Source organism: Shinella sp. NM-101 (assembly GCF_021401195.1).
Taxonomy (GTDB): domain Bacteria; phylum Pseudomonadota; class Alphaproteobacteria; order Rhizobiales; family Rhizobiaceae; genus Shinella.
Genome location: NZ_JACBFT010000026.1, coordinates 1 through 51,340 on the forward strand (window position 1 = coordinate 1; position 51,340 = coordinate 51,340).

The following is a 51,340-nucleotide window of genomic DNA, read 5'->3' on the forward strand; positions in this document are numbered from 1 at the left end:
CGAGCTGCACCGCCTTGCCAATCCCGGCAAGATCCTGCTCGAACTCATCGAGGTCCAGACCGGGTCCTATCTCGGTGAGGACGACATCATCCGCATCGAGGACGAGTTCGGACGGGGGTGATCCCTACAACAGGGCCGTGTCGCCGGGCGTGAGCTTGAGGGCCGTCAGGCGGCCGGTGGCATAGCAGGTCGTGTCGATGCAGATGCGACCCGTGCCGAAGACCGGTTCGCGGCCGGCCGTATGGCCATGGATGACCGTGACGGGCAGGCGGGGGCCTTCGGTCAGGAAGGGTTCGCGGATCCACATCATGTCGTAATCCTCCTGCTGGCGGAGCGGCACGCCGGGCGCGATGCCGGCATGCACGAAGAGCCGGTCGCCGCCGCGGGCCGCGACCGGCAGGCTCCGCAGGAAGGCGATGTGACGGGCGGGCATCCGTGCGCGCAGGTCCTCCCCGAGTGCCTGCAGGCCGCCCGCACCGTCGAGATAACGAGAGGGCTCCAGCCCGTAGGAGCGGAGCGTCGCATCGCCGCCGAAATCCAGCCAGCGCCGGTTTCCTTCGGGATCTTCCGTGAACTTCAGGAACGTGTCGTCGTGGTTGCCGCAGAGCGCGATGCGCTCGATGCCGTCGCCATGACGTTCCGTCGCCAGATGCTCCAGGACCGCGCTGGATGCAGGCCCGCGATCCACATAGTCGCCGAGGTAGATGATGAGAGGCCGCGCGTCCCGATGGTTCGCCGCGTCCATGCGGATGCGCGCCTCCAGCGCAATCAGTGCATCATGACATCCATGCACGTCGCCGATGGCGTAGACGAGCGGAAGGTCGGCGGGAAGGGTGAGGCGCTGGCGGCGGAGGGGAGGCGAGGGCAGGATCATGGCGTTGTCATAACGGGAAAGGCGGGTGGCGGTCCAGCAGGACACGCGGATTCGGGATCGGCCACCCCGCCTCCGTCAATGAATTTTTGGAATAGGGATCGGTTTTGGCCCCCGGCACGGCCGGTATCCATAACCCCGCCTTCGATGTCGCCCGGCCGGACGTGGTGCCGATCAGCGGGGCCAACGACTGCGGCGTGCTCGCCAATGCGCATCTGGCGGCACGGGCGGACGAAGCGTCCCTCCTCGAATCTCCTTGCCATGCACCTGACCGTGGTGATCATCCGCTGTCGAATCGCTGATGGAGAAGGAGCCGGGGGTGGGCCTCATGCACTTTGAGCAGAGGCTGGAGGCGAAGCGGGTCGGCTGGGCCGCTTCACTTCACCCTCTTGACATCCGCCCCCGGGAGGCCGACTTCACGGGGATACGGACGCGAAGGAGACGAGCCATGAGCGAGGCAGCCCGCACGACGATCGACCAGGCGGAAGTCGACCGCTTTTCGGCGATGGCCGCCGAGTGGTGGGACCCGACCGGAAAGTTCCGTCCGCTGCACAAGTTCAACCCGGTTCGCCTCACCTATGTCCGCGACCTCGTGTCCGCCCAGTTCGGCCGCGATCCGCGGGCGCACCGTCCGCTCGAAGGGCTGCGCATCCTCGACATCGGCTGCGGCGGCGGCCTGCTCTCCGAGCCGATGGCGCGCATGGGTGCGGACGTGCTCGGCGCGGACGCGTCGGAAAAGAACATCGGCATCGCCAGGGCCCATGCGGCCGGCAGCGGCGTTCCGGTCGACTACCGCGCGGTGACGGCCGAGGCGCTGGCGGGGGCCGGCGAGACCTTCGACGTCGTGCTCAACATGGAAGTGGTCGAGCATGTCTCGGACGTCGATTTCTTCCTGACCACCTGCGCCTCCATGGTGCGGCCCGGCGGCATGATGTTCGTCGCCACCATCAACCGCACGCTGAAGGCGGCGGCGCTGGCGATCTTCGCGGCGGAGAACGTGCTGCGCTGGCTGCCGCGCGGCACCCACCAGTACGAGAAGCTGGTGCGGCCCGAGGAGATCGAGAAGCCGCTCGCGGCGTCGGGCCTGACGGTGACCGACCGCACGGGCGTGTTCTTCAATCCGCTCCTCGACCAGTGGAACCTTTCCAAGGACATGGACGTGAACTACATGCTGGTCGCGCGCCGCGCGTCCGCCTGATCAGGCTTTCAGCGCCTTCACGACAGCGAGCAGGTCTTCCTGTCCTCCGGCATTGCGTCCCGCCAGCGCCTTCACGCGGTCGCGGTCGACGGTGATAGGATTGCCGTCCGGGCAATACGGCGCCTTGAAGGTGAAAGCCCGAGGCGTCGGACCGTTGTCGGCGAGATATTCCAGCCGTTCGGCGCCGTCGGCCCAGACGGGCCGCGCGCCTTCCTTCACCCACCAGAGCGCCAGCGCGGGCCAGGCCTGGCGCCGGTTCCAGTTGCGGGCGTTTTTCAGGGCGTCGGCGTGCACGCCGCTATAGGTGAAGGCCATCAGGGCCTCCAGTCCCGTCCAGAGCGAGAGCGAGGAGGGCGCGTCTTCGAAGCCGCTGCCGTCGATGAAGCGGGGATAGACCTTTTCGCCCCAGCTTTCCGGCCCCGGCTCGCCCGCATAGCCCGAACGGCCGACATAGCCTTCGGCGCGGCTCGCCGCCTCGAAGTTCAGCGGTTCGCGCAGGCGGAACCCTTCGACGCGCGGGCTTTCGTAGTCGTCGAGATGAAGGCCGAAATTATAGACCGCGAGATGATGGCCGCGCATCAGTTGGTATCGTCGGGCAGCACGGGAAGCGGCGCGACCTCGACGCCTTCCTCGAGAAGATCGCGCACCTCTTGCGCCGTCGCCCGGCCGATCAGGCCGCGTTGCTCGGCCTCGCCGTAATGGATCTTGCGGGCTTCCTCGGGAAAGCGCTCGCCGACATCCTCCGAATTCGCGCGGATGGTCGAGACGATCTCGCGAAGCTTCGCCATCATCTCGCGCTGGCCGGTCTGCACGGCCAGGTCCTGGCGCTGCTGCTTGCTGCGGGCGGTCGAGACGGAGGGCGCCATCAGGCGCTTGGCGACATGGGGCGAACCGCAGGTGGGACAGGAGACGAGGGACATAGTCTGCTGGCGGTCGAAATCGTCCGCCGAGCCGAACCACCCCTCGAAGGCGTGCCCGTTGTCGCAGGAGAGTTCGTAGCGGATCAAGCGGCAACGCCTCCCTTCGCAGGCACGCCGGACACTTCCAGAGTGAAGGCGCGCCCGTTGCGCAGGTTGGGGATCTTGTCTTGCGCGGCCTTCACGGCGGCGGTGTCGATTTCGGCGAGGACCACGGCCTCGCCCGTGCCGCCGGCAGAGGCGAGCACGCGGCCCCAGGGATCGACGATCATGGAGTGGCCGAAGGTCTCGCGGCCGTCCTCATGCACGCCTGCCTGCGCGGCGGCGACGATATAGACGCCGTTCTCGATTGCGCGGGCGCGCAGCAGCGTTTCCCAGTGCGCTTCGCCCGTCTGGCGCGTGAAGGCGGCGGGAACGGAGATGATCTGCGCGCCGGCCTGGGCCTCGGCCTTGAAGAGCTCGGGGAAGCGCACGTCGTAGCAGATGGCGAAGCCGAGCCGGGCGAAAGGAAGGTCCGCCACGCGGGCGACGGCGCCCGGCGTATAGACCGCGCTCTCGCGCCAGCTCTCGCCGTTGTCGAGGTCGACGTCGAACATGTGGATCTTGTCGTAGATGCAGATGCGCGCGCCATCGGGGCCGAAGAGGAAGCCGCGGTTGGCGACCTTGCCGTCGGCAAGCGCGATGGCGGTCGAGCCGACATGGACGCATATGCCGAGTTCGGCCGCAAGCCCTGCCGCGGCGGCGACCACGAGGTCGTCCTCCTCCTGCCGCAGGATGGCGGCGAGCCCCGCGCGGTCCCTCTGCAGGGCGCCGGTCATTTCCGGCGTCTGGACATAGACGGCACCCTTCCCCGCCGCTTCCCGCACGAGGCGCCGCATCGTCTCCACGTTGCGGACGGGGTCGGTCCCGGAGCACATCTGGAGGGCGGCGATCGTGACGGTCATTGCAGGTCTCCTCAGGCCGCCAGCAGGGTGTCGAGCTCGCCCGTGCGCTCCAGCGCGTGCAGGTCGTCGCAGCCGCCGACATGGCGCCCGCCGATGAAGATCTGCGGGAATGTGTTGCGGCCGGCGCGCTCGATCATTTCCTGGCGCAGTTCGGGCGCATAGGTCGCATCGTGCTCCTCGTAGGCCACGCCCTTCGTTTCCAGGAGTTTCTTGGCGGCGCTGCAATAGCCGCAGAACTGACGCGTATAGATGACGACCGAAGCCATGCGTTCCTGCTCCAATGCTTGAAAAATCCAGCCTTTCATATAGGTCCGGCAAGCGCCCTTGCAAAGGTCAAAACGGTCACGTCGCTGACGCCGGCCCGCTTGAGCGCACGCGTGGCGGCGGCAACCGTGGCGCCGGTCGTGTAGACGTCGTCGACGAGAACGACGCGGCGGCCGAACAGCGCCTCGCGGCCTGCGGGCGTGACGGTGAAGGCGCCGCGCACGTTCTCCTCGCGGGCGCGCTGGCCGAGGCCGACCTGCCGGCGGGTGCGCTTCGTTCGGCGCAGCGCCTCGACCAGCACGGGCTTGCCGGAAAGCCTTCCGATGGCGCGGGCGAGCTCGGACGCCTGGTTGAACTTGCGCCAGATGAGGCGGAAGCGGTGCAGCGGCACGGGCAGGATGACATCCGCCGCCTGAACGCTGCCGTCGCCCGCGCGCAGCATCCAGCCCCCCATCATCGGCGCAAGGTCGGTGCGGTCGCGGTATTTCAGCGATTGCACGAGGATGCGCGCGAGATCGTCATAGAGCGCGGCGGAACGCAGGCGGTCGAAGGGCGGCGGATTGGCGATGGCGTCGGCGCTGAGGATGCCGGGCCCGAGATCGTGCGAGAAGGGCGTGCCGAGCACTTCGCAATAGGGGCGCTCGATCAGCGCGAGCTTCGACCAGCAATGCGGGCAAAGGCTCGCCTTGCTGCCGAGAAGCACGCCGCAGCCGACACAGGCCGGCGGGTAGACGGTATCGAGGGCAGCGCCGGCGAGCGCGCGCAACCGGCGGACGGCCGCCAGCCGGAACGGGACGGCCGGCAACGGATCTGCGTCGATTTCGCCCATGCGGTTGACAATAGCCGCAGTTAGCGGCCAATGCGAAGGAAATCCGAACTGGACCTGTCCCATGGAAACGCTCTTCGACCACGCCCTGATCGATACGAACCGCTTGCGGGCGCTGCGCGGCGAGCCGGCGGATTTCCTGCTCGACGTGGTGGCGCGGGAGCTTGCAGAACGGCTCGGCGTCATCGAGCGGCGCTTCGCACGGGCGGTCGAGCTGCACGGGCATACCGGCGCGGCGGCACGGGCCATCGCGGCGACGGGCAAGGTGGACGCGATCGAGCGCGTTGAGACGGACCCGCGCTTTGCCGCCCCGGACGAGGCCCTGACCGTCTCGCCGCTCGAAACGGTGCCGCTGGAGCCGCAATCGGCCAATCTCATCGTCTCGCCGCTGGCGCTGCACCTGACCAACGACACGCCCGGCGTCTTCGTGCAGATCCGCCGCGCGCTCCAGCCGGACGGGCTTTTCATCGCTGCGATTCCGGGAAGCGGGACGCTGCAGGAACTGCGCGAGGTTCTGCTGGCGGCCGAGAGCGAGATGACGGGCGGGGCGAGCCCGCGGGTCATTCCCTTCCCGGATGTGCGGGACGTCGGCGCGCTCCTCCAGCGCGGCGGCTTCGCCCTGCCGGTGACGGACAGGGAGACCTACACGGTCCGCTACGATTCGATCTTCGCGCTGATGAAGGACCTGAGGGCCATGGGCATGGCCAACCCGCTCACGGGCCGCAGCCGGCGGCCGCTGACGCGCGGCATCCTGCTTCGGGCGGCGGAGCTCTATGCGGAACGCTTTTCCGATCCGGACGGGCGCATCCGGGCGACGTTCTCGATCATCTACGTGTCCGGCTGGGCGCCGCACGAAAGCCAGCAGAAGCCGCTGAAGCCAGGTTCGGCGAAGATGCGCCTCGCCGATGCGCTCAAGCCGGGTGGAGGCGGGTGAGCGTCACTTCGGCTTGATGTTGTCGCTCACCGTCACGAGGACGTTTTCGAGATTGCCGCCAAGCGCCGTCAGCGCGGCGATCAGCCCGACGGAAATGAGTGCGGCCAGAAGGCTGTATTCTATGGCGGTGGCGCCCTTCTCGTCGGAGAGGAACGATTTCGTCAATCTTGCAATCATTCCACTCTCCCGTGTGCCTTCGGCACGATTTGAATGCTCGTCCCGGCTCAGCAGCCGCTGCCGGCCCCCGAGCCATCGACGATGCAGACGGCGCCCGGCATCTCCTGGAGCACGCTGCGGCGGACCGTATAGCGCTTGCCGCCTTCCGCCGGGGGGACCGAGCCCGTCGAGATCATGTCCAGTTCGTCCGGCACGTTCGCCATCATCCGCTTGTCGGTCTTGGCGGAAAGAACCGGGGTCAGGACAAGCGCAAGGGCGATCACCGCCGTACCGAAAAGCAGGGCAAGGTTGAGCGCACCGGTCCGGGTATCGCCGGCCGGCGTGAAATCCTTCTCCTGAACGGCTTTCCAGAAGTCTTCGTCACGCATCTCAGATCTCGTAAGCATTCATTGCAACGTTAGGCACGATCTTTGAACGAGGGTGCTAAATGATTGCTTAACGGAGACGGAGAAATCGGGGGAAGCCCCTGCCGTCACGCTCAAAGAAGGTCCATCAGGAACGGAATGAGCGGTTCGTCGGCCGGAGGCATGGGATAATCGCGCAGCGCCTTGGGGCGCACCCACTTGATCGCCTGCCCCTCGCGGCCCCGCGCGGTGCCTTCGAAGCGCCGGCAGACATAGAGCGGCATCAGCAGGTGGAAGTCGTCATAGGTGTGGCTGGCGAAGGTCAGGGGGGCAAGGCACGGGATCTTCGTCGTGATGCCGAGTTCCTCGTCCAGTTCGCGGATCAGCGTCTCCTCGGGCGTCTCGCCGGGCTCCACCTTGCCGCCGGGGAATTCCCACAGGCCGGCGAGCTGCTTGCCCTCGGGGCGCTGGGCCAGAAGGATGCGGCCATCCGCATCGACGAGCGCGCAGGCGGCGACGAGGAGGATGCGGCGCTGTTTGGCGATGGTTTCGGTCATGCCGCGTGCGGTCCCCGATAGCTGTATTCGTAGACGCCGCGAAAGCCGGCGCGGCGGTAGAGCGCAAGCGCGGCGGCATTGTCCGCCTCGACCTGCACCCAGGCATGGCGGGCGCCCTTGAGCTTGGCCCAGCGCAGGCTGGCATGAAGGATGGCGGTGCCGAGACCCCGGCCGCGCCGTTCGCTCGCGACGCCGAGCTGGAGGATGCCGGCGAGGTCGTTGTCCTGTACGGCGATGGTCACGGCGGTCGGGCCGAAACCGGGCTCCTCGAAGATGAAGAGGCCGGCTTCCGGCTTGATGGCGTTGATGATCTCGGTGAGGCCCGGCTTCAGCGACGGATCGTCGCCGGCGACGCGGATGCGCGCGTCGACGAAGCGGCCGACGTCGCGGCTCGGCAGGTGGTCGAGGCCTTCGTCCCGCGGCAGGTCCGCAAGGTCGACCGTCATGACCACGGTGCGGCCGACATTCGCCCAGCCGGCCTCGTCCATGAAGGCGACGAGCTTTTTCGGCGTGAGGGGCGTCTGGCGCACCAGCAGGGGGCGGCCGTAATCGGCAAAGCGCTTGGCCGCCTTTTCCAGGCGGATCTCGATGTCGCGGGTGTCGGAGGGATCGAGCGGATTGACCGAGTTCAGCCGGCGCGAGGGATGGCCCGCCGTCAGCCGGCAGAGCCAGCTTCCGTCATACTGCACGCTGGCCGCCGGCCACGCGCGAAAACCGACGGCTTCCAGCCGCCGGACCTTCGGGAGATCGCTCATCGTCGTCTTCTGTCCGGAAGGGGTCACGTTCCGGGCCTCAGCTGCGGTAGTCGCCGTTGATCTCGACATATTCCTTGGTGAGGTCGCAGGTCCAGACCCTCGCCCGGCCTTGGCCGAGGCCGATCTCGACGCGCACCGGAATGTCCTCGCGCTTCATGACGGCGGTGGCGGCCGCTTCGGAATAGGACGGGTCGCGCTCGCCGTCGACGGCGACGCGGACATCGCCGAACCAGATGGCGAGGCGGTCGCGGTCGGCCATCTCGCCGGACTTGCCGACGGCCATGACGATGCGGCCCCAGTTGGCGTCCTCGCCGGCGACGGCGGTCTTGACCAGCGGGGAATTGGCGATGGAAAGGGCGATGCGCTTGGCCGCCTCGTCGCTCTCGGCGCCTTCCACGGTGATCTCCACCATCTTGCGCGCGCCTTCGCCGTCACGGACGACCTGGAGCGCGAGGTCGCGCAGGAGGTCGCCCAGCGCCGCGCGGAAGCCGTCGAGCGCGGCGTCGTCGGCTGTGACGGCCTTCTGGCCGTCGGCGGCGGCAGCGCCGGTGGCGAACAGCATCAGCGTGTCGGAGGTGGAGGTGTCGCTGTCGACGGTGACGGAATTGAAGGTCGGGCCGACGCCGGCGGACAGCAGCGATTGCAGCACGTTCGCGGGAATGTCGGCATCGGTGACGACGAAGGAGAGCATCGTCGCCATGTCGGGCGCGATCATGCCGGCGCCCTTGGCGATGCCGTTGATGCGGACGGTGACGCCGCCGAGCTCGGCAGTGCGCGTCGCCACCTTCGGATAGGTGTCGGTGGTCATGATCGCCTTGGCGGCCTCGAACCAGAAATCCTCCGTGCCGGAGGCGGCAAGGCCGTCGAGCACGCCGGAGAATTTTGTGGCGTCGAGCGGTTCGCCGATCACGCCCGTGGACGCAAGGAAGACCTCGCCCTCGCTACAGCCGACGGCTTTGGCGGCAGCCTCCGCGGTGAGCTTCGTCGATTCGCGGCCCTTGCGGCCGGTGAAGGCATTCGCATTGCCGGAATTGACCACAACCGCGCGGGCGACTCCGCCCGGAAGGTTGGCGCGGCAGAAGTCGACCGGGGCCGAGGGGCACTTGGAGCGGGTGAAGACACCGGCGACGGCGGCGGGACGGTCGAAGACCATCATCAGCACGTCGGTCCGGTTCCTGTACTTGATCCCGGCGGCGGCGGTGGCCATGCGCACGCCGCGCAGCGGCGGCATTTCGGCATAGGTTTTCGGAGCGAGCGGGGAGATGGAACCGGACATGGCGCTTTCCTGGAATGGTAGAGGCCCGGCTTTCGCCGGGCCATGGTCTTACTGCTGGCCTTCGGTCGCGGGGGCTGCTTCCTCGCCCTCGCCTTCCGCCGCCGGCTTGTTGACCGCGTCATAGGCGGTCTTCAGCGCGGCGTCCTGGATGTCGACGGGCGCTGCGGCCTTGGCCTTTTCGAGAAGCTCCAGATACTTGTCGCGCATGACGAGCTGGCGAACCTGCGGCTCAACCTGGTCCAGCGCCGGGGGCTGCTGCTTTCGCTTGTCCTCGACCTTGATGACGTGGTAGCCGAACTGCGTCTTCACCGGCTCCTTGGAATAGGCGCCCTTTTCCAGCGCGAAGGCGGCCGCTTCGAATTCCGGGACCATGCGGCCCTTGGCGAAATAGCCGAGGTCGCCGCCTTCCGACTTGTTCGGGTCGGTCGACTTTTCCTTGGCGATCTCGACGAAGTCCTTGCCGGCGTCGAGGTCCTTGATGACGGCCTTGGCCTCTTCCTCGGTCTTGACGAGGATGTGGCGCGCGCGGATCTCGTCCTGCGGCTCGATGGCGGCGACTTCCTTGTCGTAGCGCGCCTTCACCTCTTCCGGCGTGACGGCATCGACGACGTGCTTCTTGAAATAGGCGTTGTGCAGTTCGCGATCGGTGAGGAAGGCGAGGCGCTGCTTGAAATCGTCGGTGTCCTGCAGGCCTTCCTTGTCCGCGTCGGCGGCGAGCAGCTTGACGTCGATGATCGAGGAGAGGGCGGCGACGCGCTTCTGGTCCTCCGGCAGGTTGGCGAGCTGCGGGTCGAGGCCGGCCATGCCGAGCTTGAGTTCCGATTCGTGGATCTCGACGGCGCCGACCTTGGCGACGACCGGATCGGCTGCCGCATCCTGCGCACGGACGCTGCCGCCGGCAGCGACAATCGCGATGAGCGCGACCGTTGCGAGCTTGCTGTACTTGAACATTTCGAAAAGACCTTTCACATCCTCGCCGGAATCGGGCCGATATCCGGTGCCAGACTGCTCAACACCACCAGAATGTGGCAGTTGTGCAACCGTCTGAGCCGTTGACATCATTCGACCCCCCTCTTATCTGTCACGCAATCCCGCGTCCAGAACAGTTTCCGGGCGTTTCACGGCTTTGCGCGCAAATATCGTGCGACCTGTCACGCGCCGGGCGCCCACAAAGAAAGGACCATCCTGATGGTCAGCCTCGGCGGCATCGCCCGCAAGTTGTTCGGCTCTTCCAACGATCGCCGCGTTCGTTCCTACAAGACCCGCGTCGACGCGATCAACGCGCTAGAGCCCGAGATGAAGGCGCTCTCCGACGAAGCGCTTCGCGCCAAGACCGTGGAATTCCGCGAGCAGCTCGCCGCCGGCAAGACGCTGGACGATCTCCTGGTGCCGGCCTTCGCCGTCGCCCGCGAGGCGGCCTTGCGCGTCCTCGGCCTTCGTCCCTTCGACGTCCAGCTCATCGGCGGCATGATCCTGCACGAGAAGTCGATCGCCGAGATGAAGACCGGCGAAGGCAAGACTCTGGTCGCCACGCTCCCCGTCTATCTCAACGCGCTCGCCGGAAAGGGCGTGCATGTCGTGACGGTCAACGACTACCTCGCCACCCGCGACAGCGCCCAGATGGGCCGGATCTACGGCTTCCTCGGCCTTTCGACCGGCGTCATCGTGCACGGCCTCGACGACGACCAGCGCCGCGCGGCCTATGCCTCGGACATTACCTACGCGACGAACAACGAGCTCGGCTTCGACTACCTGCGCGACAACATGAAGTACGAGCGCGGCCAGATGGTCCAGCGCGGCCACTTCTTCGCCATCGTCGACGAAGTGGACTCGATCCTCGTCGACGAGGCGCGCACGCCGCTGATCATTTCCGGCCCGCTCGACGACCGTTCCGACCTCTACACGACCATCGACGCCTTCATCCCCATGCTGGACGAGGCGGATTACGAGATCGACGAGAAGCAGCGCTCGGCCAATTTTTCCGAAGTCGGCACGGAGAAGCTGGAGAACCTGCTGCGCCAGGCCGGCCTTCTCAAGGGCGAGTCGCTCTACGACGTCGAGAACGTCGCCATCGTCCACCACATCAACAACGCGCTGAAGGCCCACAAGCTCTTCGCCCGCGACAAGGACTACATTGTCCGCAACGACGAGATCGTCATCATCGACGAGTTCACCGGCCGCATGATGCCGGGCCGCCGCTATTCGGAAGGCCAGCACCAGGCGCTCGAAGCCAAGGAAAAGGTGACGATCCAGCCGGAAAACCAGACGCTGGCCTCGATCACCTTCCAGAACTATTTCCGCATGTATTCCAAGCTCGGCGGCATGACGGGCACGGCCTCGACGGAAGCCGAGGAATTCGGCAACATCTACGGCCTCGAGGTCGTGGAAGTGCCGACCAACCTGCCGATCCAGCGCCTCGACGAGGACGACGAGGTCTACCGGACGGCGGAAGAGAAGTACAAGGCGATCATCGAAGAGATCAAGGCGTCCCGCGAGAAGGGCCAGCCTGTCCTCGTCGGCACGACCTCGATCGAGAAGTCCGAGCTTCTGGCCGAACTCCTCAAGAAGTCCGGCTTCAAGGATTTCCAGGTCCTCAACGCCCGCTACCACGAGCAGGAAGCCTATATCGTCTCGCAGGCAGGCGTACCGGGCGCGGTCACCATCGCCACCAACATGGCCGGCCGCGGCACCGACATCCAGCTCGGCGGCAATGTCGACATGCGGCTGGAGCGCGAGCTCGCCGAGATGGAACCGGGTCCCGAGCGCGATGCCAAGCGCGAAGCGATCGTCGCCGAGGTCAGGCAGCTCAAGGAGAAGGCGCTCGCCGCCGGCGGCCTCTACGTGCTTGCCACCGAGCGCCATGAAAGCCGCCGCATCGACAACCAGCTTCGCGGCCGTTCGGGCCGCCAGGGCGACCCGGGCCGCTCGAAGTTCTTCCTGTCGCTGCAGGACGACCTGATGCGCATCTTCGGCTCCGAGCGCATGGACTCGATGCTCCAGAAGCTCGGCCTCAAGGAGGGCGAGGCGATCGTCCATCCCTGGATCAACAAGGCGCTGGAGCGCGCGCAGAAGAAGGTCGAAGCCCGCAACTTCGACATCCGCAAGAACCTCCTGAAATACGACGACGTGCTCAACGACCAGCGCAAGGTCATCTTCGAGCAGCGCATCGAGCTGATGGACGGCGACAACCTCTCCGAGATCGTCGGCGACATGCGTCAGGAGGTGGTCGAAAACCTCGTGCGCCTGCACATCCCGGAAAATGCCTATGCGGAGCAGTGGGACGTCGCGGGCCTCAAGCAGGGCGTTCTCGAACAGCTCAATCTCGACCTGCCGATCGAGGCCTGGGCGGCCGAGGAAGGCATCGACGAGAAGGACATCCTGGAGCGGCTGAAGGCGGCCGCCGACGAGGCCGCGCGCGATCGCGCGGAACGCTTCGGCCCCGAGATCATGGCCTATGTCGAGCGCTCGGTCCTGCTCCAGACGCTGGACCATCTGTGGCGCGAGCACATCGTCAACCTCGACCACCTGCGCTCGGTCATCGGCTTCCGCGGCTATGCCCAGCGCGATCCGCTGCAGGAATACAAGGCCGAGGCCTTCGAGCTGTTCCAGGCGCTGCTGGCGAACCTGCGCCAGACCGTCACCGCGCAGCTCATGCGCGTCGAGCTGGTGCGCCAGGCCGCCGATGCCCCGGTGCCGGCGCCGCCGGCCATGGAAGGCCATCATATCGACGGGACCACCGGCGAGGACGATTTCGGCGAGGGCAACGGTTTCGCGGCCACGGCCGTCGAGCCGGAAGACCGCGACCCGAACGATCCTGCGACCTGGGGCCGCGTTGCGCGCAACGAGCCGTGCCCCTGCGGTTCGGGCAAGAAATACAAGCATTGCCACGGCGCCTTCGAGCAGGTCTAGCAGACGCCCGATGGCCCCACGCCGCTTCCGGCATGGCCTCACATGCCGATTGGGATGCCGCCTTCGGGCGGCATTTTCTTTGCCGGCCGGGCCTTTCGCACCGGGTCGTCCAACCCTTTGTTAACCCTGATCTGCCAAGACTGGCCGTGTTCAGTTCTGCGTAGCGTTCGGGTTCCTGTGTTGATGGCTGTCATCCAGTCGGCGGAAAAGTTGCTGCCTGCGGGCCTGCGTGGCAAGGCGGAGCCCTTTCTGCGCGCCGTTGCCTCCGTGCTGGCCGGCGAAGATCCGCGCAACCTCGCCCAGCGCATGGCGCTCATCACCTTCGCCATCCGCGTCGTCAGCGCCGCCATCGCCTTCGTCTCGCAGATCATCCTTGCGCGCGTGATGGGCGAGTTCGAATACGGTATCTTCGTCTTCGTCTGGGCGCTCGTGGTCATCTGCGGCGACATGTCCTGCCTCGGCCTCCATACGACCGTCGTGCGCTTCCTGCCGGACTATGCCGGGCGCAACGCGCATGCGGAAATCCGCGGCCTCACCTCGACGGCCCGCACCTTCGCCATGCTGTCCTCGACGATGCTGGCGATGGTGGGCTTCCTGGTCCTCTGGCTCTTCCGCGAGAGCTTCGCCGGCTATTATGTCGTGCCCCTCTTCATCGGCCTCTTCTGCATGCCGATGATCGCGCTCGGCGACGTGCTCGACGGGACGGCGCGCGCGCATAGCTGGGCGCTGGTGGCGCTCAGTCCCACCTACATCGTCCGGCCCCTGCTGATCCTCGTCTTCATGGTGATCGCCGTGCGGATGGGCGCGCCGCATACGGCGCTGACGGCGATGGTCGCCGCCCTTGCCGCCACCTATCTCACGACGGTCGTGCAGTTCTTCAACATCGTATGGCGGCTGCGCAAGCGCTATGTCGCCGGGCCGCGCAAGGTTGAGACCTCGCTCTGGATCAGGGCCGCGCTGCCGATCTTCGTCATCGAGGGCTTCGGTTTCCTGCTGACCAATTCCGACGTCATCGTCGTCGGCCTCTTTCTCGATCCCGAAAGCGTGGCAATCTATTTCGCGGCGGCCAAGACCATGGCGCTGGTGCATTTCGTGTTCTTCTCCGTGAAGGCCGCGGCGGCCCCGCGCTTTTCCGCCCTGTTCTCCTCCGGCGACCGCCTCGCGCTCGCGCGCTTTGCCGGCGAGACGGTGCGCTGGAGCTTCTGGCCGTCGCTGGCCGTCGGCCTCGGCGTCGTCGCGTCCGGCCATTTCCTCCTGTCGCTGTTCGGCCCGGCCTTCACGGCGGGCCACGGGCTGATGGCGATCCTGCTTGCCGGCATTCTCGCCAAGGCGCTCGTCGGTCCCGGCGAAGTGCTGCTCACCATGTCCGGCGAGCAGCGGCTGTGCGCCATCGTCTATGCCGTGGCCTTTGCGGCCAATATCGCCTTCAACGTCACCCTCATTCCGCTCTTCGGCGTCACCGGGGCGGCCGTCGCCACGGCCGGCGCCATGGTCGTCGAGGCGCTGCTGCTGCACCTTGCGGTGCGCGGAAAGCTCTCGATCATTCTCTTCGCCTTCGCCAATCCGGTGCCGGCGAACCTCGTCAACGGGATGGACCGCCATGACCGATAGCCACGGCTTCGACCACGCGATTGCGGCCGGCCGTGCCCAGGCCGCCATCCCGCCGGCCGCCCCGCTCGCGCAGCCGCCGGCCGACCAGTGCATTGCCGTCGGCCGCCCGGGCCGCTCGCTGGCGCTCTATCCGGCAACGGCGGGCTACGAGCTCCAGCAGGAACTGGACTTCCTGTCGAACCGCGTCATGGAGCCGAACGTCTTCTTCACCGGCCGCTTCCTTGCCCCCGCCATGCCGCGGCTCGAGGATCGCACCGTGCGCCTCTCCGTCATCCGCGACGAGGGCGAAGGTCGCAGCCGCCTGCGGTTCCTGATGCCCTTCTCCATCGAGAAGCCGGGTTTTTCCATCGGCGCCAGCATCCTGCGCGTCTGGTCGAACCCCTTCGGCCCGCTCGGCACGCCCCTCGTCGATGCCGAGGGGGCGGCCGAGACGCTCGACAACCTCCTGGAGGCGCTTGCCGCGCCCGGCATCGGCCTGCCGCCGATCCTGGTCCTGCCCGACCTTCGCCTCAACGGCGCCTTCGCGCAATTGATGCGCGCCGTCGCGATCGGCAGGAACCTGCCGCTCACGGTGACCGATACCCATAGCCGGCCCATGCTGGAAAGCCTGCTCGACGGCCAGACCTATCTTCAGAAGGCCATCTCGCCGGAGCATTTCCGCGAGCTGCGCCGGCAATGGCGCAGGCTCGACCGGCTTGGCGAGCTCAGCTACAACGTCGCGCGCCAGCCGGCCGAAATCCGCCTTCGCATGGAGGAGTTCCTACTGCTGGAGGCCGCCGGCTGGAAGGGCCGCGGCCGCACAGCGATGATCAACGATCGCTACCGCGCCGCCTTCGCCCGCGAGGCGATCACCAACCTTGCGGAAACGGACGGCGTGCGCATCCACACGCTCGACCTCGACGGGCGCGCCATCGCCTCCATGGTCGTGTTCCTGACGGGTGGCGAAGCCTATACGTGGAAGACCGCCTATAACGAGGATTACGCGCGCTATTCGCCCGGCAAGCTGCTTCTGGCCGAGCTTACCGAATGGCACCTCGACGACGCCAATATCGTGCGCTCGGATTCCTGCGCGGTGCCCGACCATCCGGTCATGAGCCGGTTCTGGGAGGAGCGCGAGGACATGGGCACGCTCGTCATCGGCCTGCAGCAGAACCGCGACCGCGACGTGCGGCAGGTCGCCACGCAGCTCCACCTTTACCGCAACACCCGCAACGTGGCGCGGCTCCTGCGCGAGAAGATCAGGTCGCTGGCGCGGCGCTAGAGCATTCCAGCCGAAGCGGAATCGCTTCTATGCCGGACAATGCGGCAAGAGCGAAATGCCCTATGCCGCGTGTGCGGCCTCTTCGGCCGCGCGCTTGCGCAGGAGATGGCGGATGACCTTGCCGGACGTGGTCAGCGGCAGGGAATCCACGAAATCGACCTCCCGCGGATATTCGTGCATGGAAAGCCGCGACTTCACCCATTCGCGTATGTCGGCCGCCAGCGCCGGCGAGGGCGCCTGGCCGGGGCGCAGCACCACATAGGCCTTGACGATTTCCGTGCGCACCGGGTCCGGCTTGCCGACGGCGGCGGCGAGCTGCACGGCGGGATGGCCGGCAAGGCAGTCCTCGATCTCGCTCGGGCCGATGCGGTAGCCGGAGGAGGTGATGACGTCGTCGTCGCGGCCGAAGAAGGTGACGTAGCCCTCCTCGTCCATGCGGCCGAGATCGCCGGTCATCAGCCAGTCGCCGACGAATTTCGCCGCCGTCGCCTTCTCATCCTGCCAGTAGCCGAGGAACATCACGGGGTCGGGCCGCCTGACGGCGACCTGGCCGACGGTGCCGCGCGGCACCTCCCGGCCATCCGTATCGACGATCGCGACCACATGGCCCGGCACGGGCTTGCCGATCGGCCCCGGCCGCGACACGCCGATCTTGCCGATCGAGCCGAGCACGATGTTGCACTCGGTCTGGCCGTAGAACTCGTTGATGGTGATGCCGAGCGTGTCGCGCACCCATTCCCAGGTCTCGCGGCCGAGCGATTCGCCGGCCGAACCGATGGTGCGCAGGTTGAGCCGGTATGTCCCGCGCGGATCGGCGACCGTCTTCATCAGCCGCAGCGCCGTCGGCGGGATGAAGGCGTTGCGCACGTCCATGTCCTGCATGATGCGGTAGGCCATGTCGGGATCGAATTTCTGGCCGGGCGAGGAGACGACCGGCACGCCGAGCAGCAGCGCCGGCAGCAGCACGTTGAGGAGCCCGCCCGCCCAGGCCCAGTCGGACGGGGTCCAGATGCGGTCGCCGGGCTGCGGCAGGAACTCGTGATGCATCTGGAAGCCGGGCACATGGCCGAGCAGCACGCGATGCCCATGCAGCGCGCCCTTCGGCGGACCGGTGGTGCCCGAGGTGTAGATCATCATGGCCGGATCGTCCGGCCCGCTGTCCATGGGGGCGAAGGGACCGGCGTGGCGGGAAACCAGGTCCTGGAACGATCGGGCGGCGGGGTCCGCACCGGGCTCGGTCGTCACCACCAGCTCCAGCGTCGGAAGATCGCTGCGGATCGGGGCGAGGCGGTCCCGGCCGAAGCGGTTCGTGACGATCGCCCTCGCCCCGGCATTCCTCAGCCGGTAGAGCAGGGCATCCGCGCCGAAGAGCAGGGCGAGCGGCAGGGCGATGGCGCCGAGCTTGTAGATGGCGACATGCGTGACGACCGTCTCGAAGCCCTGCGGCAGCAGGATCGCGACGCGGTCGCCCGCGCGCACGCCCTCTGCCGCCAGCGCCGCGGCGAAGGCGTCGGAGCGGGCGGCGAGCTCGCCATAGGTCATGGAGAGCGGCGGCGCATCCGGCAGGAAATGCTGGAGACAGACGCGGCCCGGCTCGCGCGCCGCCCAGGCGTTGGAGACGGCAACGCCGATGTTGAACCGTTCGGGGATCTGCCAGCGGAAATCCCGGTACAGGGCATCGTAGGTCGGTCGTGCAGCGAGCATCCGGCGTCACTCCAGTTTGCTGCATTGCACCTAGCATTCCGGAGGGCCGCCCCGCAATGGCGGCTTTTGCGGGGTCAGAGCCAGGAAAGCCGGTTGTCGACCTCGCTGACCTCCTTGACCGAAGCGGCGATGGTCACCGCGCGCTCGGCCTCCTCGGCGGAGCCGATACTGCCCGAGAGCACGATGCGCGTTCCCTTGCAGGTCACGGTGATATCAGAGGCGTCCACGTCGCCCGCCACCGAAAGCGCATCGGCGACCGCGGCCTCGAGCCAGGCCGGATGAGGCCCGTCGAAATGCTCGGGCACCTCGCCCTTGAAGGTTCCTTCCTTGAAGACCATGACGCGCTCCTTTCGCCGTTTGCGCTGGAGAACGCGGCACGGCGGGATTTGTTCGTTGCAGCGCCACACGGCGCCACGGGCGACGTATCCTAGCATGGCGGGAACACCCCCGCATGGGACAATCGCCCGGCGTGCGTTCTCCAGGCAAGGAACGGGCGCGGTGGCGCCGGGCGTCTCAGGAAGTGCGCGCGGCCGCGTGGAGAACCTTGTCCCGGATTGACGAGACCGCGTTGGCATGGCCATCGAAGCCCTCATACCGCGCGAGGCGCTCCGCATGGCCGGCAAAGCTTTCGTAGGCCGCCTCGGACAGGGACGCGATCGACGTGCGCTTCAGGAAATCGAAGACTGCCAGGGGAGACATCGTTTTCGCGGCCGCTCCCGTCGGCAGGACATGGCTCGGTCCGAGCACGAAGTTGGCGATGCTGATCGCCGAATGCGGGCCAAGGAGAATCTCGCCTGCATGTTCAAAGCGGGTGAGGTATTGCCAGGCATTGTCGGCGAGGACCGCGAGGTGTTCCGGAGCGTAGTCGTTGACGAAGGCGAAGGCTTCCTCCTTCGTGCGGGTAACGACGATCCCGCCTCTCGGGCCGGAAAGGACGGTTTTGGAATATTGCGCCCGGACGTCCCCCATCTGTGACCAGAAGGCGGGTATGCGGGAAGCAACGGCATGTGCGAAGTCCTCGCTGTCGGTGACGAAGAACACCGACGAGTCGGGACCGTGCTCGGATTCCACGCACAGATCCAGGGCGACCAGCTCCGGCGGGACGGTGCCGTCCGAGAAGACGATCAACTCGCTCGGACCGGCCGGGCTGCCGGGATCGATGACGGACGAGAGCTGCTTTTTTGCCGCCACCACCCATGGGCTGCCGGGGCCGACGACCTTGTCGCATTTGGGAACCGTCTGCGTCCCGAACGCGACGGCCGCGATGCCTTGCGCCCCGCCGCATTTGAAGACGTCTGCTACCCCGGCGATCTCGGCAGCGACCAGGGTCGCCGGATCGACGGTTCCGTCGGGGCCGGGCGGTGTGATGACGACGACCTTCTTCACGCCTGCCACCTTCGCGGGAATCGCGGTCATCAGGACGGAGCTCGGGAAGGAGCCCTTGCCGCGCGGGACATAGCAGGCAACGGAGTCGATCGCGTTCCAGCGGTCGCCGACGAGGACGCCGGGATGCGTCTCGTGCAGGGCCAGCGTTTCCGGCATCTGCCTTTCATGGAAGTGACGGATGTTTTGCGCGGCAAATTCGAGCGTTTCGATCAACTCGCGGTCGATAGATGCACGGGCGGCGGCGAATTCCCCGGGCGTCGCACGAATTTGGTCCGCGGCGATCGGGGCCTTGTCGAACCTGTTCGCAAAGTCGGCAAGCGCCTTGTCGCCATCGCGCCGGACGGCGTCGATGATCGGGATCACCTTCTCCATGAAGGCGCTCAGATCGTTTTCCGTGCGCTGCAGCAGGCTTTTGCGCTGGGCCCCGTTCAGGTCGCAGAGCTTGTGGATCGAAATGGGGGTCTCGGACATGGTGTCTCCTTAAGGCGCGCTGCTCGTGCGCACCGGGAAGCGTTGAGGGGAAAAGGGGGAGGCTTGCGGTGGAGACGCGTGACCGGATTGCAGGGATCGTGCCGCAAGCGCGGCGGTGGCCGGCGCGGCGCCCAGTCCCGTAAAGCCGTGTCCGAACGCGAAATGCACGTTCTCCATGTTCGTCGCGCGTCCGATGACGGGAAGCTCGTCGGCGATGGCCGGCCGGCGGCCCATCCAGATGGAAACGCCCGGCTGCCGGATGTCGCCCGGCAGGGCGCCGAAGTATCGTCGGGCGAGATCGAGCAATGCCTGGGCGCGCGACCAGTCGGGCGGGCTGTCCGGGCCGGCGATCTCGACCTGGCCGGCCAGACGGATGCCGTCGATCATCGGGGTTGCGACCATCAAAGCGTCATCGAACATGACGGGCCGCCTCAATCGTTCGCCCGGCGGCAGCGTGACATGGTAGCCCCGCTCGCTGAGAAGGGGCGGGTCGTCGCCGATCTGGCGCGCGAGGGCGCGCGAATGCGCACCGCCGCAAATCACGACCGCATCGAACGCGAGCATCCCCTCTGACGTTTCGAGCCCCGCAAGCCTGTGGCCGGCGTGGATCAGCCTCGTGACGTCGGCCTTGATGACATGGACGCCGCGTCGACGGGCGTGATCGGCAAGACCCCTGACGTAACCTGCGGGATCGGTGCAATGGCCACCGTCGGTGACCAGGATTGCGCCGAAACAATCGCGCTCGATGCCCGGCTCTTCCGCACGCAACGCCCTGCCGTCGAGGAAGGTCCAGTTCACGCCGAGCTCGCGCCGCAGGGTCCACCAGCGCAGGTCACGGCGAAAGGCCTGCTCGCTGCCGTAGGTGTAGAGGAGGCCTTCCGACCTGATCAGATGCTGCAGGCCGGCCTCCTTCGCGAGGGCCTGGTGCCGCGCGACCGTGTCGGAAAGCAGGGTGGAGAGGGCGCCCGCCTTGTGACGAACCCGCTCGAGCGTAAGCCCGGAGGTCACGAAACGTGCAAAATGGCGGGCGTTGCGGATGGCAAAACCAAGGTTGCCGCTGAGGGGCGCCGACCTTCCGAAGAGGAACGACGGCAGGCGCCACAACAGCGAAGGCACGGAAACAGGAATGATGGAGGCCGGGCAGAGCCAGCCCCCGTTGCCGGAGCTTGCCGCCCCGCTGCTGCCCGGCTCGTCCCGGTCGATCAGCGTGACATCGTAACCGAGGCGGTTGAGTTCGATGGCGGTGACCGTTCCGATCACGCCCGCCCCGACGATAGCGACCGAACTGTTCATCGATCACATCCCGATCGCCAGGCCGTCCTTGCGGGGGTCCGACCCGCCGGCAAGCGTACCGCGCTGCGGATCGATCCAGATGGCCTGCGCCCCGCCGATGGGAAGATGCGCCACCTGGACGCTGTGGCCCCTCCTGGTCAGGCCCTCGACGATATGCGCGGGCATCGAGCGTTCGACCTCGGCAAACCCCTTGAAATGGAAGGTCCGCGGCAGGTCGATGGCCTCTTGCACGTCGAGGCCGAAGTCGACGACATTGGTGACGAGCTGCGCGTGACCGATCGCCTGGTAGTCCCCGCCCATGACGCCGTAGACCAGCGACGGCTTTCCGTCCTTCAGCGTCATGCCGGGCATGATCGTGTGGAGCGGGCGTTTTCCGGGGCCGAATTCGTTCGGATGGCCAGGTACCAGATTGAAGCCGCTGCCGCGGTTCTGAAGCAGTACGCCGGATTTCGGCGCCAGGACGCAACTGCCGAAATGGTGGTAGAGCGAATTGATCAGCGTCACCGCATTGCCGGAACCGTCCACCACCGAAATGGTGGTGGTATCGGATTTGCGCGTGGCCGGCTCCCCGAATTCCCTTGTCGTCCTGTCCCCGTCGATCATGGCGGCGAGCGCGGCGGCATGGGCGTCGCTGGTGAACCGCCGGTGATCGACGGCGCTGTGCTCCGGGTCGCCGATCGAGCGATCGCGTTCGCGATAGGCGAGCCGCGCCGCTTCGAGCAGCAGGTGGAAGCGTTCCGCGCTGAAATGGTCGGTCTTCGGCAGATGCTTGAGAATGTTCAGCAGGAGGAGGGCCGTGGCGCCCTGATTGTTGGCTGGAAGCTGCAGGACCTCGAAGCCCTTGTAGTCGATGCGCAACGGATCGACGTAGAATGACGCCGTTCTTTCGAGGTCGTCGTGCGAGAGGCAGGACCCTCCGCGTTCGAGGGTCGCCACGATATCGTCCGCGACCCAGCCGCGATAGAAACCGTCGCGGCCCTTGGCCGCGATCTCGCGCAACGTCAGTGCAAGCTCCGGCTGGCGGTGGATTTCGCCGGCGCGGAAGGCGCGGCCGCCCGTGAGGAACCGGGCCGCCGCCTCCGGCGTCGTCGCCAGTGCCGGCGCGAAGGAGTTCCAGTCGAGCGCCACGCGGTCGGCGACGACATAACCGTCGGCTGCCGCCCTGATGGCCGGATGGAAGAGCCTTCCCCAATCCAGGCTGCCGTGGTCGGCATGGAGGCGCGCCCAGGTGTCCACCGCCCCCGGGCAGGTGACGGCAAGCGCGCCGCGCAGCGGCATCCCGGTGTGGCCCAATGCGCGCAGGGCGTCGGCGGTCATCGCGGCGGCGCTCTTGCCCGATCCGTTGAGGCCGAATGTCCTTGCGGAGGCGGACGCATGACCGAGAACGAAGCTGTCACCGCCGACGCCGCTTGCCTGCGGCTCCACCACCGCCAGCAGCGCGGCGGCGCAGATCGCGGCGTCGAAGGCGTTTCCGCCTGATTGCAGGATGCCGAAGGCGGCGGCGGATGCGGCGGGATGCGCTGTGGCGATCATGCATTCCTGGCCGCGGACGACGGACCGCCCGGGAAAATGGAAATCTCTCATCGATCCCGCATCTCCGAACGGATGCTGCCGAGCACTTCGGCCTGAAGCTGCGCGAATTCCGGCAGCCGGTGGGTGTCGGGCGTGCGCGGTCGCGGCAGGGGGACATCGTAGGTCGTCTTGATGCGGCCGGGATTGGAGGCCATCACGAAGATCCGGTCGGAAAGGAAGACGGCTTCCTCGACATCGTGCGTGACGAAGATCACGGTCAGCTTTTCCCGCTCCCAGACGCTCGTGAGCAGTTCCTGCATCTGCACGCGGGTCAGCGCGTCCAGGGCGCCGAACGGCTCGTCCATCAGCAACAGCTTCGGCTTGTAGGAGAGCGCGCGCGCGATGGCGACCCGCTGCTTCATGCCGCCGGAAAGCTGCGCGGGATAGCGGTCCGCAAAGGCTTCCAGGCCCACCAGCCTGAGCTGTGTCATTGCAAGATCGCCGATCTCGGCCTTCGGATGCCCCGTCGCTTCCAGCGCGAATTCCACGTTCTTCCTGGCCGTCAGCCAGGGCAGAAGCGTATAGCTCTGGAAAACCACGCCGCGGTCCGCGCCGGGTCCGAGGATGTCGTTTCCGTCGACCTTGAGGTCGCCATCGTCATGGGATTGCAGTCCGGCGATGATCGAAAGCAGCGTGCTCTTGCCGCAGCCGGATGCGCCGACCAGCGAAACGAATTCGTTCTCGCGGATCGTCAGCGAGATGTTGTCGAGAACGGTAACACGGTCCTTGGTGGAGCGCCCGGCCGGAAAGGTCTTCGTCAGGTCGCGGATCAGAAGCTTTTCCATCAGTGTTTTGCCTCGTAGCGGAACATGCGCTTGCCCAGGAATTTCATGATCTGGTCGCTGATCAGGCCGAGAACGCCGAGCACCACGATGTATCCGATGGCCGTGTCGGTCTGGAAATAACGCTGCGCGACGGTGATGCGGTAGCCGAGGCCGCTGCTGGCCGCGACGAGCTCGGCGAGCACAACCCAGGTCCAGGCCCAGCCGAGCGAGATGCGCAGCGTGTCCCAGATCTGCGGCGCGGCCGAGGGCAGGATGATCTTCGTGACGATTTTCGTGTCACTCAGTCCGACCGTCCGGCCGAAGCCGATGAAATCGGGCGGGACGCGCTTGATGTTGTCCATGAACATCAAGGCCTGCTGGAAGAACGTCCCGATCCAGATCACCAGGAACTTCTGGGTGTCCGTCGTGCCGGTCCACAGGATCGTCAGGGGAACGAAGGCGACGACCGGCATGTAGCGTATGAAGTCGAGGAAGGGCTCGATGGCCGCATCCCAGAACTTGTAGTTGCCGATCAGCACGCCGACGGCGAGCGCCGAAACCGATGCGACGGCGAAGCCGATACCGATGCGATAGACGCTTGCCGCGATGTCGGAGAACAGCGTGCCGTCGGCGCCGAGCGCCCACAGGCGCGCGACGATCGCCACGGGGGACGGCAGGAAGATCGGGCGGACGAGGCCGGATTGCACGATCAAAGCCCAGACCGCGAAGAAGATCGCGAAGGAGCACACGGAGATGATGAGATAGGTCGATGGCGAGATCTCAGCCTGCATGCTGAGAAGGGATTTCTTTCGGGGCTTGGCCATAGGTCTGCCTTGCTCGTTCGATTGGAGGACTGCAGCCGCGGGGGGCGCCTGCATAGATTTGTATGTACAAGTCCGGCCGCCGAGGGTCGCGCCCCGGCGATCTTTCATTCCATGGTGCGGCGGCTGATGAGGCTGTAGGTATCGCCGGGATAGGTGAACACGCTTCGGCTGACCGCCATTTCCCCGACCCAGGTGCGGCGCGTCAGGATCATCACGCTCCGAGGCTCGGGAAACTCCAGCAACGCGCATGCTTGCGCATCCGCCATCGAGGCGCAGACCGAATGCTCCATCTTCGTCGCGTCGGCGATGGAGCGCAGGTAGCGCGTCGAGGGGACGGCCTGGAAGTCGTGATCGAGATAGCCGGGGGCGAAGCTCGGCCGGATCAGTCTGTTCTCCACCTGCACCGGCACTCCGTCCTCGTAGTTCACGATAATCGAATGGAACAGGCGAGAGCCGCGCGGCATGTCGAAATAGGCTGCCTGTTCCGCCGTGGCGCTGATCGTCTCGAGAAGCCTGACCTTCTGCGTGTGGACATTGCCCCGGGCCTTGATGTCGTCGGCTATGTCCTTCAGCTCCATGAGCTCGGTCTGCGCCGGGGGCGCCGAGACGAAGGTGCCGAGCCCCTGGACGCGATCGACCACGCCTGCCGCCGAAAGCTCCCGCAGCGCCCGATGGACGGTCATGCGCGACACGCCGAAGCGTTCGACGAGCTCGGCCTCGGAAGGGATTTTCACGCCGTGTTTCAGTTGCCCGCGCCTTACCTGGTCGAGGATGTGGTCCTTGACCTTCTGGTAGAGCGGAAGCGGAATGGTGCGATCGAGGTGCTGGCGCATCTTGGCTGTCCCGGCCGGCCCTGCAAACCTGCAGGGCCGGCCATGGGGATCAAAGCGACGAAAGGGCCGTCGTGTCGATGACGTCCTTGGCCTCGAAGGTCTTCTTGATCAGGCCGAGCTCCAGGCTGGCGGCGTTCACGGCCGGGAAGGTCTTCGTCGCGTACTCGCCGGTCAGCAGGGTCTTGTTCTCCTCCAGCGTATAGTAGTGCACGCCCTCGAAGGTCGTCCCCAGCTCGTTCGGATCGGAACCGACGCCCTTGGCGATGATCGCCTGGCACTCTTCGGGGTTCTTGTTGTAGAGGTCCACGGCATCGCCCCAGCTCTTGACCATCGCGCGCACCTGGCCGGGCCGCTCCTTCAGCGTCCGGGTCGTGACGACGAAGCAGTCGCTGATGAGGCCGGGATTTTCGGCCGCGGTATAGAGGAGCTTGAGGTTCGGATCGGCTTTCAGCGCGGTCGAGATGTAGGGTTCATAGGTGACCATCGCGTCCGTCGAGCCGGACAGCAGGGCGGCGGCGGCCTGCGATGCGGGCGTGTTGGTCCAGTTGAGGTCGCTCAGCTTCAGGCCCGCCTTCTTGAGCGCGTCGGCGACGAGGAGGTGGCTGGTCGTGCCTTCCTCGAAGGCGATGGATTTTCCCTTGAGGTCGGCGACGGAATTCATGCTCTTCGGGCTGACGATGGCGTCGGCGGTGGTGCTGTAGTCCTCAATCAGGGCGATACGGTAGTCGGGCGATTCCTGCAGGTGCTGCAGCACGTTGTGCGTGGCGCTGTTCGTGCCCTGGATCTCGCCGCTGGCCAGAATTGCCAGATTGGCGGCGTCTTCCGTATAGGGAATGAACTCGACGCCCTCGAGCCCGTTGGCCGCGAAGATGCCCTTGTCCTGGGCGACATACCACATGCCGTAGCCGATCCACGGCTGGATGGACATCTTGAAGATGCCCGGCTCCACCGCCGGGGCGGCGCTGGCTTTGGCCGTGACGATATAGGGTGCTGCGAGCGTTCCGCCCATCAGTGCAAGCATGTTGCGTCGAGAAATGCTGATCATGTCGTTCCCTTTCTTTTGGTGATATTGGCGTGTTTCGATCCGGGCAGGGGTTTCCACCAGGTGAGTCTTATCGGCTGAACCCTTCTGCGAGGTTCTTCATGATCGTTCCCACGGCGTTGCCTTCGCCGGGGCCGGGCAGGGCGCCGATCCATGCCACCGAGCCGGTGCAGAAGACCTGCCCGCCACCGTCGTGGCGATAGATCGTCATGTCCGCGCGCCGCAGCGTCTCGCGTTCGACGTTCCCGTCGGCCAGCCAGACCTCGGGCCGGACTTGGAAACTGTCGTCGAAGCCGTCCGCCGTGGCGAGCCGCACCAGGTTCTTCGGTGTTTCCTGCGAGCGCACCACGGCGTCGATCTCATAGCCGGCCGCGCCGCCCAGCACCGTTCCGCCGTCTCCGATCGGCCCGTCGGCAATGCCGTCGAAGAGCCAGCGGTGTTCCGGGGCGAAGCTGCCTTCGAGCCTGCCATAGGGCCGGCTCGGCCCGAAGCTCATGATCAGGTAGGTGACGCCGAGATAGGATTGCGGGTTCCGCAGGCCCCGGTCTTCCCAGTTGCCGCCGGGCTCGCCGGTGATCGACATGTGCGCTTCGCCCGGCCGGCCGGTCCAGATGTCGCTTTTGACCCGCCGCAGCTCCATGGTCTCGCCCTGGTAGGCGACGACCCAGTAAAAGCCGTTGCCGCCGAGATAGGCCAGATTGCCGCCCGCATCGAGATAGCCGTCGAGCGCCTTCATCATGTCGCAAGACCAGTATTCCGGATGGCTGCCCGTCAGCAGCCCCCTGTAGGCGGCGACCGCCGCGTATCCCTCGTCATGGAGGTCGCGGTCCGTCAATATGTCGATGTCGATGCCTTCCCGCGCATAGAACTTCAGAAGCTGAAGATCGACCGGCAACAGATGCGGGCAATTGGAAAGCGGATAGTGATAGTCGTCGCGCAACGTCGCGCGCGGGCGGCGCGCCGATGTCAGGCTCACGCCGCTGAGGTCGCTGTGGACGTCGTAGAGACACAGAAAACCGTTGTCGAGCGCGAAGAGATGCCCGCGATCCGATCCGTGCCAGGGATAGCGGACCGGCGGGAGGCGTTCGTCGGCATAGGCCAGATAGGTCGAGGTCGGGACGAGGAAGGCGAGCGCCGCCGAAGGCTTCGCCGCCCGAACGAAGAACGGCAGGCGCTCGGTGCCCTGTCCCGTGGTCACTTCCAGAGCGAAAATGCCGGCCCGTGCGTCCGCGGGGATGTCTATCGTCAGGTCGGCAGGCCAGTCGAAGCCGCCGAAATCGTCGTCGTGAAGGTGGATCGCGTCGAAATGCGAGGGTTCCAGTCGCGGATCATGCACTTCGGCGGTAAACCGCGCGGACGCCACGCAGAATGTGGGCATGCTGTGGATCGTCAGGGCAAGCGCGCTGTCCTCCACCGAGCCCAGGCGCTCGACCGGCCCGCGGGTCGGGAAACGCCAGGAGCACCGCCGGCCGGCGGCATCGAGCGATATCCGGCCGATGCGCCCGTTGAAGGATTTTGTCTCCCCGCTCCCGTCCGAGCCGATGCAGATCCGGCCGATGTGATGAGCCGCGCCGGGAAAGTCCACGCTGGCGATCTCGGTCCGCCGCGCCGAGGCCACCAATGTCGCGGCGAGGCCGGCGGACGAGCCGGAGACGGAAAGCTCGTACCAGCGCTCGTTGGAAACCTGCGCAAAGGCATGATTACCATCAGCCGTGGCGATATCCAGGTGTCCGTCCGCGTCGATCGAAACGGCGAGGTCGCCGAGAACGCAGATGGTTTTGCGCGTCTCGTTCTGCGTTGGCAGAAATTCGAAGCTGAGTTTCCAGCCGGCATCGCCCGTTTCGGGGAGCGCCGGGAGCTCGACCCAGGAGCCCAGAGAGAAATCCCGGACCTTGAAGCTGCCGGAATGGCGCTGCAAGTCCCACTCCGCCACCTCCTGCTCGTCCCGGTCGAGGGAGACGATGCGGAACGACGCGTGCGGGTCGACACAGGAAAGATGGGCCCGGGTCGAGGCGCCGGCCTTGACGCTCCACGGCTCGATGTAGCCAGCAACGGGCATGGCTGAATGGTTCAGCGGCTTTCGCATTGTGTCACCCTCGTTGACTGGCACTTTTTGACGTGCCTTTGGCGGATGTGCAGGCTTGTCTATACAAGTTTCGACGCCGCAGTTGCCCTGTCCCGCGTCACGGGCGGGCTTTTCACGCTGCCCGGCTTGGATTTATAACCCTTCTCTTTATGGTTTTCGACTGTAAGCCATCCTTGAGAGGGGCATATAACCCCATGGGGGTATAGGTGATGAGATTCTCCGTCCTTGATAGCCTCGCCGCGGCGATCGATGCTGTCGGCTCCGCCCAATTCTATCCGTTGATGTGCGCGTACCTGCGCGAATGCCTGGAATTCGACAACGTGATCGTCGTCATCTTCGTTGGTTCGAACGTCCCCCACATCGCCCATACGCGGCATTACGGTCCCGATGTGTTCCGGTTCGTCGATGAGCAATACCTTTCCGGCGCCTATCTCCTGGATCCGGTCTACCACTTCCACTTGAGGCACGGCGACGCCGGGCTCTACCGCCTGCTTGACGTCGCGCCGGACCAGTTCCGCAGCAGTCGCTACTATAAATGGTACTACGGCAGGATCGGGATTTCCGACGAGATCTCCGTCATCCTCCCCGTCTCCCGGAACGCGACCATCACGATTTCAATGGGCAAGGATTCGTCCTCGGGAACGACGTTTTCGCAAAAGGCCGAGGAGGGCCTTCGAAAACACCGGTCGGTCATCATGGCCGTCCTCAGGGCCCATTGGAACGCGCTCGATGCGCCACATCTCAACATCCCCCGCGCGACGTCCTTGGCCGATAGCCTTCGCCAGGAGCTCCGGAGCAATCATGGTGTGTCCATAAGCACCCGTCAGGCCGAAGTCGCGCTCCTGATTTTGCAGGGGCATTCCTCGCCATCCATCGGCTTGCAGCTTGGAGTGAGCACCGAAACGGTCAAGGTTTTTAGAAAGCAGCTCTATAGCCGGTGCGGCATATGTTCACAGGCCGAACTCTTCAACCTTCTCATGCCGATGCTGGGAAATGCCAACGTTCGAAAGGAAAGCAATTGAATCGATTGGCGGTTGAACTGTGGCCCTGATCGCGATGGCAGGCCGGCAAGCAAAGGTAATTGGCGCCCCATTCGCCCATTGAATACTTTTCTTTCGGAGTACAAATTTGCCCACTGAAGGAAAGTTTCTGCTGATTTGCCTGGGTTTTCTTGTAAATTCACGTCTATATCAGCGTGAATTTGTTTATCTGAAGCGAAAAGCGTAAGGGGACCAATTGACGAGGGCATTCAACAAGCTTTCAGCGCTTGCCGTAAGGAATGCCGGTCCCGGTAAGCTATCCGAGGGCGACGTCTGGACGATCCCCGGCGGAAAGCAGAAGGGGTGCAAAGACAAAACACCCGATTTCCGGGTCCCGCTCGTACCGGAAACGCTATCGCTCATCGAGCAGGCAAAGGCCTTCGCTCGCGAAGGCTACCTTTTTCCAAGCATCAGGAAGGGCATAATTTCGGATGCCGCCATGGCGCGGTTGATGGAGCGCCGCGAGATGGCGGCTCGCCCGCACGGCTTTCGTTCAAGCCTGCGCGATTGGATCGCCGAGACGACGAATACGCCTTACGAGGTTGCGGAGGCAACGTTGGGTCATGCCGTGGGCGGCAAGGGGGAACGCGCATACCGGCGCACTGACTCTCTTGAGCAGCGCCGCGTTTTGCTTGGAGACCGGGCAAAGTTGATGTGTTCAGCGCCAAAGGTGCAATGATGGGTAATTAATCCAACGACATCAGCTACCTGCTCGCTTCCTGCCTGTTGTGCACAGGAGCGCTCTTCAACCAGTTCAAGAAATCGCGACCAAGCCTCTCCGGGATCGCTTGGGCTGACAAGGTAACCTGTTCTGCCGCGCGCTGGGGGTCACGATCGCCAGGTCGATGATTGATGCTTCTCAAACCCTATCATTTGTTGCTATTTTTTGGCGAACCGCGATATATTTTCCATAATATATCGACGGAGAGTTTAATGTCGGTCTTCCGTGGCCTTGTCGGTCTTGTCGCTCTTCTTTTGTCCTCTCTACCTGCGACGGCGCGCAGTATCACGGACGCCGCCGGCCGTGTCGTGGAGATACCGGACAAGGTGCAGCGCGTGCTCGCCGCCGGCCCGCCGGCCTCCGTGCTGGTCTATGTTCTCGCTCCGGAAAAACTCGCCGGCTGGGTGCGTGAGCCGAAGCCGGAGGAAAAAGCTTTCCTGCTGCCCGCCGTCCGCGACCTTCCCGTCTTCGGACAACTCACCGGCAAGGGAGGCACGGCGAATATGGAGGCCGTGCTGGCGGCAAGGCCCGATATCATCGTGGACGTCGGTACGGTGAACGCCACCTATGCCTCGCTTGCCGACAAGGTGCAGGCGCAGACGGGCATTCCCTATGTGCTGATCGATGGCACCTTCGCCCGCAGTGCCGCCATGCTGCGAGAGACGGGTGCGATCCTTGGCGTTCCCGAACGGGCAGAAGCCCTTGCTGCCTATGCCGACGAAAAGCTCGCCGCATTGGAAAAGAGCCTTGCCGCCATTCCCGCGGAAAAGCGCCCGTCGGTCTACTTCGGGCGTGGCGCGGAGGGATTGGAGACGGGGCTTTCCGGCTCGATCAACATGGAGATCCTGGAGGCGGCCGGCGCGCGCAACGCTGCCGCCGCCGCTGGCAAGGGCGGCCTGACGCAGGTCTCGCTCGAACAGGTCCTGTCGTGGAAGCCGGACGTCATCCTCGCCTCCTCGCCGAAATTCGCCCACGCGATCAAGGATGATCCGCTCTGGCGGGAACTCGACGCGGTGAAGGCCGGGAGGATCCACGTCGCACCGGCTCTGCCCTTCGGCTGGATCGATTCCCCGCCCGGAGTGAACCGACTGATCGGCATTTCATGGCTGGAGCACACGCTCTATCCCGAGGCTTTCCCGGCGAAGCTGGACGAGGACGTCAGGACCTTCTTCAAGCTGTTCTATCATGTCGAGCTGGATGACGCCCAGCTCGCGGGCCTCATCGGCCGGGATGCGGACAGGTAGTGCGCGTGTTCCTGTCCCGCCTCCCGGCGGCGGTGCTCGGCCTTGCCGGTCTCGCTCTGCTGGCGCTCTTCTCCATGATGATCGGCAAGTACGGCAGCGGGCCGGGGCCGCTGTTCGCGGCGCTGCGGCAACTGGTGACGGGCGAGGGAAGCGACCCGTTGCTTGCCACCGTGCTCTGGAACGTGCGTCTGCCGCGCGTACTGGCCGCTGTGGTCGTCGGTGCGGCGCTGGCGGCGGCAGGCGCGACCTATCAGGGGCTGTTCCGCAATCCGCTCGTCTCGCCGGACCTGCTTGGCGTGTCGGTGGGGGCAAGCCTCGGGGCGGTGGCAGGCATCTTCCTGTCGCTGCCGGTGCTGGCAATCCAGCTTGCAGCCTTTGTCGGCGGCCTCGTCGCGGTCTTGCTCGTCACCGGCGTCGGCATGCTGGTGCGCGAGCGCGATCCGGTGCTGACGCTGGTGCTGGCCGGCATCGCCATCCAGGCACTGGTCGGCGCGGGCATATCGCTGATCAAGATCCTCGCCGATCCCTACGACCAGCTTCCGGCGATCACCTACTGGCTGCTCGGCAGCATGACGGCAGTGACCCGTTTCGACGTTTTCTCCATCCTGCCCGCCCTGGGGATCGGCTTCGTGCCGCTCGTCCTTCTGCGCTGGCGCATGAATGTCATGACGCTGGGGGAAGAGGAGGCCCAGACGCTGGGCATCGATACATTGAAGACGCGCATCGTGCTGATCGCCGGTGCGACGCTGGTGACGGCGGCGACGGTTTCGATCACCGGTATCATAGGCTGGATCGGGCTCGTCATCCCGCATATCGCCCGCATGCTCGTCGGGCCGGACTTTCGCCGTTTATTGCCGGCCGCCATGATGCTCGGTGCCGCCTATCTCCTCGTCGTCGACATGCTGGCGCGTTCCATCGCATCGATCGAGGTGCCGCTCGGCATCCTGACGGCGACGGTCGGCGCACCCTTCTTCCTCTGGCTGCTGATCTCCGGCAAACGGGGCTGGTCATGATCCTGACCGTCAAGACGCTCGCCTTCGGCTATCGCGACCGCGAAATCGGTCACGGCGTCGATCTGTCGCTTCAGGGTGGGGAGGTGCTCGCCTTGCTCGGCCCGAACGGAGCGGGCAAGACGACCCTGTTCAAGACCATGCTGGGTCTGCTGCCCGTCAAGGCGGGGGAAGTCCTGCTCGATGGCAGGCCGCTTTCCGGCTGGTCACGCCGCGAGCGGGCGCTGCGCATCGCCTATGTACCGCAGGCTCATGCCGCGCCCTTTCCCTTCACCGTGCGCGATCTCGTGTTGATGGGGCGTGCGGCGCATCTTTCCGCCTTCGCCTTGCCCGGCGCGCGTGACCGCGCGATCGCCGAAGCCGCGCTGGAAAATCTCGGCATCGCAAAACTTGCCGATACGCCCTCGACGGAGATCAGCGGAGGGGAAAGACAGCTTGCGCTGATCGCCCGCGCCCTGGCGCAGGAAGCACGAATCGTTGTCATGGACGAACCGACGGCAAGCCTCGACTACGGCAACCAGATGCGGTTGCTCGCCCATATCCGCCGGCTGGCGGCGGACGGGCTTGCCATCGTGCTCTCAACGCACAATCCCGACCACGCCTTGCAGGCAGCCGATCGTGTCGCCCTCCTGAAGGACGGCGAACTGACAGCCCTCGGTGCCACGCGCGAAACGCTGACGCCCAATGCCCTGAAGACGCTTTACGGCATCGAGGTGGTGATCGGCAGCGTCCCGGGAAGCGACGCATTCGTCTGTGCCCCGCGGCCCGGCTGACGCGAAGACATTTTTTAGGAGCGGCTAGAGCACTTTGCCCTGCGGCCGTCGGGAGGTCTGCAGGCCTGAAAGCTGTGCCTTTGATACATCCGTTCCCCCGATTTTCGCATTCTTCATGAAACTCCATGTGTGAAATAGAGGGGAACAGGGGCCCAGGGCGCCTATCTCGGGGTTGCCTGAAAACAAGCATCGATATATTTCTGAAAATATAGCGGTTGGGGAATCGCACCGGGCTGATCCAGATTTTCGAGAGCGTCGCAAAACGCGTGCTCACGCATGCCCGGGTGAATTTTGAGGAGGGGTATATGGGTTATCTTATCGTCCGCGCTTCAGTGGCGCTTCTGAGCTCGACGGTCTTTGTCGTCCCGGCCATGCCTGCCTTCGCGCAATCGCCGGCGGCGGGCACGCCGGCCGTCAAGACCACCGCCAAGAAGCCGCGGGTCAAGACGGAAGACAATGGCGCGTTCGAACTGGGCAAGATCATCGTCCCGGGCGGCGGTGGCAGCAGCGGCCAGACCGTTTCCCAATCCACCATCACGGCCGACGAGATGCGCAGCGCCAATCGCGATGTGCTCGACGATGCCCTGCGCGTCGTTCCGGGTGTCGAGGTGGGCAATTCCGGTGGTAGCCGCAATGAGCGCATGGTCTATGTGCGCGGTTTCGACCGCTGGCAGGTGCCGCTTTATATCGACGGCGTTCGCATTTACCTGCCGGCCGACAACCGCATCGACTACGGCCGGTTCCTGACGCCGGATCTTGCCGAGATTCAGGTGCAGAAAGGCTATGTCCCGGTTCTCAACGGCCCCGGCGGCATGGGCGGCGCCATCAATCTCGTCACCAAGACGCCGACCGAGGCCTTCGAGGGTGAAGTCCAGACCGGGCTGGAATTCGGCAATACGGGGGAGATTGCCTCCTACAAGACCTTCGCCTCCGTCGGCACGCGGCAGGATACGTTCTATGTGCAGGCAAGCGGCTCGGTGCGTTCCAGCGACGGCTGGTTCCTTTCGCGCGATTTCACGCCCAACGCGGTCGAGAACGGCGGGCGCCGGGATTTCAGCGACGTAAAAGACTGGCGCGGCAACATCAAGGTTGGCATCACGCCGAACGATACGGACGAATACGTCATCAGCTATACCAAGCAGGAGGGTGAAAAGAACGCGCCCTATGCTGTCAACCAGGCCGTGCGCGGACGCACGCCCTCGGCCGTCTTTGGCATCGGAACGGCCTACCAGCGCGACTGGACATGGCCGGAATGGGATATCGGGAGCCTTTCGTTCAATTCCTATACCGCAATCGGCGACGCCTCCTATGTGAAGGTGAAGGCGTTCTACAATACGTTCGACAATATCCTGTCTGCCTACGACGACAGCACATTCTCGACCCAGACGCTGCCGCGCGCATTCGACAGCTACTACGACGACTATGCCTACGGCCTCAGCGCCGAAGCCGGCACGGAGTTCGAGAGCAACAGCCTGAAGGCAGCCGTGCACTATCGCAGGGACAGTCATACCGAATGGAACGACAATCAGCCGGACAATTCCGCCGCGCGTGTGCTTGAGCCGAAGCAGACACAGGTTGAAGACGGCGTCGCCGTCGCGCTGGAGAACACTTTCCACGCCACCGAAACGCTCGACCTCATCGCCGGCATAAGCTACGAGAAGACCACGCTGAAGAAGGCGCAGGAGTACAACAAGACCACCAAGGCGGTCTTCCCCTATCCGCTTGGCGGCAGTGATTCCGTCAACTGGCAGACGGCGGCCGTCTGGCGCCCGACCGCCGTCACCGAGCTTCACGCCAGCATTTCTTCACGCACCCGCTTCCCCAACATGTTCGAGCGGTTCAGCACGCGGTTTGGAACAGTCAAACCCAATCCAAATCTCGGCTCCGAACGTGCGCTCAATTTCGAGGTTGGCGGTGAAACCGAGTTGACGGACAGGTTGCGCGCATCCGGAGCGGTTTTCTATAGCGATATCGCGGATGCCATCCAGTCCGTCGATATCGGTGTCGATCCCAACGATGCCACAAAGAGGCTCGTTCAGAACCAAAACGTTGGCAACGCCCGCTACTACGGTTTCGAGTTGAAAACCGATTGGGACGTTACCGACGAGTTGACCCTCGGCGGAATTTACACCTATCTCAAGCGCGAGATCAACGATCCGGCTCGCCCGACCCTGCGTTCGACTGGCGTGCCGGAACATCTGCTCTACGCCTATGCGACTTGGTCTCCAACGGAGAAGTTCTCCATGACGGGCAGCTTGGAAACCTCGTCGTCGCGTTGGTCGGATCATCCGGCGGGAGGCGACCGTTATGTCGAAACGGGAGGCTTCGCCCTCGCAAACCTGAATTTCGAGTATAAGTTCACGGATGCGTATTCGACGAATTTCGGCGTGCGCAACCTGTTCGACAGGAACTATGAGCTCGTCACCGGTTTCCCCGAACCCGGCCGCACCTTCTATCTGAATGCCCGCGCCACGTTCTGAACGTGACATCCAACCCGGGAGGCGAGAATGCATATCGGCTATGTCAGCTCTGATGAGGAGATGAGGACAAATGCAGCTCTTTCCGCGGTCGCCGAATCGGCGAAGCGGGAAGGGCTTGCGCTGGCAGGGACGGTCCAGCCGGTTGATCCCGGCGGCGTCCATGAAAAGTGCAACATCGTCCTCGGCCTCCTGCCCGACGGCGAGCGGCGGAATATCAGCCTCGACCTCGGCCCGGGCGCGACCGGATGCCGGCTGGATGCAGCGGCGCTGGAGGAGGCGGTGATGGTCGTCCACGACGGGCTGCCGAGCGCCCAAGGCCTGATCGTGAACAAATTCGGCAAGCAGGAAGCAATCGGCCGCGGGCTGGTGGCAGCCATCATCGAAGCCTGTGACCGCGGGCTTCCTGTGCTGGTCGGTGTCTCGCCGCAATGGCGGGTGGCGTTTCTTGCCTTTGCCAATGGGAAAGCAATTGAACTGCCTCCCGAAAAGGCGCACCTTCTAGACTGGCTGCGCGCAGCTTGTCCCGAACTGCCGAACCAGCAGGCGGCGCCGCTGTCCAACCTTGCCGCCCAAGCGTAGGGTCGCGCTGCTTGCTAGATGCTTGTCGCGCCCCGCTCCCCAGCGAATGATCCCGTGATGGGATCTGATTGAGCGCATAGGCTTTGCTGCGTCGCGGTTCGGCTAAATTCGTCGAGGAATTCACTGTTGGTGCCGCGACGACGGCGCGGCTTTCGACCCCAATTCGGGGATGCGCAGTGGCGATGCCCTGGCACGCGCGTCATTGGCTGGGTTGCTGCAGCTTTAACTGAGCGTGTGATTTCTGCTAATGATCTCTCCGCCTTGTCTCTTCTATGAAGGCGAGGAAATGCTCCCCTCGCGAAATCACCGTCGCCCTTGAGTATACGCTCGCGTGACGGCTTCGACGTTACGCCCGTCGCCGGTCTCGACCTTGGAGGCCTTCGCGAATGTGCGGGACGTGCGGGTGTCGGCGCTGTTCAGGGACGTCGATCCGAACGCGGGTGCCCCTGCGAAGCTGAAGGCCGGCAGAAAACCCAGGACCTCGAATTGAAGAAGCCCGCGGCGAGGCGGGCTTGCTGAGGTGGAAGGCTGGGGGAAAGGGCGTCATCAGTATTCGCCCGTCTGCATGATCGTCATGACGCGAACGGTGAAGGCGGGGTCGGCCGGATCGGGTGAGGCGTAGCGAAGATCGAGGTCGTAATAGTCGATCTTCCGGAAGTACCGCACATCCTTGAAGGCCAGCGCGCCGAAGTCGTGCTCGCCATAGGGATCGTCTTCGGGATTGAAGCGGTCGAGCTCCCGCACCGCATGAAACAGGCCGCACCGGTCGTCGGGCGAAGGAAGCATGACGCCGCGCGTGGCGACGACATGGCCGCTCGATCCACACTCGGTGCGCGGTAGCATCATAAGATCGGCGATGTCCTGCGAACGCCAAACGGTTGTCCGATATCGCATCTGATGGGAACAGCGAATCTGGAGAGCTTCAGTTCAGGGGCGCGGGATAGCTTCGCCGGCTTGACACTGATCCCGTAGCTGGATTGAGGGTCAGCAGGATTGTTGCTGATCCACAAATGCCGCAGTGATAAGGGGGGAGATTCTTAACTGAAGATTTACGTATGTGTTTGAATTTTTTTGAAAATTGGTGCCCCATGCCAGCATTGAATGCTTGCGCAGCTAGGTATAATTTTGCTCAATAAGGGCGCGGTTCGGCTGATTTTCCTGCGTTTTCTTGTGAAGTCGCGTCCATTGTAGTACGCCTTTGTTCACCTGAGGCGAAAAGCAAAAGGGGGATCAAAAGGGGGATCAAATTGACGAGGGCATTGAACAAGCTTTCAGCGCTTGCCGTAAAGAATGCCGGTCCCGGTAAGCTATCCGATGGCGGCGGTCTCTGGCTGTACAAACGAGACGAGGGGCCGGGCCAGTGGGTTCTCCGTTATACGATGCATAGTCGACGCCGGGAAATGGGGCTGGGCTCCGTTCAGGACGTATCTTTGAAGGACGCCCGAGAGGCCGCAGACAAATGGCGTTCTGCCGTTGCCAAAGGCCTCGATCCGATCAACGAACGCGAGCGAGAACGCCGGCAGGCTGAAAAGCGTCTTCACTTGCTGAAGGATGTCGCCAAGGATGCCTTCGAGAGCCGTAAGGCTGAACTCAAGAACGATGGGAAATCCGGTCGCTGGTTCAGTCCGCTGGAAATTCACATTCTGCCGAAACTCGGAAAGAAGCCCGTCGGAGAGATCGATCAGATCGATATTCGCGATACTTTGTTGCCGATTTGGCATCCGAAGGCCGAGACGGCACGAAAGGCTCTGAACCGCCTTGCCATCTGCTTGCGTCATGCAGCCGCTTTGGGACATGAGGTGGATTTGCAGGCGACCGAGAAGGCGAGGGCGCTACTTGGGCAGCAGAGACATAAGGCGGAGAACATCCCGGCGCTTCGTTGGGCAGACGTTCCGGCTTTCTATGCTTCCCTCTCCGACGGCACGACGACGCACCTAGCCTTGCGACTTTTGATCCTGACGGGAGTTCGCTCGGCGCCTCTGCGTTTTCTCCGGCTCGAGCAAATCGAGGGCGATGTCTGGACCATCCCCGGTGAAAAGCAGAAGGGGCGCAAAGACAAAACACCTGATTTTCGCGTTCCGCTCGTACCGGAAGCGCTATCGCTCATCGAGCAGGCCAAGCCCCTCGCTCGCGACGGCTATCTTTTTCCAAGCATCAGGAAAGGCGTAATTTCGGATGCAACCATGGCGCGGTTGATGGAGCGCCGCGAGATGGTGGCTCGCCCGCACGGCTTTCGTTCAAGCCTGCGTGACTGGATCGCCGAGACGACGAATACGCCCTATGAGGTTGCGGAGGCAGCGTTGGGGCATACCGTGGGCGGCAAGGTGGAACGCGCATACCGGCGCACCGACTATCTTGAGCAGCGGCGAAGCCTTTTGGAGCTATGGGCAGCTCACGTAACTAAGCTGCGCCAAGGATCGGTGGTGGTTCCTTGATTCATCAAGATGGGATGTCGTCGGGACGGTTGCCATGGTACGAGGCCGTCGAACAATGTAACGAGATACCCCGATGCTTCCCTGGATCCAACTTGATCGCGCGACCATTCCCGGCGAGGCCGGTGATCTCCGCCTGAAACAGCGCGGTAGCGAATTCTCCATCATGCTCGGCTCGACAGAGCTCATGAACAGCCGGCTGAGCGGCTCGGAAGAGGCGTTGGCGACCTTGAGCTGCGAGCGCATCGTTGGCCGGAAGAACCCCAGCGTGCTTATTGGTGGCCTTGGCATGGGATTTACGTTGCGGGCCGCTTTGACTGCGCTGCCACAGGATGCCCAAGTCGTTGTCGCCGAGCTCGTCCCGGCTGTGGTCCAATGGGGTCGTGGACCTTTGGCGGAACTCCATAACGGCACACTCGACGATCCACGTGTCGATATTCATCTCGGTGACGTCGGCGCCCTCGTCCGATCGAAGACGGCCACGTATGATGCGATCCTGCTTGATGTCGACAACGGCCCCGATGGGCTGACGCGCGCTTCCAACGACGGTCTATATAGCCATGACGGTCTTAGGGCCGCCAACTCTGCACTGCGTCCAAACGGTGTGCTGGCAGTCTGGTCTTCCGCGCCGGATCGGGCGTTCACACGTCGATTGCGCGAGGTCGGGTTTGCCACGGACGAGGTGAGCGTGCGCGCCAGCAACAGGAACAGTGGCGCGCGCCATGTCTTGTGGATGGCGACGAGGCGTTGACGGCAGTTCCGTGACATCGTGGCGAGGAAGACGATTTAAGAAATCCACAAGCGGCCATTTTCCTATCGCCGCGCGACCGCAGCCAAACTTGTATCGTTGAAAATCGATCGCGGTGTGCTGGTGCATTCTCAGGCGTAGGGCCGAGATGGCAGGACCGCATCAACGATAGCTCGCGGACCGCTGTGAAACAGTCGCTCTGATTTTCCTACATGGTTTGATGATTGCAGATGGTTTCGGCGGCATTGGCTAGAGTCCGATTGTAGGCTTCGGATTCCACTCGAAAAGCTATTGTTCGTTAAGGACACGACCGACGGCAATGGGGCCGTTAGCTGACGGTCTGCTTTTCAGGGCGAAATCAGAAAGCAGACTTGCATTTGCGTTCGAGACAGAAAGTAGGTTCGAATCTCGCGAGGGATATAGCTGCGGTATATTCAATGTCGGGACAAAAGGTCGTCGGGACAAAAGGTCGAGGGAACGGGGCCTGACTCATTTCTCCTCTAAGGGCCTTTGGGAAGGTTCAATCCGCCCCATTCGCTGCATTATGGGAACCGGCCCAAGATGCGCGTCCGGCGCCACGGAAAAAGAAGCGCCATTGTCCGCGAGCGCCGTTAGCCGTGGAAGGTCAGAAACTCTTTTCCAACCTGACGCATACAAGGGTCATCGCTACCTACTCGCTCTCGCGTTCAAGCCGTGCGTCGAGGAGGCGATGCGGGGACCAAAACGCGTTTCGAATTCATCCCAGAGCTCGTCGTAGAGCGCGTCCAGTTGGCCCACCAGTTGTTTGGTCGACACGTTGAACTCGCGCTGCACGCCCACGAGTCCTTCCCTGAAGGAGCGGTTGACGTTGATGCGGCGTCCATTTCGGTCCCTCCCCATCATGCCCTGCCCCCTCTCGAACATCGCTGCGAGCTTGAATGTCTGATCATCGAGGGTGAAGGCGCGCTCCCAGCCCTGATGTATACGAGCGTTACGCTCGTTTCTCAGTTTCGACTGCTCGTCAAGCATCAGACCGAGATGATTGATGACAGCCGTAGGGACGCCTGCCTGCTTGAGCTTCTTCATTTTGCAATCGGGCGGTGGAAGGCCAGTCTCGAAAACGGCGTTCACAAGCTGCAACGAGCAATCCACGACCGATATAAACCGGGTCAGAAATACGTCGGCGGCGGCAGTGAGCCACTCGTAGAGCGTGATCGGTAAGCTTTCGGCCTTTGGAAACGGATCCGGCCAAAGCATGTCCCCTACGAGGTTAAGCGATTCAACCCGGCGAACGAGCAGATGGACATATTCATTTATGTCGTAAGCGTATTTGCAGTCCGGATGCTTGGAGAGCTCAGCGTAACTCTCGAAATGATACGCGACGATGCTCAGGTCGTATACGCGACCAACGAAGCCATGGTTGTCCGACGGCAGGACATATCGCTTCAAGAACCTCGTCCTCGGCGTCTTCTTGGCTTCCAAGTCGCTTTTGTCCGCTTCGTCGTGCTTTTCCAGTTTTGTTACGATTTTAATTTTCCCAAGGATTATTCGCCATTCTCGATAAGGCCGTGTAGTCGCTGGACGAAATATGAATTGACGCGTTCAATGGCGTCCATGACGGGGAAGTTGAAGTGCGTGTCGAGGTCCTTCCCCGCGATTGCCAAGGGTGCTTGTATCGAGAGCAGGCCGTAATAGAAGACTATGTGCGCGTGGCTGGATGCGGGAGCCAAGCCGCGGACCCGGCCGTAGTCGGTCAGAAGCATGTCCGTTCGGACAAGATCTTCCTGGATCATGCGCCGCTTTCCGCCATCGTAGGACCCGTTGCCCCGCTTGACATTGTACGAGCGTAGCGACTCGTCCTCTTCATCATAGACAATGATGTCGACGCGTATGGACCTCTCCCGGTCTCCGTAGGGAAGATCCGTCACAAGGAGAGGTTCGATGCGTTCGCTGACGCGCGCGCGGTTGAGCGACTCATGCGATAGCTTGAAATCATCTTCCGTCCAGACGCGTAGACGCGCGCATTCCTTGAGACGCTCAAGAAGCGCCATCTCCAAAATGGCCCCATGCCGCTTGTAGGCGGAGCTTATGATCGAGGTCGCGCGCGAGTATTTGCGGCCGGCGATTGGGTCCTCTCGGAAGCTTGCGCTTCCGAGCTTTTCGATCGTATCGTCGACAAAGGGGCGGAGGCGTTCAAGATAACCATCCGATTCGGATATCGCAGATGCAGCGGCTATGTGTGACGCCATGGTTGTTCCTTCGAAGTCGCATTATCTACTAGTATATGCAAGGATTTGTCACTACTTTTACAAGTAAAGCCTTAATAAATTAGAGATATCGAATATAGTTGCTGGTGAGGACGAGACTGCATGGCTGGAAGTGAATTCAATCTCGAACCGAGCCCACGGGTCTTGCCCATGTTGGGCGAGATCAATCTCGATCAGTGGCGCTGCATCGCGGAGCTGATCGACAACTCAGTTGATGGCTTTCTCAAGCAAAGTCGCGAGGACGCGCCGTTCGCGAATGCCCGGGTGGATGTGATCCTGCCCGCAGCCGACAAGGACGGCGCGACGGTACGTATCCAGGACAATGGAACGGGAATGACGGTCGAGGTCCTGGAGCAAGCTGTGCGGGCGGGTTGGTCTGGGAACAATCCGATCGACAGCCTTGGCTTGTTCGGCATGGGATTCAATATCGCCACGGCTCGTCTCGGCTCGGTAACGGAAGTCTGGACGACGAGAAAGGGCGACCTTGAATGGCACGGCCTTACGATCGACTTTGATGAACTAAGGCGCCAGCGTCATTTTCGCACGCCAAAGTTGACACGTCCCAAGGCCGATCCGGAACAGCATGGCACCGAGGTCACGATCAAGAGGTTGAAGCCCGAGCAGCGCAAATGGCTGGTTAAGAACGCAAACCAAACGACCCTGAGAAAGCGTCTCGCCCAAGCGTACTCTGCCATGCTTCGCACGAATGGCGTTCCCATCAACTTCGAGCTTTACATCAATAACAAGCGCCTAGAGGCTCGTCGTCATTGTGTCTGGAACGAGGATCGGGTCGTGCCGGGCGTTGGGGGAGCCACGACGAGCGCGATGATCCCCATCAACCATACGCTGCCAACGCGCTTTTACTGCACGAATTGCCTGACCTGGGTTCCCGAGGCCACGGAATCCGAACCCTGCCCACTCTGCTCCGCCGAGAGTTCCGTCGTTAAGCGGCAGCGGCGCATCAAGGGATGGCTTGGTATCCAGCGTTATCTGGATCAGTCGGAGTTCGGCATTGACTTCATCAGGAACGGCCGGAAGATCGAGATCTCCAACAAGGACTTGTTCTCCTGGAACGATGATGGGGAGAGCGAGGAGCGCGAATATCCGATCGACGATCCCCGAAACCGCGGTCGTATCGTAGGTGAGATTCATATCGACCATTGCCGCGTCAGCTATTCGAAGGACCGTTTCGACCGCGCGGATCCTACGTGGAACGAAATGGTGCAGCTCCTCCGGGGCGAGGGCCCCTTGCGACCCGAGAAAGCCAAAGAACTTGCGTTTCCTCCAAACGAATCACCATTGTTCGCCTTGTTCAAGGCTTTCCGTCGCACGAGTCCCCATTCGAAGACGGCTGGCGCATACGCGCGTATTCTCATAGCCAAGGACAACAACCTCGCCATGGAAATGGCGAGTTATTTCCATGACGGTCATCCGGAGTATCAGGACGACACCAAATGGTGGGAGTTGGTGGAAGCCGCCGATCGCGAATTGCTATACGGCCAAGCAGGCCAGCCCGGAGCCACGGGTCAACCAGCCGGACAGCCCACGGCTTCGCCAGGAGGAGATGGAGGACTGCCCCCCGGCATCATCGACAACCCGGCGCCAGGCGGACAGCCCGCCCCACAAACGCCGCTTCCGGCCGCTCCTGCTCCCGCGCCCGCCGCGCCGGTACGTCGCGAAGTCGCGAGCCTGACGAGGAAGTACCATCATCAGTCTTCGGGGTTGATGTGGAACGTCGTGGCCTATGAGGTCGCTTCGAGCGACCCGGACTTGCCGGCTGGCGTTCCATGGGCGATCGTGCTCGGGGACATCCCCACCAAGACGTACCATTACCTGTACAACCCACTGCATCCAATTTTTCAATCGATCACGATGACGCCTCGCGACGGGATGTTGGCACATCTTGCCTACATGACGGCCGATCAAACGCGCAGCTCCAAGCACACCCCGGATATCGCGTCCATACTGAGCGAATTCCGGTCCGCCTACGGGGATGAGAACGCCCTCGACTTCAAGGCCCTTCCAGCCGATGCCTCGGCAATCTTGGTGGATGTCGCGAGAGCATTGGTGAACGCCTGCCCGGAAGAAGAACGCGCGTCGCTCTTCAACGACCTGTCGGTGCAGGAGCAGACCACCGTGATGCGAGCTCTAGCGGGGAAAAAGATCAAACCCGCCGAGGCAACCATCGACGGCAGCTTCCTGCAGTCCGCCCCCTCCGACATCATCAAGACATTGGTGATCAGGCGCCCTGAGCTTTGCTTCGACGGCAAGATCTGGGACGAGCCGTACGGCGACCTCGACTATGGGGACACGGAAATCACGGAAGACGCGAGAAGGAGCGTGCTGTCCAAGTATGTGAGCCTGGTGAGCGATGCCATATGGCTTTCGAAACAGGACCTGAGCGACTTGGGATCCGCGTCCAAGGATGAGATCATTCGCGCGGTCATGTCCCTGCAACTCCTTAGACCCGATGTCGAGCCCACTTCATGATCCCCTTTCTCGACGATCGCCGCCTTCTTCGTGGCCCCTGGCAGGCATTTGAAAGGGATGTCGCGCGGATGCTCATCCATGCGGGCTTCGATGATGTGCGTGTTGTTGGCGGCAGCGGAGACAAGGGCGCCGATATCGTCGGGGTCAAGAACGGGGAAATCTGGGTTGTTCAGTGCAAACACACGACCACGGCGCCCGCCACGAAGTACGCGGTGCAGGAGGTCGTTGATGCTGGCACTTTTTACGGCGCGAACCGGATGGTCGTCGCGACCTCCAGGGCGATAGGCGGAGGACTACAGGCTGAAATAGATCGTTTTCGCCGCATTGGGATCAACGTCGAGCTCCTCGATCCGGCAAACTTGGCACTGATGGCGGCGCGTATCCCTGAATACGCGAAGTCGCGTCGGGAACTCAGGCCCTATCAACAGGACGCGGCCGCCCGCTTCCGCGAAGGCCTCACCGATACCGGTCGAGCGCAGGCTGTCCTGGCCACTGGAATGGGCAAGACGGTGGTGATGGCCGAGGTAGTCAGCGACCTTTACCGGGACGGGTTAATCCGTGACAATCGCGTCCTGGTGCTGGCCGACAAGCGCGAACTAGTTCGCCAGCTTCAGTTCGGGTTCTGGTATCAGTTGCCCAAGTGGATACCGACGCATCTGCTTTCCGGAGACGAGATGCCTTCCTTTTATGACGGCATAACATTCGCGACGGTGCAGAGTGTCATTGGGCGGGTTGACGAACTTCCCAGCTTCGGTTTGGTCCTCGTCGACGAGGCTCATCATATCGGCTCGACGACATTCAGGCGAGCAATAGAAGCGCTTGAGCCGCCAATGGTGGGTGGGGTCACGGCGACGCCGTGGCGCGGCGACGGGTTCGATATCGATGAAATCCTCGGCAAGCCGCTCGTCAGGCTCGGCATTTCCGATGGCCTCAAGAACAGATATCTCAGCGAGGTCGACTATCGCCTCCTGGCTGACAACATCGATTGGAAATTCGTTCAAGAAAGGTCCGTCCACAACTACTCGCTCAGCCAGCTCAACAAGAAGCTGATCATGCCGACGCGGGACGAGGAAGCGGCGCGACAGATTACCGAGGTCTTTAAAGACGAGAACCGCCGTGGAGGCATCATATTCTCACCCACCGTCGATCACGCCGAAAGCTTCGCGGGCTCGCTGCGGAGCTTCAGTCTTAGAGCCGAGGCCATCTCCTCCAGGCAGGACGCGCGGGAGCGCGACAGGCTGATGGCAATGTTTAGGCGCGGCGACATCGATTTGCTGACCAGCGTGGACCTTTTCAACGAGGGAGTGGACGTGCCGGACGTCGACCTGATCGTGTTCATGCGCGCGACACATAGCCGGCGGATTTTCGTTCAGCAACTCGGGCGCGGTCTCCGAATCAGCCCTGGAAAGGACAAGGTCATAGTATTGGACTTCGTGACCGACCTCCGTCGCATAGCGGAAGTGGTCGAGCTTGAGAAGGCGTCCTCCGGACCGCTGGAACGTTTGCCCCTTGGCCACCATTTGATCAACTTCAGGGATGCATCCGCTGGCAGCTTCATGTTCGAATGGCTGAAGGACCAAGCGGATCTCATGCTGCGCGAGGGGGACGCCCAGCTTGAACTGCCGAAGTTCGATTTTCCCATCACGCCGCAACCCGGAGGCGTCGCATGAGCGTTCCGGACGCGGTAAGGCGGGAGATCAAGGAAATGCTTTGGTCCGAGGCCGACCGGCTGAATTGGCCCTCGCTCTCGGCCTCCGATAAGTCTCGTTATTACGGCATTTGGACCGAGACGGGGGATGTCGGGGGGCGACTGAGCCAGTACATGGACCCTCGACAGGTCCGCGTCTACATCAAGGACACGCTCCTGAAGCCATACACCCGGGAGGCGTCGGCTAGTCACGACTTGGCCTTTCGTGTCTTGGGCATTGGAGCGGAAGTACGGCCTGTCGTCAGCTACATCAAGCCGCACGGAAGGTTGCTCGATGACGATCGTCATGTCGCCTGGAGCAAGGCAAGCGAGTGGAAGGCGACGCTGATGGCTCTCCATGAGCGAGCATTTCAACGCGGCATCCCCTACGGTGCGGTCCTCACGCATGCCGGATCCAAGTTTTCACTAGAGGATGACCGACGCGTTGTGGAAGCGGCTGCCTCGAAGCTAGGCATTGAAAGGGTTGTTTGGCTCGGCTGACACGAGGTCAAACCTCATCCGCGGCTTGCTGGGCCTCAGCTTCTTCGGCGGCCTGCTGCTCTTCAATCACCTTGGGGAGCTTTTCGAGCGCCTTGCCGGATAGGTAGTCGGAGACCCGGCGTCGCAGGAACTCTTCGGTCAAGGGGCTCTCAGCCAGTTTCGCCGCGAAGGCGCGGCCAGGATGCAGGACATCCCACGGCGAGCGGTACTGCGTCGCGCGTCGCTTCCCGGGATCCCTGTTTCCGAAGCCGTCGATCGCTCTGTTCCAAAGCGGCTTGAAGGTCTCGATCAGTATGTTCTCGCCGAGCGGAATCCAGATATCATCCACGACCAAGAACCTAACGAGAAAATCCTCGATGCGCAGGTTGCTCGCGTGCTCGATGGAGGTGGCGTGCTGAGCAAGTCGATCAGCCAGGGAACGGCCCTTGGATGCGTCCGAGCTCAGCCCGCCCTTGCGTCCTCCCTTTGGTATGGCCTTCCCGATATAAATCGGCCGCGAGAACACGTCGTTCAAGTTCCCCGTCCTGATCGGCGCGTAGGCGGGAAAATCTCCAACGTAATAAATTACGTATATGCCCGCGCCCTTCACGTCGCCGGCGGCGGACAGCGGCATCGGCGACCGTCCCAGCAGCTCGAACTCAATGCTCTTGGCGAGGTTCGCCTTGTCGAGGGGATTATAAGGGCTTTCGCTCACGCGGCTTTCTTGGGCAGATGACTCGCAACGCCTTCGCCCACGATGCGGGCTAGCTCGACGGGCACGGCGTTTCCAAGCTGCCGCATCGTCTCCGTCCATGACCCATGGAAAAGAAAGTCATCAGGAAAAGTTTGCAGGCGCGCGCTCTCGCGGACGGTGAAGTAGCGAACCGATCCGTTCGGGCGAAGAAGCATGTTCTCGCCACCGGGAACGCCGTGCACACCAGCCTTCAGCGTTTTCGCCGGTTCGTCGAGGGCACTGCCTGTATGGCCGTGGTATGAACGCGCGCCGGGTTGGAAACGATGATTCAGAAGCTTCTCGCTCGCGACCGGGTCGAACTCTGGATCAGGCAAACCCAAAAGCGCGTCGCGGGTAGTGCGCCAAGGCGTGAGGTTGGTATCATTTTCCGATGGCACGCTTGTGCTAGCGACGGGGCGATCCTTCCGGGCCACGCGATGTCGATCCCAATAATCTCCGTGGGCCTGATCCCAAAGCATGGCCTCGCGGGAATGAGTTCGCAGGGGGAAATGCCAGCTCACGCCTAGATCCTCCCGGAACCCGACAAAGAACACGCGCTCCCGCTTCTGCGGCACGCCATAATTCGCGGCGTTCAGAACCTGGGCGACCACCCTGTAGTTCAAGCCGCTCCTGCTACCGCTGGTGTGATGTTGTTCCAGGCGCGCGAGATGGTCCTCCCACTCCTCGTCGCGGCGGGCCTTGATGTCAGGGTGTTCCAACTGAAGCTTGATGTATTCGAAATAGTTGCGAAAACTCGCCCGTGTCAGGCCCTTGACGTTCTCGAAGATGAAGGCTTGCGGGCTGGTCTCGCGCACGGCGCGAATGGCTTGGGGAAACATGTCCCGAGCATCATCATAGGCGCCATGCTTGCCGCCCATCGAAAACGGCTGGCACGGCGGGCCGCCTGAAACGAGACGGATCTTGCCCTCGTATGGCTTGAAATCGACCTTGCGGACGTCGCCCTGGGTGACATTCCAATTGTCGACCGCCGCGATCCCGCGCTTCTTGTTCTCGCGGATGGTGTCGCAGCAATAGGAATTCCACTCGATCACGTTCACGGGCCGGAAGCCCGCGTCGTGCAATCCAATCCCTAGCCCGCCGGCGCCCGCGAAGAGTTCAATCGATTTCATCATTGAAGAATGCCTGTATTTTACTTTCGAGCAAAGCCTGATCTTTTGTCTCGCATTCCCATATTACCAACACGTCCCAGCCATCGGCCTTGAGCGCCTGTTCGTTCCTGCGATCCCGCGACGCGTTGCTTTCCAGCTTTGGAACCCAAAATTCCTGGCGTGATTTCGGCAGGCGGGCCAGCTTGCAAGTCGAATCGGGATGACGATGCCAAAAGCATCCATGCACGAAAATCACCTTGCGTCGCACGGAAAATACGAGGTCGGGAGAACCCGGCAGTTCGCGACGGTGAAGTCGGTAGCGATAGCCCATGGAATGAACGAGGCGACGAACGACCATTTCGGGCTTCGTGTCCTTCCCTCGGATGAGGGACATGCGCTTCGACCGCGCGGATGTGCAAAGCGTGTCAACCATTCCATGCGACTTCAACATTATCTCCCCAAGACAAGTAACCGAGATCCGGCCTATCGTCCCGCGAAATCGAGCCCGCTGCCCTGGATGCTGTCACGGGCGGGTCGATGGGTCCCTAGCCTCGGTCAAGGCTACTCGGACACGCTCGTCGGGGTGGTTTTCCAACTCTTGGAATACCGCATTGAGGGCCTCGGTCGCCTCCAGCAGGACCTTGCGGGACGGGATCTCTATTCCATGCACGAGGTTGTTTCGCAAGCGACGGACACCCGAGATCGTATCCACCGCAGGGGCGGAAAGGTCCAGGGAACGCGCGCCAACTAGTGGATCAATGTACCCGCGCTTGGTGGGAAGAAGGTCCGCACCAAGGATTTTGAACGTTCTTTCGAGCGTGATCCACGCCGAAAGGAAATCGCCGACCTTGTCGGCCCGTGACGCGGCTTGGAGCGATGGCTGTGGATAGATTTCCGGAGCCGTCAGGGTGGACTGCAAGGGTCCGTAATATGAATACAACTCGGGGTGCATCCCAAGGATGACATCCGCGATCTGATCGGACAGCGCAGGGCCGTTGGCGGCCGCCGCAGCGTCCGGAAGAAGGGTGCGCAATCTGTCGGAGCTATTGAGGTCCGCCTTCCTGAGGAGCTCGTAGAGAATATCGACTCGCCCAACCGCAGGTTCCCGGCCGCCTGGCACGCTTCCCCGCATCCACTTGTGGAGGAAGGCGGCGAGTTCGTAGTGATTGTCGAATTTCGCGTCATGCGCCCCACTCAGTCGCCGCTCAACTGCCTTTTGAAGCCGTTCAAGCGCGATTTCACCGGCGATCACCATGCCGTTCAGCTCATCAAGGATGGCATGCTCCTCCTCGGAAGGCATGCCGCTTTCGGGCTTGTAGACGAGATCATGTTCGACCTCCGCCCAGGAGTGCATCAGGACGGAGCCGACTTGGATCTCGATCGCCGCTGCGGCGTAAGATTTCTCGCCGTCCTCAAGCGCCGTCTCGAGCATGAGTACCCGGTAGTGATCGGCGTGATATCCGTCAAACCGCTTGGAGTCCTTGCGAACTTTCGTTTTCTCGGGAAAGTTTTTCACCTTGAGGACGTCGAAATGTTCGCCCAGTATGGCTTTTACCTTATCACGGTCCGCTGGAAAATAGAGGGCGATGCGAACGCCGGCGAGATCCGGGATGTCGGTCCTGATCTCATCGTTGTTTTGATAGTCTTTCTCTTTGTTCCGTTGCTGCAACTTGGCCTGCAGCTTATTGGGGCGCTTCGCCCGATGGCTGACGATGGCCCGCACGCCTTGGGTCGCCAGCAACTGTTCGCAACGTCGGCTGCAAAGGGATGCCGCCGATTGATAGTAGTCATACTCGCGCGCGTAAGCGTTTATGAAATCGGAAACAACTTTTGACAATCGACTATCCCCCCCCCCGCACCGACCCTAGCGAGCTAAGCTCAATAAATTCAAGAATAATATTCCGATGCTCAGGCCTTTACCCATGATGGCCTTACTGTTCGATTCTATCCTACGCACTAGAGGATGTGAGACGGCTACGGCATTGGCAATATGCTTATCAGGCAACATCTCTTTTCCTCAATGTCATCCAAGCCTATGAGAGTATCCGCGCGGTCATCGATCAGGTCGAGGTGGACAGCCCGGAGATCTGAATTTTCGGAAACGACGCTTGAGCGGATGGTAGTGGGCGGCGGCGCGATCCCCGCGACAGTGCCCAGTTTTGTTCGGAAGTGGCGCGCCCGGCAAGATTAGAACAATCTGATGGCGGTGAGCCAATTGGAGTGAGATTCGTCCGCTTTTAGAAAGCGTTGATTAGAGGTTGAACGTCGGGCTTGAGGGCGCAGAATGCCCGTTCCAACAGCGCTAGGCGGTGCGCCCTGTTGCCATACTCTGGCGGGCGCTCCATGGTTGCCTGAGAACTGGAGATTGACGGTTGAGTCATCGCTTAACGACAGCCATTCGGATATCCGACGCCGCCAAGGCGATACTCCGAAAGACTCGAAGCTTCCCCGATGAGGCCTCTACCAATCATGACGTCATCCTCCGTATGAAGGAGACGGGGGTTGAACCCATGCTCCTTGCTCTCGCGATGGAGCTGGCACTGAAGGCGTGGTTTGTCTTCGATTTCGATGACCCTAAACACTCCAAGTCACATGACCTCTCCAAGCTGTTCGGCCAGCTCAAATCGGAAAGTCAGGAAAAACTGGATCAGGAGTTCAAAAGGTCGGTCGCACCGTATCATCGCAACATCTTCTATGTCGATTACAGCATTAAACATGTGCTTTTTCAGCATAAGGACGCCTTTGTAGACTGGCGCTACTTGCACGAGCCCAAGTCGACGATGTTCGAACATGGTGCTTTCGAGGCGACGCTGGAAATGGTTCTCAGTGAGTTTGACAAAAGGTACTACACCGTACCAGTGGCCCCGCTTTAGCCGTTCTAACCGTCCTTGCCCGATGCGCCCTGTCAGGCAGCGCTTGATGCGCGTACGTATGGCTTAGGCGCGTCGCCAATAGTGGCGGCTTTAAGGAACCTTTTTCTCCACTCGAAATGACTGAAATGGGGGCGCAAAGCGGTCAATGTTCACCTAGTACGCTGTAACGCGAAGGTATACCCTTGCGTGACGGTTCCGACGTTACGCTCGCCGCCGTCACATCTGGGTTGACGTCGGCTATTTGTGACAGGGTAGCCTCGGGCCTAAAGGTCGAGGTTACACAAATGGCACGAATTGGCTACGCGCGCGTCAGCACAGGCGATCAGGCTTTGGAAGGGCAGCTTGACCGGCTTCGGGCCGAGGGCTGCGAAATCATTCGCTCAGAAAAAATGTCGGGCGCAAGCCGCGAAGGTCGTAATGAACTCTCGACAGTTCTAGAATTTCTGCGCCTTGGTGACGAGCTGGTCGTGACCCGGCTAGATCGGCTTGGACGCGATACGCGCGACGTTCTGAACATCGTGCACGAGTGTCAGGAGCGAGGCGCATTCGTGACGGTGCTCGATCCTCACGTGTCCACCCGAGGGGAGATGGGGCACGTCATTCTGACGGTCCTTGGCATGGTCGCGCAGATGGAGCGTCGTTTCATAAAGGAGCGGCAAAAGGAGGGGATTGAACGAGCGAAATCCGCGGGCGTCTACAAAGGTGGTCGTCAGCGTATCGACCGGGCATTAGTTGAGGAGCTCGATCGTGAAGGCCTGTCCGTCGTCAAATGAACTGAGACTTTTCGGGCTTTGGAAGAGCGGAGTTTCCGGCTCGGTTTGCGGGTTGATTTAAGCCGCTTTGGCGTGATGGTTCAAGCGGCGCTGTCTGATGGTG

The 51,340-nt window shown here is 63.1% G+C and carries 49 protein-coding genes and 1 pseudogene; 21 read left to right on the forward strand and 29 right to left on the reverse strand.

Features of this window, described 5'->3' with window-relative positions; all coding sequences use genetic code 11:
* A partial coding sequence (locus L0976_RS26770; protein WP_234190120.1) for a hypothetical protein occupies positions 1-121 on the forward strand: 121 nt, incomplete at its 5' end.
* Positions 122-124: 3 nt separating this feature from the next.
* Here the strand turns inward: L0976_RS26770 and L0976_RS26775 are convergent.
* Positions 125-919, reverse strand: coding sequence for a metallophosphoesterase family protein (locus L0976_RS26775; protein WP_234189946.1), 795 nt, complete (start codon positions 917-919; stop codon positions 125-127).
* A 59-nt stretch (positions 920-978) separates the two neighbouring features.
* Here L0976_RS26775 and L0976_RS26780 point away from each other — a divergent pair, with 59 nt between their 5' ends.
* Together L0976_RS26780 and ubiG are read left to right on the forward strand one after the other, a co-directional pair.
* The gene (locus tag L0976_RS26780; protein WP_234189947.1) at positions 979-1,173 is read left to right on the forward strand and encodes a hypothetical protein; all 195 of its coding nucleotides are present in this window, start codon (positions 979-981) and stop codon (positions 1,171-1,173) included.
* Between the two features lie 146 nt (positions 1,174-1,319).
* A complete protein-coding gene (gene ubiG / locus L0976_RS26785; protein WP_234189976.1) occupies positions 1,320-2,069 on the forward strand; it encodes a bifunctional 2-polyprenyl-6-hydroxyphenol methylase/3-demethylubiquinol 3-O-methyltransferase UbiG in 750 nt (249 codons plus the stop codon).
* On the opposite strand, the gene L0976_RS26790 is transcribed toward ubiG, so the two are convergent.
* The 5 genes from L0976_RS26790 to L0976_RS26810 are packed head-to-tail and all read right to left on the reverse strand — an operon-like array spanning position 2,070 to position 5,023.
* Positions 2,070-2,648, reverse strand: a complete 579-nt coding sequence (locus L0976_RS26790; RefSeq protein WP_234189984.1) for a DUF3291 domain-containing protein — start codon at positions 2,646-2,648, stop codon at positions 2,070-2,072. It lies immediately after the preceding gene.
* Positions 2,648-3,076 (reverse strand): DUF1178 family protein, encoded by a 429-nt coding sequence (locus L0976_RS26795; RefSeq protein WP_234189985.1) that lies wholly within the window; start codon positions 3,074-3,076, stop codon positions 2,648-2,650. The genes L0976_RS26790 and L0976_RS26795 overlap by 1 nt, the downstream gene beginning before the upstream one ends.
* A complete protein-coding gene (locus tag L0976_RS26800) occupies positions 3,073-3,930 on the reverse strand; it encodes a carbon-nitrogen hydrolase family protein (RefSeq protein ID WP_234189993.1) in 858 nt (285 codons plus the stop codon). Before L0976_RS26800 ends, L0976_RS26795 begins: the two co-directional genes overlap by 4 nt.
* 11 nt (positions 3,931-3,941) lie before the next feature.
* Complete coding sequence (gene grxC, locus L0976_RS26805) at positions 3,942-4,196, reverse strand: glutaredoxin 3 (RefSeq protein WP_203316691.1); 255 nt, start codon at positions 4,194-4,196, stop codon at positions 3,942-3,944.
* 35 nt (positions 4,197-4,231) lie between these two features.
* Entirely contained in the window at positions 4,232-5,023 is a 792-nt protein-coding gene (locus tag L0976_RS26810) for a ComF family protein (RefSeq protein WP_234190001.1), read from the reverse strand.
* Positions 5,024-5,084: 61 nt separating this feature from the next.
* Between L0976_RS26810 and L0976_RS26815 the strand changes: the two genes are divergently transcribed.
* A complete protein-coding gene (locus L0976_RS26815; protein WP_234190003.1) occupies positions 5,085-5,954 on the forward strand; it encodes a class I SAM-dependent methyltransferase in 870 nt (289 codons plus the stop codon).
* 3 nt (positions 5,955-5,957) lie between these two features.
* Here L0976_RS26815 and L0976_RS26820 read toward each other — a convergent pair whose 3' ends face one another.
* From L0976_RS26820 to L0976_RS26845, 6 genes are all read right to left on the reverse strand, one after another.
* Positions 5,958-6,131, reverse strand: coding sequence for a Flp family type IVb pilin (locus L0976_RS26820; protein WP_203316688.1), 174 nt, complete (start codon positions 6,129-6,131; stop codon positions 5,958-5,960).
* Positions 6,132-6,178: 47 nt separating this feature from the next.
* A complete protein-coding gene (locus tag L0976_RS26825; RefSeq protein ID WP_234190005.1) occupies positions 6,179-6,499 on the reverse strand; it encodes a hypothetical protein in 321 nt (106 codons plus the stop codon).
* A gap of 110 nt (positions 6,500-6,609) precedes the next feature.
* The gene (locus L0976_RS26830; RefSeq protein WP_234190007.1) at positions 6,610-7,032 is read right to left on the reverse strand and encodes a (deoxy)nucleoside triphosphate pyrophosphohydrolase; all 423 of its coding nucleotides are present in this window, start codon (positions 7,030-7,032) and stop codon (positions 6,610-6,612) included.
* Complete coding sequence (locus L0976_RS26835; protein ID WP_203316685.1) at positions 7,029-7,787, reverse strand: N-acetyltransferase; 759 nt, start codon at positions 7,785-7,787, stop codon at positions 7,029-7,031. The genes L0976_RS26830 and L0976_RS26835 overlap by 4 nt, the downstream gene beginning before the upstream one ends.
* A gap of 37 nt (positions 7,788-7,824) precedes the next feature.
* Entirely contained in the window at positions 7,825-9,063 is a 1,239-nt protein-coding gene (gene argJ / locus L0976_RS26840; protein WP_234190009.1) for a bifunctional glutamate N-acetyltransferase/amino-acid acetyltransferase ArgJ, read from the reverse strand.
* Between the two features lie 48 nt (positions 9,064-9,111).
* Positions 9,112-10,014, reverse strand: a complete 903-nt coding sequence (locus tag L0976_RS26845) for a peptidylprolyl isomerase (protein ID WP_203316683.1) — start codon at positions 10,012-10,014, stop codon at positions 9,112-9,114.
* A 237-nt stretch (positions 10,015-10,251) separates the two neighbouring features.
* Here L0976_RS26845 and secA point away from each other — a divergent pair, with 237 nt between their 5' ends.
* The 3 genes from secA to L0976_RS26860 all read left to right on the forward strand — a co-directional run bounded on the left by secA (position 10,252) and on the right by L0976_RS26860 (position 15,844).
* A complete protein-coding gene (secA, locus tag L0976_RS26850) occupies positions 10,252-12,972 on the forward strand; it encodes a preprotein translocase subunit SecA (RefSeq protein WP_234190011.1) in 2,721 nt (906 codons plus the stop codon).
* A 183-nt stretch (positions 12,973-13,155) separates the two neighbouring features.
* Positions 13,156-14,583: a lipopolysaccharide biosynthesis protein gene (locus L0976_RS26855; protein ID WP_234190019.1), complete on the forward strand. Its 1,428-nt coding sequence runs from the start codon at positions 13,156-13,158 to the stop codon at positions 14,581-14,583.
* Positions 14,573-15,844 carry a GNAT family N-acetyltransferase gene (locus L0976_RS26860; protein WP_203316680.1) on the forward strand — a complete coding sequence of 424 codons (1,272 nt, stop codon included), beginning with the start codon at positions 14,573-14,575 and terminating at the stop codon, positions 15,842-15,844. Before L0976_RS26855 ends, L0976_RS26860 begins: the two co-directional genes overlap by 11 nt.
* 60 nt (positions 15,845-15,904) lie before the next feature.
* On the opposite strand, the gene L0976_RS26865 is transcribed toward L0976_RS26860, so the two are convergent.
* The 10 genes from L0976_RS26865 to L0976_RS26910 form a co-directional block, all read right to left on the reverse strand.
* A complete protein-coding gene (locus L0976_RS26865) occupies positions 15,905-17,548 on the reverse strand; it encodes an AMP-binding protein (RefSeq protein WP_234190021.1) in 1,644 nt (547 codons plus the stop codon).
* A gap of 74 nt (positions 17,549-17,622) precedes the next feature.
* Positions 17,623-17,886 carry a BON domain-containing protein gene (locus L0976_RS26870; RefSeq protein ID WP_203316678.1) on the reverse strand — a complete coding sequence of 88 codons (264 nt, stop codon included), beginning with the start codon at positions 17,884-17,886 and terminating at the stop codon, positions 17,623-17,625.
* A 175-nt stretch (positions 17,887-18,061) separates the two neighbouring features.
* Positions 18,062-19,405 (reverse strand): histidinol dehydrogenase, encoded by a 1,344-nt coding sequence (hisD, locus tag L0976_RS26875; RefSeq protein WP_234190023.1) that lies wholly within the window; start codon positions 19,403-19,405, stop codon positions 18,062-18,064.
* Between the two features lie 9 nt (positions 19,406-19,414).
* On the reverse strand, positions 19,415-20,698 hold the full coding sequence (locus L0976_RS26880) for an FAD-binding oxidoreductase (protein WP_234190025.1): 1,284 nt from the start codon (positions 20,696-20,698) through the stop codon (positions 19,415-19,417).
* Between the two features lie 3 nt (positions 20,699-20,701).
* Entirely contained in the window at positions 20,702-22,231 is a 1,530-nt protein-coding gene (gene ggt, locus L0976_RS26885) for a gamma-glutamyltransferase (protein WP_234190027.1), read from the reverse strand.
* Between the two features lie 47 nt (positions 22,232-22,278).
* Positions 22,279-23,055 (reverse strand): ABC transporter ATP-binding protein, encoded by a 777-nt coding sequence (locus L0976_RS26890; protein WP_203316674.1) that lies wholly within the window; start codon positions 23,053-23,055, stop codon positions 22,279-22,281.
* Complete coding sequence (locus L0976_RS26895; RefSeq protein WP_203316673.1) at positions 23,055-23,858, reverse strand: ABC transporter permease; 804 nt, start codon at positions 23,856-23,858, stop codon at positions 23,055-23,057. The genes L0976_RS26890 and L0976_RS26895 overlap by 1 nt, the downstream gene beginning before the upstream one ends.
* 104 nt (positions 23,859-23,962) lie before the next feature.
* Positions 23,963-24,691, reverse strand: a complete 729-nt coding sequence (locus L0976_RS26900) for a UTRA domain-containing protein (protein ID WP_234190036.1) — start codon at positions 24,689-24,691, stop codon at positions 23,963-23,965.
* A gap of 49 nt (positions 24,692-24,740) precedes the next feature.
* Positions 24,741-25,736, reverse strand: coding sequence for an ABC transporter substrate-binding protein (locus L0976_RS26905; protein WP_203316671.1), 996 nt, complete (start codon positions 25,734-25,736; stop codon positions 24,741-24,743).
* A gap of 67 nt (positions 25,737-25,803) precedes the next feature.
* Positions 25,804-27,819, reverse strand: coding sequence for a N,N-dimethylformamidase beta subunit family domain-containing protein (locus L0976_RS26910; protein ID WP_234190038.1), 2,016 nt, complete (start codon positions 27,817-27,819; stop codon positions 25,804-25,806).
* A 209-nt stretch (positions 27,820-28,028) separates the two neighbouring features.
* On the opposite strand from L0976_RS26910, the gene L0976_RS26915 reads away from it, so the two are divergent.
* The 7 genes and pseudogenes from L0976_RS26915 (at position 28,029) to L0976_RS26945 (ending at position 35,666) form a co-directional block, all read left to right on the forward strand.
* On the forward strand, positions 28,029-28,841 hold the full coding sequence (locus L0976_RS26915) for a helix-turn-helix transcriptional regulator (protein WP_233290656.1): 813 nt from the start codon (positions 28,029-28,031) through the stop codon (positions 28,839-28,841).
* A 280-nt stretch (positions 28,842-29,121) separates the two neighbouring features.
* Positions 29,122-29,538 (forward strand): annotated as a pseudogene (locus L0976_RS26920) (integrase); the annotation flags it as partial.
* 254 nt (positions 29,539-29,792) lie between these two features.
* Complete coding sequence (locus L0976_RS26925; protein ID WP_234190040.1) at positions 29,793-30,824, forward strand: iron ABC transporter substrate-binding protein; 1,032 nt, start codon at positions 29,793-29,795, stop codon at positions 30,822-30,824.
* Between the two features lie 5 nt (positions 30,825-30,829).
* Positions 30,830-31,837: an iron ABC transporter permease gene (locus L0976_RS26930; RefSeq protein ID WP_234190042.1), complete on the forward strand. Its 1,008-nt coding sequence runs from the start codon at positions 30,830-30,832 to the stop codon at positions 31,835-31,837.
* Entirely contained in the window at positions 31,834-32,607 is a 774-nt protein-coding gene (locus tag L0976_RS26935) for an ABC transporter ATP-binding protein (protein ID WP_234190044.1), read from the forward strand. Before L0976_RS26930 ends, L0976_RS26935 begins: the two co-directional genes overlap by 4 nt.
* Before the next feature lie 305 nt (positions 32,608-32,912).
* Positions 32,913-35,087: a TonB-dependent siderophore receptor gene (locus L0976_RS26940; RefSeq protein WP_234190058.1), complete on the forward strand. Its 2,175-nt coding sequence runs from the start codon at positions 32,913-32,915 to the stop codon at positions 35,085-35,087.
* 27 nt (positions 35,088-35,114) lie between these two features.
* On the forward strand, positions 35,115-35,666 hold the full coding sequence (locus L0976_RS26945; protein WP_234190059.1) for a DUF2478 domain-containing protein: 552 nt from the start codon (positions 35,115-35,117) through the stop codon (positions 35,664-35,666).
* Positions 35,667-36,212: 546 nt separating this feature from the next.
* On the opposite strand, the gene L0976_RS26950 is transcribed toward L0976_RS26945, so the two are convergent.
* Entirely contained in the window at positions 36,213-36,512 is a 300-nt protein-coding gene (locus L0976_RS26950; RefSeq protein ID WP_234190074.1) for a DUF3768 domain-containing protein, read from the reverse strand.
* A 401-nt stretch (positions 36,513-36,913) separates the two neighbouring features.
* Between L0976_RS26950 and L0976_RS26955 the strand changes: the two genes are divergently transcribed.
* Both L0976_RS26955 and L0976_RS26960 read left to right on the forward strand, forming a co-directional pair.
* A complete protein-coding gene (locus L0976_RS26955; RefSeq protein WP_234190076.1) occupies positions 36,914-38,101 on the forward strand; it encodes a site-specific integrase in 1,188 nt (395 codons plus the stop codon).
* 73 nt (positions 38,102-38,174) lie between these two features.
* Complete coding sequence (locus L0976_RS26960; RefSeq protein ID WP_234190078.1) at positions 38,175-38,849, forward strand: hypothetical protein; 675 nt, start codon at positions 38,175-38,177, stop codon at positions 38,847-38,849.
* 663 nt (positions 38,850-39,512) lie between these two features.
* Here the strand turns inward: L0976_RS26960 and L0976_RS26965 are convergent.
* Complete coding sequence (locus L0976_RS26965; RefSeq protein WP_234190080.1) at positions 39,513-40,307, reverse strand: hypothetical protein; 795 nt, start codon at positions 40,305-40,307, stop codon at positions 39,513-39,515.
* A gap of 62 nt (positions 40,308-40,369) precedes the next feature.
* Complete coding sequence (locus L0976_RS26970) at positions 40,370-41,074, reverse strand: hypothetical protein (RefSeq protein ID WP_234190082.1); 705 nt, start codon at positions 41,072-41,074, stop codon at positions 40,370-40,372.
* 120 nt (positions 41,075-41,194) lie between these two features.
* Between L0976_RS26970 and L0976_RS26975 the strand changes: the two genes are divergently transcribed.
* Genes L0976_RS26975 through L0976_RS26985 form a run of 3 tightly spaced genes read left to right on the forward strand, consistent with a single transcriptional unit; the run spans position 41,195 to position 45,770 of the window.
* Positions 41,195-43,582: an ATP-binding protein gene (locus tag L0976_RS26975; protein WP_234190083.1), complete on the forward strand. Its 2,388-nt coding sequence runs from the start codon at positions 41,195-41,197 to the stop codon at positions 43,580-43,582.
* Positions 43,579-45,252: a DEAD/DEAH box helicase family protein gene (locus L0976_RS26980; protein ID WP_234190092.1), complete on the forward strand. Its 1,674-nt coding sequence runs from the start codon at positions 43,579-43,581 to the stop codon at positions 45,250-45,252. Before L0976_RS26975 ends, L0976_RS26980 begins: the two co-directional genes overlap by 4 nt.
* The gene (locus L0976_RS26985; RefSeq protein WP_234190094.1) at positions 45,249-45,770 is read left to right on the forward strand and encodes a hypothetical protein; all 522 of its coding nucleotides are present in this window, start codon (positions 45,249-45,251) and stop codon (positions 45,768-45,770) included. Before L0976_RS26980 ends, L0976_RS26985 begins: the two co-directional genes overlap by 4 nt.
* A 7-nt stretch (positions 45,771-45,777) precedes the next feature.
* On the opposite strand, the gene L0976_RS26990 is transcribed toward L0976_RS26985, so the two are convergent.
* From L0976_RS26990 to L0976_RS27005, 4 genes are all read right to left on the reverse strand, one after another.
* Positions 45,778-46,464, reverse strand: coding sequence for an Eco29kI family restriction endonuclease (locus tag L0976_RS26990; protein ID WP_234190096.1), 687 nt, complete (start codon positions 46,462-46,464; stop codon positions 45,778-45,780).
* Entirely contained in the window at positions 46,461-47,615 is a 1,155-nt protein-coding gene (locus tag L0976_RS26995) for a DNA cytosine methyltransferase (protein ID WP_234190098.1), read from the reverse strand. Before L0976_RS26995 ends, L0976_RS26990 begins: the two co-directional genes overlap by 4 nt.
* Positions 47,599-48,024 carry a very short patch repair endonuclease gene (locus tag L0976_RS27000; RefSeq protein ID WP_234190107.1) on the reverse strand — a complete coding sequence of 142 codons (426 nt, stop codon included), beginning with the start codon at positions 48,022-48,024 and terminating at the stop codon, positions 47,599-47,601. Before L0976_RS27000 ends, L0976_RS26995 begins: the two co-directional genes overlap by 17 nt.
* Positions 48,025-48,114: 90 nt before the next feature.
* On the reverse strand, positions 48,115-49,428 hold the full coding sequence (locus L0976_RS27005) for a GTP pyrophosphokinase family protein (protein WP_234190108.1): 1,314 nt from the start codon (positions 49,426-49,428) through the stop codon (positions 48,115-48,117).
* A 673-nt stretch (positions 49,429-50,101) separates the two neighbouring features.
* Here L0976_RS27005 and L0976_RS27010 point away from each other — a divergent pair.
* On the forward strand, positions 50,102-50,464 hold the full coding sequence (locus tag L0976_RS27010; RefSeq protein ID WP_234190110.1) for a hypothetical protein: 363 nt from the start codon (positions 50,102-50,104) through the stop codon (positions 50,462-50,464).
* 284 nt (positions 50,465-50,748) lie between these two features.
* Positions 50,749-51,237: a recombinase family protein gene (locus tag L0976_RS27015; RefSeq protein WP_234190118.1), complete on the forward strand. Its 489-nt coding sequence runs from the start codon at positions 50,749-50,751 to the stop codon at positions 51,235-51,237.
* Positions 51,238-51,340: the final 103 nt, after the last annotated feature.

Bases quoted from the DNA above. Each gene is read 5' to 3' on its own strand.
- L0976_RS26940 (WP_234190058.1), top strand. From the start codon at position 32,913: ATGGGTTATCTTATCGTCCGCGCTTCAGTGGCGCTTCTGAGCTCGACG.
- L0976_RS26790 (WP_234189984.1), bottom strand. From the start codon at position 2,648: ATGCGCGGCCATCATCTCGCGGTCTATAATTTCGGCCTTCATCTCGAC.
- L0976_RS26835 (WP_203316685.1), bottom strand. From the start codon at position 7,787: ATGAGCGATCTCCCGAAGGTCCGGCGGCTGGAAGCCGTCGGTTTTCGC.
- argJ (WP_234190009.1), bottom strand. From the start codon at position 9,063: ATGTCCGGTTCCATCTCCCCGCTCGCTCCGAAAACCTATGCCGAAATG.
- L0976_RS26890 (WP_203316674.1), bottom strand. From the start codon at position 23,055: ATGGAAAAGCTTCTGATCCGCGACCTGACGAAGACCTTTCCGGCCGGG.
- L0976_RS26980 (WP_234190092.1), top strand. From the start codon at position 43,579: ATGATCCCCTTTCTCGACGATCGCCGCCTTCTTCGTGGCCCCTGGCAG.
- L0976_RS26985 (WP_234190094.1), top strand. From the start codon at position 45,249: ATGAGCGTTCCGGACGCGGTAAGGCGGGAGATCAAGGAAATGCTTTGG.
- L0976_RS26995 (WP_234190098.1), bottom strand. From the start codon at position 47,615: ATGATGAAATCGATTGAACTCTTCGCGGGCGCCGGCGGGCTAGGGATT.
- secA (WP_234190011.1), top strand. From the start codon at position 10,252: ATGGTCAGCCTCGGCGGCATCGCCCGCAAGTTGTTCGGCTCTTCCAAC.
- L0976_RS26815 (WP_234190003.1), top strand. From the start codon at position 5,085: ATGGAAACGCTCTTCGACCACGCCCTGATCGATACGAACCGCTTGCGG.
- L0976_RS26860 (WP_203316680.1), top strand. From the start codon at position 14,573: ATGACCGATAGCCACGGCTTCGACCACGCGATTGCGGCCGGCCGTGCC.
- L0976_RS26900 (WP_234190036.1), bottom strand. From the start codon at position 24,691: ATGCGCCAGCACCTCGATCGCACCATTCCGCTTCCGCTCTACCAGAAG.
- L0976_RS26945 (WP_234190059.1), top strand. From the start codon at position 35,115: ATGCATATCGGCTATGTCAGCTCTGATGAGGAGATGAGGACAAATGCA.
- L0976_RS26845 (WP_203316683.1), bottom strand. From the start codon at position 10,014: ATGTTCAAGTACAGCAAGCTCGCAACGGTCGCGCTCATCGCGATTGTC.
- L0976_RS26910 (WP_234190038.1), bottom strand. From the start codon at position 27,819: ATGCGAAAGCCGCTGAACCATTCAGCCATGCCCGTTGCTGGCTACATC.
- grxC (WP_203316691.1), bottom strand. From the start codon at position 4,196: ATGGCTTCGGTCGTCATCTATACGCGTCAGTTCTGCGGCTATTGCAGC.
- hisD (WP_234190023.1), bottom strand. From the start codon at position 19,405: ATGTCCGAGACCCCCATTTCGATCCACAAGCTCTGCGACCTGAACGGG.
- L0976_RS26870 (WP_203316678.1), bottom strand. From the start codon at position 17,886: ATGGTCTTCAAGGAAGGAACCTTCAAGGGCGAGGTGCCCGAGCATTTC.
- L0976_RS26925 (WP_234190040.1), top strand. From the start codon at position 29,793: ATGTCGGTCTTCCGTGGCCTTGTCGGTCTTGTCGCTCTTCTTTTGTCC.
- L0976_RS26975 (WP_234190083.1), top strand. From the start codon at position 41,195: ATGGCTGGAAGTGAATTCAATCTCGAACCGAGCCCACGGGTCTTGCCC.
- L0976_RS26800 (WP_234189993.1), bottom strand. From the start codon at position 3,930: ATGACCGTCACGATCGCCGCCCTCCAGATGTGCTCCGGGACCGACCCC.
- L0976_RS27010 (WP_234190110.1), top strand. From the start codon at position 50,102: ATGCTCCTTGCTCTCGCGATGGAGCTGGCACTGAAGGCGTGGTTTGTC.
- L0976_RS26825 (WP_234190005.1), bottom strand. From the start codon at position 6,499: ATGCGTGACGAAGACTTCTGGAAAGCCGTTCAGGAGAAGGATTTCACG.
- L0976_RS27015 (WP_234190118.1), top strand. From the start codon at position 50,749: ATGGCACGAATTGGCTACGCGCGCGTCAGCACAGGCGATCAGGCTTTG.
- L0976_RS26865 (WP_234190021.1), bottom strand. From the start codon at position 17,548: ATGCTCGCTGCACGACCGACCTACGATGCCCTGTACCGGGATTTCCGC.
- L0976_RS26935 (WP_234190044.1), top strand. From the start codon at position 31,834: ATGATCCTGACCGTCAAGACGCTCGCCTTCGGCTATCGCGACCGCGAA.
- L0976_RS26970 (WP_234190082.1), bottom strand. From the start codon at position 41,074: ATGGCGTCACACATAGCCGCTGCATCTGCGATATCCGAATCGGATGGT.
- L0976_RS26880 (WP_234190025.1), bottom strand. From the start codon at position 20,698: ATGAACAGTTCGGTCGCTATCGTCGGGGCGGGCGTGATCGGAACGGTC.
- L0976_RS26895 (WP_203316673.1), bottom strand. From the start codon at position 23,858: ATGGCCAAGCCCCGAAAGAAATCCCTTCTCAGCATGCAGGCTGAGATC.
- L0976_RS26810 (WP_234190001.1), bottom strand. From the start codon at position 5,023: ATGGGCGAAATCGACGCAGATCCGTTGCCGGCCGTCCCGTTCCGGCTG.
- L0976_RS26960 (WP_234190078.1), top strand. From the start codon at position 38,175: ATGCTTCCCTGGATCCAACTTGATCGCGCGACCATTCCCGGCGAGGCC.
- ubiG (WP_234189976.1), top strand. From the start codon at position 1,320: ATGAGCGAGGCAGCCCGCACGACGATCGACCAGGCGGAAGTCGACCGC.
- L0976_RS27000 (WP_234190107.1), bottom strand. From the start codon at position 48,024: ATGGTTGACACGCTTTGCACATCCGCGCGGTCGAAGCGCATGTCCCTC.
- L0976_RS26855 (WP_234190019.1), top strand. From the start codon at position 13,156: ATGGCTGTCATCCAGTCGGCGGAAAAGTTGCTGCCTGCGGGCCTGCGT.
- L0976_RS26905 (WP_203316671.1), bottom strand. From the start codon at position 25,736: ATGATCAGCATTTCTCGACGCAACATGCTTGCACTGATGGGCGGAACG.
- L0976_RS26830 (WP_234190007.1), bottom strand. From the start codon at position 7,032: ATGACCGAAACCATCGCCAAACAGCGCCGCATCCTCCTCGTCGCCGCC.
- ggt (WP_234190027.1), bottom strand. From the start codon at position 22,231: ATGATCGCCACAGCGCATCCCGCCGCATCCGCCGCCGCCTTCGGCATC.
- L0976_RS26950 (WP_234190074.1), bottom strand. From the start codon at position 36,512: ATGATGCTACCGCGCACCGAGTGTGGATCGAGCGGCCATGTCGTCGCC.
- L0976_RS26820 (WP_203316688.1), bottom strand. From the start codon at position 6,131: ATGATTGCAAGATTGACGAAATCGTTCCTCTCCGACGAGAAGGGCGCC.
- L0976_RS26915 (WP_233290656.1), top strand. From the start codon at position 28,029: ATGAGATTCTCCGTCCTTGATAGCCTCGCCGCGGCGATCGATGCTGTC.